This window comes from Filimonas effusa, assembly GCF_004118675.1.
Lineage (GTDB): Bacteria > Bacteroidota > Bacteroidia > Chitinophagales > Chitinophagaceae > Filimonas > Filimonas effusa.
On sequence record NZ_SDHZ01000001.1, the window covers coordinates 1,211,101 to 1,268,771 of the forward strand.

General features: G+C 44.6%; 41 protein-coding genes (2 of these 41 only partly in view). 16 read left to right on the forward strand and 25 right to left on the reverse strand.

Translation table 11 applies throughout. The features are described 5' to 3' along the window. Together ESB13_RS04435 and ESB13_RS04440 are read left to right on the forward strand one after the other, a co-directional pair. Positions 1 to 1,824: the 3' portion of a GAF domain-containing protein gene (locus ESB13_RS04435; protein WP_129001815.1), read on the forward strand. 516 nt of this gene lie to the left of the window's left edge; 1,824 of the gene's 2,340 nt are visible here — the last part of the coding sequence; its start codon lies beyond the left edge, outside the window; the stop codon is at positions 1,822 to 1,824. A 182-nt stretch (positions 1,825 to 2,006) separates the two neighbouring features. Then, entirely contained in the window at positions 2,007 to 3,077 is a 1,071-nt protein-coding gene (locus ESB13_RS04440) for a 2,3-butanediol dehydrogenase (protein ID WP_129001816.1), read from the forward strand. Between the two features lie 168 nt (positions 3,078 to 3,245). Here the strand turns inward: ESB13_RS04440 and ESB13_RS04445 are convergent, their stop codons facing one another. The 7 genes from ESB13_RS04445 to ESB13_RS04475 all read right to left on the reverse strand — a co-directional run bounded on the left by ESB13_RS04445 (position 3,246) and on the right by ESB13_RS04475 (position 14,178). Next, a complete protein-coding gene (locus ESB13_RS04445; protein ID WP_129001817.1) occupies positions 3,246 to 6,314 on the reverse strand; it encodes a beta-L-arabinofuranosidase domain-containing protein in 3,069 nt (1,022 codons plus the stop codon). 137 nt (positions 6,315 to 6,451) lie between these two features. Continuing rightward, positions 6,452 to 7,735, reverse strand: coding sequence for a TolC family protein (locus ESB13_RS04450; protein WP_164974090.1), 1,284 nt, complete (start codon positions 7,733 to 7,735; stop codon positions 6,452 to 6,454). A 10-nt stretch (positions 7,736 to 7,745) separates the two neighbouring features. Further along, the gene (locus ESB13_RS04455) at positions 7,746 to 10,844 is read right to left on the reverse strand and encodes an efflux RND transporter permease subunit (protein WP_129001819.1); all 3,099 of its coding nucleotides are present in this window, start codon (positions 10,842 to 10,844) and stop codon (positions 7,746 to 7,748) included. Positions 10,845 to 10,862: 18 nt separating this feature from the next. Next, positions 10,863 to 11,939, reverse strand: coding sequence for an efflux RND transporter periplasmic adaptor subunit (locus tag ESB13_RS04460; RefSeq protein WP_129001820.1), 1,077 nt, complete (start codon positions 11,937 to 11,939; stop codon positions 10,863 to 10,865). 59 nt (positions 11,940 to 11,998) lie between these two features. Then, positions 11,999 to 12,592, reverse strand: a complete 594-nt coding sequence (locus ESB13_RS04465; protein WP_164974091.1) for a TetR/AcrR family transcriptional regulator — start codon at positions 12,590 to 12,592, stop codon at positions 11,999 to 12,001. Positions 12,593 to 12,714: 122 nt separating this feature from the next. Further along, positions 12,715 to 13,299, reverse strand: a complete 585-nt coding sequence (locus ESB13_RS04470; protein ID WP_129001822.1) for an NAD(P)H-dependent oxidoreductase — start codon at positions 13,297 to 13,299, stop codon at positions 12,715 to 12,717. 69 nt (positions 13,300 to 13,368) lie between these two features. Continuing rightward, the gene (locus ESB13_RS04475) at positions 13,369 to 14,178 is read right to left on the reverse strand and encodes a helix-turn-helix domain-containing protein (RefSeq protein ID WP_129001823.1); all 810 of its coding nucleotides are present in this window, start codon (positions 14,176 to 14,178) and stop codon (positions 13,369 to 13,371) included. 193 nt (positions 14,179 to 14,371) lie between these two features. Between ESB13_RS04475 and dctA the strand changes: the two genes are divergently transcribed. The 5 genes from dctA to ESB13_RS23905 all read left to right on the forward strand — a co-directional run bounded on the left by dctA (position 14,372) and on the right by ESB13_RS23905 (position 22,406). Next, a complete protein-coding gene (dctA, locus tag ESB13_RS04480; protein ID WP_129001824.1) occupies positions 14,372 to 15,661 on the forward strand; it encodes a C4-dicarboxylate transporter DctA in 1,290 nt (429 codons plus the stop codon). Between the two features lie 71 nt (positions 15,662 to 15,732). Next, complete coding sequence (locus tag ESB13_RS04485) at positions 15,733 to 16,539, forward strand: helix-turn-helix domain-containing protein (RefSeq protein ID WP_129001825.1); 807 nt, start codon at positions 15,733 to 15,735, stop codon at positions 16,537 to 16,539. A 65-nt stretch (positions 16,540 to 16,604) separates the two neighbouring features. Next, a complete protein-coding gene (locus ESB13_RS04490; RefSeq protein ID WP_129001826.1) occupies positions 16,605 to 18,050 on the forward strand; it encodes an alpha/beta fold hydrolase in 1,446 nt (481 codons plus the stop codon). Positions 18,051 to 18,562: 512 nt separating this feature from the next. After that, positions 18,563 to 21,724, forward strand: coding sequence for a PAS domain-containing sensor histidine kinase (locus ESB13_RS04495; RefSeq protein WP_129001827.1), 3,162 nt, complete (start codon positions 18,563 to 18,565; stop codon positions 21,722 to 21,724). Positions 21,725 to 21,866: 142 nt separating this feature from the next. Beyond that, on the forward strand, positions 21,867 to 22,406 hold the full coding sequence (locus ESB13_RS23905; RefSeq protein ID WP_220399546.1) for a dodecin family protein: 540 nt from the start codon (positions 21,867 to 21,869) through the stop codon (positions 22,404 to 22,406). 144 nt (positions 22,407 to 22,550) lie between these two features. Here the strand turns inward: ESB13_RS23905 and ESB13_RS04505 are convergent, their stop codons facing one another. From ESB13_RS04505 to ESB13_RS04550, 10 genes are all read right to left on the reverse strand, one after another. Continuing rightward, positions 22,551 to 23,096, reverse strand: coding sequence for a hypothetical protein (locus ESB13_RS04505; protein WP_129001828.1), 546 nt, complete (start codon positions 23,094 to 23,096; stop codon positions 22,551 to 22,553). A gap of 115 nt (positions 23,097 to 23,211) precedes the next feature. After that, on the reverse strand, positions 23,212 to 25,812 hold the full coding sequence (xyl3A, locus tag ESB13_RS04510; RefSeq protein ID WP_129001829.1) for a xylan 1,4-beta-xylosidase: 2,601 nt from the start codon (positions 25,810 to 25,812) through the stop codon (positions 23,212 to 23,214). Between the two features lie 108 nt (positions 25,813 to 25,920). Next, on the reverse strand, positions 25,921 to 27,963 hold the full coding sequence (locus ESB13_RS04515; protein ID WP_129001830.1) for a RagB/SusD family nutrient uptake outer membrane protein: 2,043 nt from the start codon (positions 27,961 to 27,963) through the stop codon (positions 25,921 to 25,923). A 23-nt stretch (positions 27,964 to 27,986) separates the two neighbouring features. After that, a complete protein-coding gene (locus tag ESB13_RS04520) occupies positions 27,987 to 31,280 on the reverse strand; it encodes a SusC/RagA family TonB-linked outer membrane protein (protein WP_220399547.1) in 3,294 nt (1,097 codons plus the stop codon). Positions 31,281 to 31,899: 619 nt separating this feature from the next. Next, a complete protein-coding gene (locus tag ESB13_RS04525) occupies positions 31,900 to 36,264 on the reverse strand; it encodes a hybrid sensor histidine kinase/response regulator transcription factor (protein WP_129001832.1) in 4,365 nt (1,454 codons plus the stop codon). A 97-nt stretch (positions 36,265 to 36,361) separates the two neighbouring features. Beyond that, positions 36,362 to 36,886, reverse strand: coding sequence for a hypothetical protein (locus ESB13_RS04530; RefSeq protein WP_164974092.1), 525 nt, complete (start codon positions 36,884 to 36,886; stop codon positions 36,362 to 36,364). Between the two features lie 256 nt (positions 36,887 to 37,142). Next, positions 37,143 to 37,964, reverse strand: coding sequence for a glycoside hydrolase family 16 protein (locus tag ESB13_RS04535; RefSeq protein ID WP_129001834.1), 822 nt, complete (start codon positions 37,962 to 37,964; stop codon positions 37,143 to 37,145). 138 nt (positions 37,965 to 38,102) lie between these two features. Further along, the gene (locus tag ESB13_RS04540; protein WP_129001835.1) at positions 38,103 to 39,017 is read right to left on the reverse strand and encodes a helix-turn-helix domain-containing protein; all 915 of its coding nucleotides are present in this window, start codon (positions 39,015 to 39,017) and stop codon (positions 38,103 to 38,105) included. A 14-nt stretch (positions 39,018 to 39,031) separates the two neighbouring features. After that, positions 39,032 to 39,772 carry an SDR family oxidoreductase gene (locus tag ESB13_RS04545; protein ID WP_129001836.1) on the reverse strand — a complete coding sequence of 247 codons (741 nt, stop codon included), beginning with the start codon at positions 39,770 to 39,772 and terminating at the stop codon, positions 39,032 to 39,034. Positions 39,773 to 40,036: 264 nt separating this feature from the next. After that, positions 40,037 to 41,059: an LLM class flavin-dependent oxidoreductase gene (locus ESB13_RS04550; RefSeq protein ID WP_129001837.1), complete on the reverse strand. Its 1,023-nt coding sequence runs from the start codon at positions 41,057 to 41,059 to the stop codon at positions 40,037 to 40,039. A gap of 430 nt (positions 41,060 to 41,489) precedes the next feature. On the opposite strand from ESB13_RS04550, the gene ESB13_RS04555 reads away from it, so the two are divergent. After that, a complete protein-coding gene (locus ESB13_RS04555; protein ID WP_129001838.1) occupies positions 41,490 to 42,407 on the forward strand; it encodes a hypothetical protein in 918 nt (305 codons plus the stop codon). A 14-nt stretch (positions 42,408 to 42,421) separates the two neighbouring features. Here the strand turns inward: ESB13_RS04555 and ESB13_RS04560 are convergent, their stop codons facing one another. Both ESB13_RS04560 and ESB13_RS04565 read right to left on the reverse strand, forming a co-directional pair. Continuing rightward, positions 42,422 to 44,779 (reverse strand): hypothetical protein, encoded by a 2,358-nt coding sequence (locus tag ESB13_RS04560; protein ID WP_129001839.1) that lies wholly within the window; start codon positions 44,777 to 44,779, stop codon positions 42,422 to 42,424. A 249-nt stretch (positions 44,780 to 45,028) separates the two neighbouring features. After that, positions 45,029 to 47,125: a glycoside hydrolase family 97 protein gene (locus tag ESB13_RS04565; RefSeq protein WP_129001840.1), complete on the reverse strand. Its 2,097-nt coding sequence runs from the start codon at positions 47,123 to 47,125 to the stop codon at positions 45,029 to 45,031. Between the two features lie 156 nt (positions 47,126 to 47,281). Between ESB13_RS04565 and ESB13_RS04570 the strand changes: the two genes are divergently transcribed. Beyond that, the gene (locus ESB13_RS04570; protein ID WP_129001841.1) at positions 47,282 to 47,815 is read left to right on the forward strand and encodes a YfiT family bacillithiol transferase; all 534 of its coding nucleotides are present in this window, start codon (positions 47,282 to 47,284) and stop codon (positions 47,813 to 47,815) included. Between the two features lie 16 nt (positions 47,816 to 47,831). Here ESB13_RS04570 and ESB13_RS04575 read toward each other — a convergent pair whose 3' ends face one another. Then, complete coding sequence (locus ESB13_RS04575; RefSeq protein WP_129001842.1) at positions 47,832 to 48,266, reverse strand: VOC family protein; 435 nt, start codon at positions 48,264 to 48,266, stop codon at positions 47,832 to 47,834. Positions 48,267 to 48,515: 249 nt separating this feature from the next. Between ESB13_RS04575 and ESB13_RS04580 the strand changes: the two genes are divergently transcribed. Next, on the forward strand, positions 48,516 to 49,178 hold the full coding sequence (locus ESB13_RS04580; protein WP_129001843.1) for a class I SAM-dependent methyltransferase: 663 nt from the start codon (positions 48,516 to 48,518) through the stop codon (positions 49,176 to 49,178). 32 nt (positions 49,179 to 49,210) lie between these two features. Here ESB13_RS04580 and ESB13_RS04585 read toward each other — a convergent pair whose 3' ends face one another. Next, positions 49,211 to 50,008, reverse strand: coding sequence for an SDR family oxidoreductase (locus ESB13_RS04585; protein ID WP_129001844.1), 798 nt, complete (start codon positions 50,006 to 50,008; stop codon positions 49,211 to 49,213). A 160-nt stretch (positions 50,009 to 50,168) separates the two neighbouring features. On the opposite strand from ESB13_RS04585, the gene ESB13_RS04590 reads away from it, so the two are divergent. Both ESB13_RS04590 and ESB13_RS04595 read left to right on the forward strand, forming a co-directional pair. After that, positions 50,169 to 50,531 (forward strand): winged helix-turn-helix transcriptional regulator, encoded by a 363-nt coding sequence (locus tag ESB13_RS04590; protein ID WP_129001845.1) that lies wholly within the window; start codon positions 50,169 to 50,171, stop codon positions 50,529 to 50,531. A gap of 113 nt (positions 50,532 to 50,644) precedes the next feature. Then, positions 50,645 to 51,169 (forward strand): nuclear transport factor 2 family protein, encoded by a 525-nt coding sequence (locus ESB13_RS04595; RefSeq protein ID WP_164974093.1) that lies wholly within the window; start codon positions 50,645 to 50,647, stop codon positions 51,167 to 51,169. Positions 51,170 to 51,370: 201 nt separating this feature from the next. Here ESB13_RS04595 and ESB13_RS04600 read toward each other — a convergent pair whose 3' ends face one another. Genes ESB13_RS04600 through ESB13_RS04610 form a run of 3 tightly spaced genes read right to left on the reverse strand, consistent with a single transcriptional unit; the run spans position 51,371 to position 53,470 of the window. Continuing rightward, positions 51,371 to 52,270: a helix-turn-helix domain-containing protein gene (locus tag ESB13_RS04600; RefSeq protein WP_129003268.1), complete on the reverse strand. Its 900-nt coding sequence runs from the start codon at positions 52,268 to 52,270 to the stop codon at positions 51,371 to 51,373. A 2-nt stretch (positions 52,271 to 52,272) separates the two neighbouring features. Continuing rightward, positions 52,273 to 52,635 carry a hypothetical protein gene (locus ESB13_RS04605; protein ID WP_129001847.1) on the reverse strand — a complete coding sequence of 121 codons (363 nt, stop codon included), beginning with the start codon at positions 52,633 to 52,635 and terminating at the stop codon, positions 52,273 to 52,275. Positions 52,636 to 52,666: 31 nt separating this feature from the next. Beyond that, positions 52,667 to 53,470, reverse strand: coding sequence for an SDR family oxidoreductase (locus tag ESB13_RS04610; protein ID WP_129001848.1), 804 nt, complete (start codon positions 53,468 to 53,470; stop codon positions 52,667 to 52,669). Positions 53,471 to 53,700: 230 nt separating this feature from the next. On the opposite strand from ESB13_RS04610, the gene ESB13_RS04615 reads away from it, so the two are divergent. The 4 genes from ESB13_RS04615 (at position 53,701) to ESB13_RS04630 (ending at position 57,635) form a co-directional block, all read left to right on the forward strand. Continuing rightward, the gene (locus ESB13_RS04615; protein WP_129001849.1) at positions 53,701 to 54,708 is read left to right on the forward strand and encodes an OmpA family protein; all 1,008 of its coding nucleotides are present in this window, start codon (positions 53,701 to 53,703) and stop codon (positions 54,706 to 54,708) included. Positions 54,709 to 54,784: 76 nt separating this feature from the next. Further along, positions 54,785 to 55,789 (forward strand): aldo/keto reductase, encoded by a 1,005-nt coding sequence (locus ESB13_RS04620; protein ID WP_129001850.1) that lies wholly within the window; start codon positions 54,785 to 54,787, stop codon positions 55,787 to 55,789. 8 nt (positions 55,790 to 55,797) lie between these two features. Then, entirely contained in the window at positions 55,798 to 56,685 is an 888-nt protein-coding gene (locus ESB13_RS04625) for a helix-turn-helix domain-containing protein (protein WP_129001851.1), read from the forward strand. Positions 56,686 to 56,726: 41 nt separating this feature from the next. After that, complete coding sequence (locus ESB13_RS04630; protein WP_129001852.1) at positions 56,727 to 57,635, forward strand: phosphotransferase; 909 nt, start codon at positions 56,727 to 56,729, stop codon at positions 57,633 to 57,635. A gap of 8 nt (positions 57,636 to 57,643) precedes the next feature. Here the strand turns inward: ESB13_RS04630 and ESB13_RS04635 are convergent, their stop codons facing one another. After that, a protein-coding gene (locus ESB13_RS04635; RefSeq protein WP_129001853.1) for a winged helix-turn-helix transcriptional regulator crosses the window boundary here: on the reverse strand, positions 57,644 to 57,671 show its 3' portion. The gene runs 347 nt beyond the window's last position; only the last 28 of its 375 coding nucleotides appear in the window; the start codon falls outside the window, past its right edge; its stop codon occupies positions 57,644 to 57,646.

Consider the following 57,671-nt stretch of genomic DNA (forward strand, 5'->3'; position numbering starts at 1 on the left):
GAGATCGCACCTACTTCAAAAGCGGTTCCCATTTCTCCGGAAGAAATAGAGCAATTGTTGAACAACTACGATGACCTCGATCTTTGGAAACGGAAATTTCCAAAAGGCAGCTGGTGCCTGAAAGGTTTTGCCCTTATGACCCTTTTCGACGCTACCGTCGAAAACGCAGTCTCCATCTTAAAAGAAAGACTGCTGGGTATGAATGCAATTGGTTTTAAAGATACGGTTCAGTCTATCTTTAGATCTATTTACCGCATTCCCGATCTGCGTGTAGGGTTTACCACATTCAATCCCGATAATGAACAACTGATCCCTGACGCTTTCGGTCAGCAGCTTCCCAGTTATATGCTTACGCAACAGCAACCTGAAAAGGCCTGCAACCTGCTTTGCAACAACTCTTACAGCCACCTTATTACCAAACGTACCTATTTCGCAGTTTCCGATACACTGCAGTGGGAGGTCGATACCCCCGGTAATTTAATGGCCAGGCATTTCCTGGAGCAGGATATCCGCAGTTTTATCATCGCACCTATTGTAAAAAATGAAAAACTTTTCGGCTTCCTCGAAGTAGTGTCTCCAAGAGCAAGAGAGCTGAATAGCATCAACGCAAATAAACTCGACATTATCACCTCTTTTGTTACAGACACCATCGAACGGATGTCCGCTGAACTGGAAAACCAGGTGCAGGCAGTAATACAGGAAGAATACACCACCATCCATAACAGCGTGAACTGGAAATTCAGACAGGAAGCGCAGAAATACATTTTCGCCAGACAGGTAAATGAAACTTATGAATTACAGGAAGTCATCTTCCGCGATATCCATCCGCTCTATGGACAGGTTGATATTAAAGGCTCTTCCGATGCTCGTAATAACAGCGTACAGGCCGACTTACTTCTGCAGCTGGAAACCCTGTCTCTGCTGCTGAAAGAACTAAATAAACAGATAGCAGGCTCACCATTTCAAACCGACCTCGATCAGCTTAAAACATACCGGCTGGCGGCAACACTACCGTTAAAAGCTGGTACCGATCAATATATCAATCATTACCTCGATACGGAACTCCATCCCAGGCTGCAACAGATCAACCTACCCGAACTGTTGCCCGCTATTGACAGCTACTTTGTCAACACCAGCAAAGACACCGGATTGTTCCATCTAAACCGCCGGAAATATGAAACAACCATCAGCACAATCAACAGCAAACTCGCTGCCGTAATAGATCATCAGCAGCAACAGGCGCAGGCCCAATTTCCGCACTACTACGAACGCTTTAAAACCGATGGGGTAGAACATAACCTGTATATCGGATTTTCGATTGCACCCGGTCGCAACTTCACCAATAGCGACCTGCAGGCACTGCAGTTATGGCAACTGCGTACACTTTGCGATATGGAAACAGCACACTATTGTTTACAATCGTCATTACCATACCCGCTGGAGGTGACAACGCTGGTACTTGTTTACCATGGCACCATCGACATCCGCTTCAGGATGGATGAAAAACGGTTCGACGTAGACGGTACCTATAATGCGCGTTATGAAATTGTAAAGAAACGGATCGACAAAGCCTTCATTAAAGGCACACAGGAACGGATCACCCAGCCCGGCCTGCTCTCCATTGTATATTCAAGCGAAGCGGAAGAGCAGGAATACATGAACTATATCCGCCTGCTACAGATCGAAAAAAGACTGCAGAACAATATCGAAAAACAGGAAGTAGAAGACCTTCAGGGCATCTCAGGCCTGAAGGTGATCCGCGTTGCATTCATGCGCACAATTACTCCCGATGATCATTTGCTGGCCAACGGCTGCACACCATAAATGGCGTAACCACCCTATCCATTACCTGCACTCTCCTGACAACAACTTTACATAAAATATGCAATAACTTCATACTTATCCATTACCTGCATTGTTTTAACAACCCTATTCTATACAACTTGTTAAACCCGCCCCCAATTAATCGTTTTAGCTGTTACTTCGTTTAAACAAAACCCGTACGTATGGAAATGATGAAAGCTGCCAGATGGCATAAGGCTAAGGACATTCGTATTGAACAAGTTGAAACACCGGGCAAACCGGCGGCACATCAAATTAAGATCCAGGTAAAATTTGCAGGCATTTGCGGTTCCGATCTGCATGAGTATTCACATGGCCCCATGCTGATACCAGTAGAAAAGCCGTATGCACTCAATGGACACCAGGGAACAACAACGCTGGGGCATGAGTTTTCAGGAGTAGTAGAAGAAGTAGGAGATCAAGTTACACGTTTTAAAAAGGGAGATCGCGTGGTGGTAGAGCCGTTGTTCCGTAACCCGGATAGTGAATTCATCCCTAATGGCAAATACAATCTTTCGGAGCCGCTGGGCTTTGTTGGCTTAACGGCAAACGGAGGTTTCGCCAAATATGTATTGGTGGAAGATTATATGGTTTACAAGATCCCCGACAATGTAAGTTTTGAGCAGGGCGCTATTGTCGAACCTGCCGCCGTTGCTGTATATGCCGTTAAAAACACCGGGCTTGAAATTGGACAAAACTGCGTCATCTTTGGTGCAGGCCCCATAGGCTTGCTTTGTCTCCTGGCTGCAAAAGCAGCAGGTGCAGCCAAAGTAATTGTAGTAGACGTGGCCGAAAAAAGACTCGAAAAAGCAAAAGAGCTGGGAGCTGATGCCGTTATCAGCGGCAAAGAAGCAGACGTGGCCGGTAAAGTAAAAGCAGCCAATGGGGGAGAAGGCCTCGATGTATTCATAGATGCCGCCGGCGTGCAGGTAACGCTTGATGCCGGCATACAAAGCCTCAAAAATGGCGGCGTAGCGCTTATAGTGGCCCTCTTCGGCAAACCGGCAACCATCAACGCCTTTGATCTCGTAGCCCGGGAAATCACCCTTAAAGGAGTTATCGCTTACCGAAACATCTTCCCCGAAGTCATCAACCTTATCGCATCAGGCAAACTCCCCGTCGAAAAGCTAGTCACCAGCAAAATAATACTCGACAACATCGTAAACGATGGATTCGAAGCATTGCTCAACAATCCGTCACAAGTGAAAATACTGGTTGATATAGAAAAAGGATAACAACTCACTAAATTCGATGAGTTGTGCAGAAGCTCCCTACCGAAAGAACTTTTTTTTCCGGCACCCATAAAATGCTGAAAGCCGCCCGGATAACTAGCAGGCGGCTTTCAAAGAAACGGTCTCACACTTGTGTTGTAAAGACATTATTATGCGTATTGCACAACCGTTCTATTTTAATGTAACATCGAGATACACCGAATGACGGCCATATGTTTCGTAAAATGGTTTAAACATTACATCACCAATAGTGAAATGCAACTGCTGAGGATTTCCCTTAATTGATTTACTCAGATCTCCGGCATCCAGGGTTATTTTACGCCACTCCGTTCTTGCTTCCGGCTCCTGGGCCGCCAGTAATATCGGGCCATAAAATAAACTCGCAATGTTCTGCTGATCCATTACCGGGTCAAGGTGAAATTGAAATGGCATTTTCAACTCTATAGTATCACCGTCTTTCCAGTTGCGGCTTATTTTTAGATAAGTTCCCGGCTTTGCATGCAGCTTCTGTTCTGCACCGTTGATCTTTACAAAGAATCCTTTCGTTGCCCATCCCGGCACACGAACATAAAGATCAAATTTACCACTACCGTTTATCGTCAATCGTGTGTTATCTTCCTGCGGGAAATTGGTTTCCTGTGTCACAGCGATGTTGCGCTCCGTCCATTGAAGGGTCGAGGGAATGTATAAATTAACATACAACGCCTGGTCATCTTTACTCCTGAAATAGATTGAATTCTGAAGTTTGGTACTGCTCTCTATTGCAGTACCATTGCAACAGGTAAAGCCACTCATATCCGGGTTGCTGAACTGTTTAACCGACCCAGGCCTTAATGGCACATGATAGGTATTGGCCGGATTGTCCTTGGCTACAGAAGCAAGAATATGATTGTATAACGTACGCTCATAATAATCCATCAACGCTGCACGCTGATCAAATAAGAACAGGTCGCTGGTCAGCTTAAGCATATTATACGAAGCACAGGTTTCGTTTTGCCCCCCGGAAGAAAAGCCATTTTCATACAAGGTCGCCGGCTGACTGATAAAACATTCCGCATTCGCAGGATTACGTGCGCCGGCAACGCCGCCGATGCTGTACATATAATCATTAACAGCTTTGTACCAGAAGTTGTCGGCTACTTTGTAATATTCAGGATTATTTGAAACACGATACATTTCAATACTTCCTACGATCTGTGGTATATGCTGGTTGGCATGTAACCCGCGGAAAATATCTACATTTTTTGCCAGCCCGTGCGAATGTGCCGTATCACCAAAGAACACCCTGACGTTATCGAACAACTGTGCAGTTTTCAGGTATTTCTGTTCCCCTGTGATCCTGTATAAGCGGGCCATGACTTCATTCATACCTCCAAACTCACCGGCGATATAAGTATTCCACATCTTTATAAGGGTATCCTTTGGCAGGCGGCTTAAGCGGGCATATACCCAGTCACTCATCCCAACAGCTGTCGCAAGTGCTTTTTTATTGCCGCTTACTTCATATACATCCATTAAGCCCGCAAGAATTTTATGTAATGTATAGTAAGGTGCCCAAACCTGGTTCTTCTGTCCGCCATATTTAGCACCATGCTCCAGCATGATAAACTGATCCGGAGGATAGGCACTGATAAACCCTTTGCCCCAGTTCCAATAATCCGTCCTTATGCCCTCATCACTAAGATCTGAATCATAATTCGGTTTGCCAGGCCCATACGGAACAAGTGCAGGATCAGACACATGGAGCGAGCTGCCATCTTTCGGATTCCCGGCTAGTTGCGCCAGCTCATAAAGGGTATTTACCATATACTCCATTTTCCCGGCAAAATTTGCCTGGAGCAACTTGTCATATCCCGTGCCGGCATAAGCTTGCGCAATTGCTGTCAGATAATGTCCGGTTGCATGTCCTCTCAATTTGGTATCCTGGCTATCCCATACGCCCAAAGGTTTTGCACCCTGTGGCTGCTTTTGCCCAAAGGCATGGCGGAACATATAAAGAAATGAATTGGGATCAGTTTTAGCTAGTGTATCAATAAACTTGTTGCGGTTTTCTATGAACTGGGTGGCATGGTTATGCGCATCATTTTTAAGCGAAACCTGGTCCAGATTAAACGTAGCCAGCTTTAAAACCGGCGTGGTGATATTGCCGGCGTTTTTTACCGTAATAAACGCCCTTGGCTGGAAATGGGTTCCCGGCACACGACCCGTAACAATATAATTTCCCGGCTTTAGCACAGCGCTGTTATCAATGGGAGAGGGCCATATAACGCGCACATCAGGACCTTTTCGTCCCTGCCGGTAAGTTCCCTTTACATAACTCGGTATCCTTGGAAGACTTCCCACTTCTGTTTCCACTTTCACGTCACCTACCTGAATAAGATAGGCATTGTATAATTGAGCTTCTGTTGGTGAAAAATATGGCAGGTCGTCTTCATGTTTACCCGTTGTATTTACCACTCCGCCATTGACACCCCCACGGGAATTATTATAAATACCGGCAACCTGCCTTCTGCTAAGTGGAACTCGGTAAATGCGGAAATCATGTAGGAGAGCATTCAGGTTCGGATCTCCCGCCAGCAACGACTTTCCGATGTAAAGAAGTCTTTTTTCGCTCGATTGTTTACCAAATACTTCTGTCAGCTCCTGTGGAATATCTTTTGTTGCAGCCACAGGTTTGCTGTCTGCATAAATGATCATAGACTTCGAAGGAACATCTATCACAACAGCAATATGAACCCATTTATGCAGTTCCAGTGCCGGCGCAACAGCCGCGCTGTTATTTTGTTTCCCGGCTGTTATTGATGCCTGGTAACCCTTTTGATCATTTGTTCCGGCAGGAGATGCAACAAAATGCCTGGTGGCATCTTCTCCAAAATCAAATAAACGCTGGCCGGAGGCATTGGAACGAAGATAGATCCATCCGGATATACTGAGCGACTCCAGGTCCGTTAAAGCCGCACCAGGCAATGTAATGAAAGCATCGGCGCTGCCCGGTAAAGACAACACCTTTCCAAAACGATTGTCATTAACAAACTTAACGTCGGCGCTTTGAGCCCTGGCATGCAGGTTATTACGCGACCAGTCTTTTAGATCTCCGTTAAACACATAACGCGCAATCATTCCCGTTTCACCGATCCCATCCAGTATCTGGTCGCCGTTCTGTGCCCGGGCGATAACGATACCCTGGATCATAACAGCTACAGACAAAATGACCCGCAGTAATAGTTTGTAGATTTTCATATTTGCATAATTTTCACCAATTGCCTTCTGTCTGTAGATCCCGCTTTGGCAATTCAAAATGAAACTATGAAGAATCTCTGTGTCGTTATAAGTATATTTTAGCTCATAATCAGATAATATTAACAGGCACTCTTTGCCTATTGTGCTTTGCCAATCATAAACTGGTAAGCAGCTGCCTTATTCCGGTAACCGGCTAACGCGGTTACCAGTTCGCTGCTTGCCTCCTGGTATAAAGCCTGGGCATCCATCAATTCCGTAATACTAGATAAGCCACTTGCGTAATTATCCTGGCTTACTTTTAAGTTCTCCGTTGCCTGCGCCAGGTTCTCTATCGCAAAGGCTATCTGCTTCGTGGCATCCGATACATCGTACCACGATTTTGTAATACCCACCTTCAGTTGATTCTCTACATCTTCGAAACGATTTACCACAGCCTGCTCGCTTAGTGCTCTTTGTTTGAGCTTTTGCTTGCCTTTGCCCCACCAGTCAGAAATAGGAACGCTTACTGTACCCAGTGCCAGCGGCATAAACTTGCTGCCAATGCCGTTACCTACGCTCCCTGCTACTGCTGCATTCACGCCCACGGAAACGGTAGGCATATAATCCCCCTTGGTTAATTTGGTTTGTAGCTTTTCACCGCTTACCTGCATCTTCATAAGCGAATAATTGGTATTGGCCGAAAGGGTAAGATCCGGCCCCGCAGGATCGGGCAACATAAGCTGACTGGCATTTAACGTATCTTCCATGATCAACAGCGAATCGTAAGGCATCCCGGTATAAAAACAAAAATCGAGTAAAGCCAGTTTTCTCCCGTTTTCAAGTTTGCTTTTATTCAGCAACAACTTGCTCCGCTGCACCTTTACCTTTAACTGATCGTTACGGGCGATAAGACCGGAAGCAAGAAGATCATTTTGCTGCTTTAATACTGTATCCAGCAAATGCTCGTTTGCAATGATCACCTTATACTGCTCCTGCAAATTTATCAGGTTCCAGTATTTTTGCTCTGTAAGCAATAGAACAGAATCGGTTGATTGCTGCGCTCTCACCCTGCTGGCTTCTAATTGCAGCGCAGCCAGTTCATTCGACGTGCGCACTTTGCCACCTGCATACACAGGCTCCATAGCCTGTGCGCCGGTAAAATAAAAATTATCGATGCCCTGGGTAAGCAGGGGAGGAATAGGCGAAATAAAATCCTTGAAACCCTGCGCCCCAACGCCAACTACCTGTACCGATGGGTAGTAAGCAGATTTGGCCGCCAATACATCGGCCTGCGCCGATTCTATACCCAAGGCGCCGTTCTTTATGGCTTTGCTGTAAGCAAGAGCCGCCTTTTTGCTCTCCGACAATGATATCGTCTTTTGCTGGCTATAGGTAGGCGCCGCAGCAAGAGCAGTAAACAATACTATGACTAATCTTTTCATGATCTCTTTTTTAATGTACGGCCTCCGCTGCATTACGCTTTTGCTCTTCCTTATGAAAAAATAGCCAGTAAAGAGCAGGCAGCACAAACAGGGTTAACACCATAGACACCAGCAATCCAAAACATATAACCGTTCCCAGCGGCCCCCATAACGAAGAACGGCTGATGATCATAGGTATCACCCCAACAGCAGCAGCAGTTGATGTTAGGAAAATAGGACGCATCCTGCGCTCTGCAGCAATCCTCGCAGCATCTTTCACACTGTAACCTTCATTCTGCCTGAGCTCTTCTGCAAAATCGATAAGAATGATACCATTCCTGACCACTATACCACACAAGGCCAATAAACCTATAAACGAAGTAAATCCAAAAGGATAACGCATTAACATCAAACCTAAGCCTGCCCCAAGCACACTCAAAGGCATGGTTGTAATACTAAGCAGCGCATATTTCACGTGTTTGAAATGCCATACCAGGATGAGGAAGATAACGATGATGCTGATAAGAAGGGAGCCTGCCATAGGCCCTTCATTTTCTTTCTGCATCTCCAGCTCCCCGCCGTAACCTATATGGGTGCCCGCCGGTAACTGGATAGCCTCAACCTGGCCCTTAAACTTGTTCAGCAGGCTTGTAGCAACCTCTCCCTGTTTTACATCCATCCTAACAGTAAGTGTCCGCACTCCATTACGGCGTACTATCTGCCCATCCTGCCATTCAGCTTTCAGGTCTGCTACCTGGCGTAACGGAACAATAGTGCGGCTGGTTTGCACAGGTACGCTCAAATCCAGAAGTTCTTCAGTACTGGTCCTTACCTTTTTATCGGTTTTTACTTTTACATCCACAGCATAACCATTCTCCCATACCTGTGTTGCCTTCAGGCCCTGCATGTTCATGGCCACAACATTGGAGATATCTTCTTTCGTAACCCCCAAACGCGAAGCCTCCTCGTTATTGATATCAAGATGAATCGCATGTTGAGGCTGTTCGTAATCAGTACGCACCCAAACAATACCCGGTTGCTTTTCAGCAATCCTTTTAACAGTATCTGCAGTACGCTTCAACACAGTAAGATCATTTCCCGATATACGCACTTCAATAGGAGCGGGAGCGCTGATCATATTCAGTTGCTTTAACCGCACATAAGCCATCGGAAAGGCATTGCCATATTTCTCCGCATATTCAGAAAGGATTTCCTCTGTTGTCTTTTCCGTCGTTGTATTGATCAATATTTGGGCGTAATTCTTTGCAGGCAACTGCGGAGCATAAACGGTATGGAAACGTGGAGAGGAGGTGCCAATAAAACTTGTATAGTTGGTGATACGTTTGTCGTTGGCCATAATACGCTCCATATGTTTCACAATACTATCGGTTTGCTCCAGCCGCTGGCCGTTAGGCAGGTAGATCTCCATTGCAAACTGGTTGCGTTCTACCTTGGGAAACAACTGCTGCGGCAGCTTCGACATAAAGAAACCTCCTGCTATAATCGACAACACTCCCAATCCTATGGTAATAACATAATGGTCAATGGCATTACGTACCTGCTTATTAAACACCTTCTGTATCCTGTCAAGCAATGATTTTTTATCCGTCTTTTTATTACCATGTTGTAATCCCTTCTTTATGAAAAGTGTATTGAAATAGGGGACAAGCAACATCGAGATCACCAGTGAAAGTGTTAAGGCTATAATAATGGTGAACGGGAACACTTTGATAAAATCGGCGGCAATACCCGACATAAAGAAAATAAGCGGTGTAAAAGTGGCCGCAATAGCCAATGTAGCTGTAAATACCGAAGGGAACAGCTCTCTTGCACTTTCTTTGGCAGCATCCCACACGCTCATCCCATGATCAAGCTTTTCTATATGGTTGTCTATTACCACTATCGGATCATCAACTACAATACCCAGCACAATGATCAATGCAGCAAGGGTTACCGTATTTAGCTCCAGCCCAAAGGTGTACATAAGCGCCAGCGTCGCCGCAATGGTAATAGGAATAGTTGCCGCTGCCACCGCAGCCACACGAAACGGCAGCAGAAATACGGCAACTATTATAACTCCTATCAACGCAAAGCCAAACTCCTTCATAAAGTGGCCTATGGACTCGTTAACCACCTCAGGTTGATTGGCTAGTTTTGACAACTTAATATCCGCCGGTAACCGCGGACCTAATTCAGCCAGCTTTTTATCTACCTTCTCTCCAAAATGAACAATGTTCTTTCCAGCAGTCATCTCCATACTGATCACAATACACTTCGTCCCGTTTGCGGTTACATACGAATCAGGACTATCGTATTCGCGGGTAATGGTAGAAATATCCCGCAGCCTTACTACATTGCCATCCTTATCAGTCTTGATGATCTGGTTGGCCAGGTCGGTTTCTGTTTTAAAAAAGGAGGTAAGATGTATCGGCCGGTCTGCAGCATCACCTTCCAGTGTACCGGTAGGACTAATAGCGCCTTCTTTCTGCAAAGCCTGCATCAGGTAACCGGAAGTAATACCGTAGTTAATAAGCTTGTTGTTATCTACATAAATGCTGATCTGCTCATTTAAGCTGCCAACTCTTGTGATACGTGCCAGGTCCTCTATTTCACGTAACCCATCTTCTATATCCTCCACATTTTTTTGTAGTCCTTTGTAAGAGCGGGATGGCGATTCCACTGCCAGCAGTATTGCAGAAGTATTCCCATAATCACTGTTAACCATGATGCCTTTTACTTCCTGTGGCAACTGTGCCTTCAGCAACAATACGCCATTCTTGAGCTTGTTCCAGAAGGCTTTGGTATCGCCGCTGTTTACATTATTGGCTACTTCCACAAAAACATACATCATTCCATCACGGGAATAAGAATAGGTCTTTGCCTTGTTCACCTCATTAAAACTAAACAGGTATTCTTCTACCTTCTTCGTGAGTTGCTCCTCTACCTGCTGTGAGGATGCGCCGGGATAATACCCGATCACCAATCCCTGCCGTACCGTAAATTCAGGAAACTCGTTCCTGGGCATATTAAACAGCGCATATATTCCCACCAGGAACAAAACAGCCGCCAGCGATAGCGGAAAGGCCTTGAACCGCATGGCCCATTCCACTGCATTGCTTTTTAATTTCATAAAACTCCCTTATGCTGTTTATTGAGAAATAATTTGAATGGGAGAGCCATCTGTCACCTTGTGAAAACCGGATATAATAACCCGTTCATCACCGGCTAGTCCGGAGGTGACTTCTATACCATTCTTGTATAAGCGGCCAGTAGTTACTTTTTTACGCACTGCCTGCTTGCCGCCTGCATCCGCTACAAAAACATACTGGCTGCCCGCTTCATCCACCTGTACAGCTTCCGCAGGTATAATCGTTTCGTGTTGTATGCTCGTAGTAGCTGCTGTTATGGCTTTTTCAAACTGAACCGTAGTAACCATGCCCGGCTTTAACGACTGGTCACTGTTGTTCACACGAACTTTTACAGTGTAGTTGGGACTGCCGCTGGTCGCCAGTACTGCCACTTCATCAACAGTACCGTTATAAGCCCTGTTATTTAAAGCAGATACGGTCACCTGTGCTTTGGTGCCTTTTTTGTAAGTGGCAACTTCTGCCTCAGGTACCGGTACAACAACCTGAACCGATGATATGTCCAATAACTGAACCACAGGCATGCCCGGCCCGGCGGTGCTGCCCGCTTCCATACGTTTGCTGCCTATGTAACCGCTTTGCGGCGCTACTATTCTGGTATGTACTATATTCTGGTAGGTTGCCTTCGCCGCCGCAGTAGCCTGCTCATATTTTGAACGGGCTTCTATCATCCTTATTTCTGCTATGCTTCCTTTTTTATAAACTTCGGCTATCCGGTTATAGTTTTCCTCGGCCAGCTTTACCTGGGCCTGCTGTGCATCATACTGGCTGCGATACGCCGTTTCATCTACCGTACCTATCAACTGCCCTTTGTTCACTAACTGCCCTTCTTTAACTGGTAACGACGTTACCGTACCTCCCACCTGGAAACTAAGATCTATTGTTTTCCCGGCCGTAACGGTACCCGTATATTCCAGGCTGCCCTTAGATGATGCTGCAGAAGAACTGTTAAGCGCCAACACAGCTACATTCACCGGGATCTTCGACACCGGTTGACCGGAATCATTTCCACACGAAACAATACCTGTTAATGCCATTCCAATAGCAAAAGGCCGGATCACTGACTTTACTCGTTGCATAGTTTCATTATTCAATTAGACACTATTTGTATTTTTGTCGAACCTGGTTGCAAAAAAAATTACTTCAGCCCCTTATACAGAATATTAATGAGCCAGGACAAACGGTTTTCCAGGTCCTCGACTTTATCCTGTAACGCCATTTCCATCTCAAAGCTCCGGAAGGCCGTAACAAGCGCATTGGAGAGAAAAACAAGCTCTCCTTCATCCATTGGCGCGATCTCATTATCAGCAATCCCCCATTTCAACAACTGCTGTAACGCAAAAGTTTCCTCCTCCATTAATATTTTTGATAACCGCCCGAAAATTTCAGGCTGAAGACGCAAGTCCTCCAGCAAATTCTGATACTGGTTCTTTAAGGCAATAATGCCGCCCAGCTTTGTACTGTAATAAATATGCAGGTTATAACTTGTACCTGCTTTCTTCTGTAACTTCAACGACGCCTCGTGCATAATAACGCTTAATTCGCTCAATACACAAGCCTCAAAAACCTCTTTCTTGTTCTTAAAGTAGTGGTACAGCGTACTGCGTCCCTTGCCGGCTGCCTTGGACAGATCGTCCATCGACACCTTCGACAAGCCATATCGCCGGAAGACCTCCTTCGAGACCTTGACAATATGCTCTTTTACGACGTCGTGTTCTGTTTCCTCTTTCATTCGACAAAAATACACAAAATGTCGAAAAATGAAAAACAACGGCAATATTTCTCTACACATTGTTCTGGCATCTGCACCCTCTTTCAGAGGCGCTTAGTCCTCGGTAGAAAAAAAGCCGCTTATTAAAGAACTGGCCTAGAATAGAACTGCTCCAGTTGCAACTGCCAGTTTGCTATAACCTCAGAACCTGCCTTATCGGCGCCATCAAAGAAAAAATGCCTTTCTACTGTTAATCCGCAATAACGGTATACGCCTTCATCAGATGTCAGCAGTAGAGCTTTGTCCATCCCCTTTGCATTGTATTCTGCTGCCGACTTGCCATGCGTGTTGATGACAGCAGCTTTCTTCCCCTGTAATAGCCCCTTCTGAACACCATTATCATACCGGTAGGCAAAACCATAACTAAATACACGATCAATATACCCCTTCATGATAGCCGGCATGCCTGTCCACCAGATAGGATAGATAAAACTGATGAAATCGGCTTCTCTGATGTATTGCTGCTCTTTTGCTACATCTTCCGCAACCTGGCCCATTCGTTGCCCCTGGATATCTGGTAACGACAGTACAGGGCTAAAATTCAATTCATACAGATCTCTTAGGATAATGTCGTGCTCCTTTGCTTCCAATGCATTGACAATAACCTGCTTAAGATAATGATTCAGACTTGTGCTGTTTGGATGCGCATAAATGATAAGATGCTTCATGACTTTGTTTTTGTAAAACAAAACTAGAAAGCAGGCGACAGGAGAAATTGTAAGAAAACGAAATCAACGTCACGGGAGAGGACGGCATATGTTTTCCTGGAAACGGAGGAAAGCACCCGGTGTAAGATTTAGAAAATGTTTAAAATCATGCACCAGCTGGCTTTGATCATAGTAATCACACGCTACAATAATATCAAACCAATCAATTTTAAGGGCTCCTGTAGCAAGCTTATCCTGCACAAGATTCACAGCTTTCAAAAAACGCCTGTAGCGGATAATTTCCTGAAGACTGTAGCCAAACTGCTTTTTCTGCTGCAATTGTACATTACGTTCTGTCTGGTTGGTATCCCTGGCAATTGTTTTTACCAGGTTCAGGTACGTGTCCTGCTGCAACAGTAACGAAGCTGTGATATGCTGTTGCCCAAGATAGGGAGCTGCATACTTCAGGATAGCATCCACACGGGCTTCCGGCATCTTTATCTCTCTTAAAACCTGCCACAGCCCGGTAAAACAATTATCCCCGCTCAGCGCATCGGTTGCTATCGGAATATTGGACATCACCTGCTCACCAAAAAACCGGTAAAAGGCATCGTTTTTAAAATTCGCAACAAGAAGATCGGAGCCAGGCGGCAATAGATAGTCAAAAGCCCTCTTGATAGGACCTAATACCATACACTTGTCCATCGCTATTTCGGCATTTCCGGATAAAAGTGTAACAGGCGTACCAAAGCTGAAAACGAGAATCGTTTGAAATCCGGGTAGCAATGTTTTGCTTATTGTCTGCGGGCCGGAATTCACCGCGTAATAGAAATGAGAGAACACCTGCTCAAATGCAGCAGGTACAGTAATTCTACCATTATGTAACCCTGTTATATCCACCTGGCAAATCTAATAAAAAGATCCCTTCCTGTTTTAATATTGGGAACCTTCCCGGCTGACTACTCCTATAATTTCTGAATTTCTAAAATATATTATCCTTATTTTCATTACAAATTAAAAAATAAGTCAGGTATAACAGCATCCCGTGCCAATGTGCGGTAGCAAACCCTTGCCACTAACGAAAGAAGGCCCTATGAAGTATTTAAAGATCTTGTATGTGCAGGTGCTTATTGGCATCGCCCTGGGCGTTATTGCAGGCGCACTGATACCCGCTGTTGCAAACCCTGCAAAGCTGATCAGCGAAACCTTTATTAGTATGATCAGGATGGTGATTGCTCCTGTCATATTTCTCACCATCGTATCAGGAATTGCCGGCGCAGGCGATATGAAAAAGGTGGGCCGCGTCGGACTCAAATCCCTGCTCTATTTCGAAATCGTTACAACATTGGCCCTCATCATTGGACTGGTCACCGCCAACCTGTTAAAACCCGGCGCCGGTGTCCCCAAAGCCTCTTCAAAACCCTCCGCCCAGGTGGCTGAATATGCTCAGAAAGCGCATGATATTAACTGGGCCGAATTCTTCACTCATATCGTCCCGTCTAACGTTATTGACGCCTTTGCAAAAGGAGATATACTGCAGGTCCTGTTCTTCAGTATCCTTTTTGGGATAGGACTTAAAATGCTCGGAAATGCAGGTAATAGTTTCCTTGGCTCCCTGAATACCATCAATAAGGTTTTATTTAATGTACTGAAGATCATTATGCGCCTCAGCCCCATTGGCGCATTCGGAGGTATGGCTTATACGATAGGAAAGTTTGGCTTTTCAACACTTATCATTTTGGGCAAACTAATGATCACTTTTTATCTGACAGGGTTCTGCTTCATCTTTATTGTACTCCATCTGGTATGCCGTTACTATAACATCAATCTGTGGAAACTGCTTGGCTATATAAAAGAAGAGCTCCTTATTATACTTGGCTCCAGCAGCAGCGAAGCAGTATTACCTTCTGTCATGCAAAAACTCACCGATGCAGGATGCGAAAAGGAGGTAGTAGGACTGGTCATCCCCACCGGCTATAGCTTTAATCTCGATGGTACCACCATCTACCTTAGCATGAGCGTTATCTTCCTTGCCCAGGCATACAATGTCAACCTCACCCTAAGCCAGCAACTCACAGTCATTGGCATCCTGCTCCTGACAAGCAAAGGCGCTGCTGCAGTCACGGGAAGTGGATTTATTGTCCTCGCATCAACGCTTTCCGCACTCAAAATTATCCCTATCGAAAGCCTGGCGCTTCTTATTGGTGTCGACCGCTTTATGAGCGAGGGTCGCGCGATCATCAATTTCATAGGAAATACCATCGCCACCGTTGTCATCGCTAAAAGTGAAAATGCATTGGATACAGCTACCTATCAGCGGGTGGTTAACAAAAAAGCGATCGTAATTCCGTCAGAACCACCACCCATGTCTCAGGCAGTATAAAACCATAACCCTGTAAATATTTTTACTATATTGCTTAAACGATCTTATCCGTCAATAACGGTCATTGCGCTATGGTTGAAATATTTCAGAATATCCGTGAAATATACGACTTCACACCACCCTGCGAAGAACTCGCCCCATTCATAGAGTTCTTCTCCGAATCATCAGTGCACAAATCTGAAATGTATTTCAATAATGGCCACGCCAGCGTTAAAATGTTCCCAAGCTGGACTCCTACGCTTTATATCAACCTGGGAGGCTCTTATCAGATCGACCTCGAAAATATCCGCCATACGGTCAACCCAGGACAGGACATTCTCATTTTAAGAAACGGAGAAACCACCCGCTATAATCTGCGCGCAGACCGCATCTACACCATTAAATTCTATCCGGGTGGACTGGAAGCCGTATTGGGCATCAATCAAACCAGCTTTACCAACCAGGTGATAGACCTCAACTACATCCTTCCGCCAAAGCTGCTCATCCAAATGAAACAACCACTATGTTTTCAGGAACGGACCAACCTTGTCCAGTCCTTCCTCCTGAGATCTTCAGGAGCAGCCCGCAAAAAAGATTATTACCTGAAAATGGTCAACGATGCCATAGGAGAGTACTCCGCAACAGGTATGCAGCTGAATACCTCCCAGATCGCCGAAAAACTCTTCCTTACCTCTAAAACCATCAACCGCTACTTCCACCAGGCAGTAGGCATATCCCCCAAAAGCTATTTCTCTATCTTAAGGGCAAGAACAGCCCTCACAGCATTTATGAACAACAAAACCAGCTTTCTGCCCTGGGAATATGGCTACTACGATATGAGCCACTTTAATAAGGAAATGGTCCGCTTTACCCGCCAGAAACTTACCACACAACTGTAATTGTCCGTTTTTTACTTTCTGGCGCCTGGACTTCTTATTTTCTTTGGGTCTGAAATATCTCTTAAATGAAAGCAACCTGTTTCATCTCCCTTCTAATGTGGCTGCTGGCTGGCCAACACGCCTTTAGCCAAAAATATAATGTCACTATCGAACCCTTTCCCGGTATAGTAAAAGCCGATCCCCGCCTTATCCTGAAAACCGGCTACCTCGTAGTCCCCGAAAGCAGGCAAAACCCAGACGGTCCCAAAATAAAGGTCCCCTTTCTGTTTGTTCGCCGCCCCGGTCAGGATGCACAAAAGAATATAATCCTGTACAGCACAGGCGGCCCGGGATACAGTACTACAGCCTTTATCGATAGCATCGCCTATAACTCAGCCTTCCTCAGGTACGGCGGATTTATAGCTTTTGATCAGCGCGGCACCAAAAGAGCACAACCCTGCCTCGATTGCCCCGAAGTGAATGAAGCGCTTAAACGAAGCTATAGAGAACAAAAAAACAAAGACTCACTCGAACTCATTGCCATCACCCAATGCCGCCAACGCCTTCTGCAACAGAATATCAACTTGTCAGCCTACAATACCATCGAATGCGCTGAAGATATAAACGACCTTCGCCTCGCTTTAAACATCGACTCCCTGGTCCTGGCAGGCATCTCCTATAGCGGTGGCCTTATGATGACAGTCGCACGCATTCACCCCGAAGCAGTACGCATGCTCTTTCTTAACTCACCCCTTCCAACCTTCGTTAACTACGAAGAACATAGCTTTCTAAACTTCAACGAAGCGCTTGACAATATCTTCGAAAATGTCAGGCGCGACTCAACTGCTACTCCCGTTTACGGAAACCTCGAAACGCGTTTTCACGAATACTTTACCCATATCACCGGAAAAGAGTTTTGCTTAATTTACTTCGATAAGGAAAAAAAAGATAGCATCCGTATCACCTACACCAAACAGGAACTCCTGGCTACCATTGCAAACCGTATGAACGCCGGACAGGTAAGAACTGTACCTTTCGTTATCAGCGAACTCATAAGCGGCCACCACAAAAACTATGTAACAGAAATACTCGACGAACAATTCTCAGGCGATAAACAGCTCTCGCTCGGCATGCGTTATTCTTTTTATTGCAGCGAACAAATTCAGTACACCAATCCCCGCCTCGAACAACAACAGTTTAACCTGCTGCCTTGGTTCTCCGGATCTAAATTTAACAATGTAGATCAGCCGGCCTGTAATTGCTGGCAGGTAACCCCGGAACCTAACACCACCAAAGAGCCCCTGTATTCCAATATACCTGCAATCATTTCAGCAGGCGACATCGACCCATGGTGCCGCCCTTTCTATAACCGGCTTATTAAAAGATATATGCCTAATAGCCAGCTCCTCACTATTCATGATAGGGGACATGCCCCCGGCTATACCGTAGATAAGGTGGATTATCTGGACTTATTTATGAAAGATCCATATAAAAAACTGACTCCCCAATCCAAAAACATCATCATAGAATAACGACGCATACATCTGTTTACCCCGAAAAACCACAACTGCCCCCTCAACCCGTACTACCCTGAACAGCAAGCCTCATCCCCGGTAATAAATACGCGTTACAAAAACAAAAAACTACTTTTATAAATAAGGGAAATCGGCACAGCAAGCCGGTTTCCCTTATTTAAATCTTAAAAAGAACGCTTCACTCATGGAAGCTGCTTCAGCCTTCAAACACCAATCAGCACATTCAGAAAAGTACGCTTTATATACGGGCGCTAAAGCCGCATTAAACCAGCCTTTAACCCTGGTTTCCAGCCCTCCCTTAACACCACGCAAGCCTGCATTATGCCGATATCTCAGCCAGCCAGGCAATGCCTGCTTTTTCTAACTTGATTATTTCATTTGCGGTCTCCGGGCATCCTCAACTTATTTTAAAACTACTGTAATGGCAACCCCCAAATCTCAGGATTCCCAATTAGTTTTATATCAATACATTTGCACGTTATCACCATACCGTACCATTACCAATAACCATGTCCGATAGTACCCCACATGCCTCCGATAAAAGCCGGGAACGAATAAAACGTGCAATCACTGCCGCCGGCATTGGCGTGTGGGAAATCAATATCCCCGACAACAAAATAAGCTGCGACGGCCGCTGTGCCGCACTTTTCGAATTATCCGGCCAGCACGAGCTCCCCTTCAGCCAGGCGTTTCAGAACTTACACCCGTATGACAAGCCAGCCGTATTGGCCGCTATAAAAAACGCCTTGAGCGGTCACGATAATGGCGCCATCGATATCACCTGCCGTATAATTACAGCAAACGATACCGAACGAAGCATAAACATCGCGGGCACCGCATCTTTTAACGCAGCAGGTATACCAACTGCCTGCTGTGGCATCACCCGCGACATAACAAATAGCCTGAAACAAATAGAAGCAGGTGAAACCCGCTTTCAGCAACTCGTACAGGACGCATCTGTAGGTATGATCCTGCTCGTCGGAGAAGATATGAGGGTCGAAATGGTGAACGAAAGCTATAGCAAACTAATAGGGCATAAAGTGGCAGAGATAATTCACCGCCCCCTTTTTAGCGTCATCCCCGAAGTGGAAAAAGAGTTTCGCCCTATTATCGAATATGTTCGCCAAACCGGCGAAACCTACAACCTTCACAACAAATCTTATACACTACAGGGTGCGGACAATCAAACCATCAAAGGCCATATCTCCGCAGTCTACCAGCCTTATAAAGACCCTAATACAAAAGAATCCGGCGTTATGGTGGTCGTTTATGATGTTACGGAACAGGTGATGGCACGACAAAAGGTCAGGGAAAGCGAAAGCCTCCTGAAGCTGCTTAGCGACTCTGTTCCCGCCATGATCTTTTATCTCGATAACGAACAACGATACACCTCCTATAACGAAACCTTCATGCAATGGTACAAGGTAGATGCCACCCAGGCCATCGGTATCACCGCACGCGAATTCATAGGAGAAACCACCTATAACCGCATCTCGCCCTACCTGCAAAAAGCTTATGCCGGCGAACAACAACGCTTCGAGATCCCAGCCCCCGGCCGGCTTAACCCACACAAATGGCTCAGTATCGTCTATACGCCCAATAAACGCGAAGACGGAAAAGTAATAGGTCTTATCGTACACGCTACAGATATTACCGAAAGCAAACGCAATGAACTGGCCCTGAGAGAAAGCGAAGCCCGCTTCCGCACCATCTTCGAACAGGCGCCCATGGCAATAGCCCTCATGGAAGGAAGCGATATGGTCGTGACGCTCGGTAACGACAAAATGTTCGAGATCTGGGGAAAACCCGCTACGCTTACCGGCCTGCCGGTCATGAAAGTGCTTCCCGAATTGGAAGGACAACCATTCAAAGCTCTGATGGATAAGGTTTACGACACAGGTACCCCGCATTTCGGCACCGGCACGCTGGCAAAGCTTGTTCGCAATGGCATCCTCGAAGACGCCTATTTCGACTTCGTTTACACTCCCGTCCGCAATGCCGAAGGAAACGTTACAGGTATTATGACCCTGGCCACAGAGGTCACAGACCGCCAGTTGGCAAGCCAGGCAATAGCCAGAAGCGAAGCCCGCTTTCGCTCTCTTATCGAAGAGGCGCCTGTCGCTACTTGCTTATTCACCGGCAGAGAACAAACTATTGCCCTCGCAAACGACATGATGCTCCGCGTCTGGGGTAAAGGCAGCGCAGCCATAGGACAACGCCTCGAAGACGCCGTTCCGGAATTGAAAGGACAACCCTTCCTCGATATTCTTGACGAAGTATTTACCACAGGCATACCATATGCCGCAACAGCCGCACGTGCCGAACTGGAGGTGGATGGCGTACTGGGATCATACTACTTTAATTTCACCTATAAACCGCTCTTTAACGAAGCAGGTGAAGTTTACGGTATCATGGATATGGCCGTCGACGTAACAGAAGAGGTCCTTGCTCACAAGACATTGGAAGAAAAGGAAATGTTCCTTAATAACGCTGTAGAGCTGGCAGAACTCGGAACCTGGAGCATCGACATTCCAACCGGTATCATCACTTATTCAGAACGCATGCAACAATGGCTGGGAGAGGCGCAAAGCACGCTCCGATCTCAATCATCCCTGCGCATCGCACCTCATGATAGAGAACGTGTGCGCAACGCCCTCGATAAGGCAATGGAGAAAGAAGGATCAGGCCACTTCGATGAGGTGTATACGATCGTTCACGCCATCACCGGCGTTTCCCGTATCATTCACTCCAGTGGCCGTACCCGGTTCGATGAAAAAGGCAACCCGCTTAATCTCTCCGGTACTGCACAGGACATTACCATGCAACGCGATTTGCAAACGACCCTGGAACAGGAAGTACAAATGCGCACCGAAGAACTGGCTTCAGCCGTCGAAGAACTGCAGGCAACGAACGAAGAACTGGCTAACGCCAACGAACAACTCCTGCGCTCGAACGAAGAACTGGCACAGTATGCCTACGTAGCCAGCCACGACTTGCAGGAACCACTGCGCAAGATTCTTGTTTACACAAGCATGCTTGCCAACGACCGCGAAATGGCGCCAAGAAGTGCCGATCTTATCGCCAAAATTGCAGCCTCTTCCGAACGCATGCGGCTGTTGATCCTTGGTCTTCTCGACTTCTCCCGTCTCCTCGAATCGGATTCCGTATTTCAATATATCGACCTTAATAATGTCGCGAAGGACGTGTTTCATGATTTTGAACTCGTAGCAAGAGAAAAAGGCGCTACGCTTAAAATGGGCAAACTGCCCCGTATCGAAGCGGTAGGACTGCAAATGAACCAGCTTTTCTATAACCTCGTCAGCAATAGCCTGAAATTTACCAAAGCCGGGACGCCGCCTGTAATAACTGTTTCCGCCGAAATGCTTACCCAGGAACAAACGCGTGAATACATCAGAACACCGCTTTCCTTCGCCACCTATTACAAGATCTCTGTAACCGACAATGGTATCGGTTTCGAAAAACAATACAACGACCAGATCTTTGAGATCTTCAAACGCCTGCATGGCCGTGAAATCTATCCCGGGTCAGGTATAGGCCTGGCGCTTTGCCGGCGTATTATCACCAACCATAACGGAGCATTATATACCCGGTCAACACCGGGCGAAGGCGCTACTTTCTGTCTCATCTTACCCCACAAACAGGCAGAGTAACCCGCCTGGGGTAAAATATCACCAAACAAAGAACCCATAAGCTATATATGCCGCCGCCTGTGGCAATACGTCCCGGTCATTTCATTTACCAGGCGCTTACCGGAAGGGTATGGTAATTGCCCTGTTTTATTAAAAAGCGCCTATGAGCATCGTAAAAGTAATTGAGGTAATTGCCTCATCCGAAAAGAGTATCGAAGATGCGTTACAACAGGCTGTAACAGAAGCATCAAAAACCATCCGCAACATAGATTCGGTTTATGTAAAAGACATAAAAGCGCATGTTGCCGATGGCAAGATCAGCAGCTACGGCCTGATATGTAAGATCTCCTTCCGCCTCGAAGAAGGCAATACTGGTGATACCAGTAACACATCGGAAGAAAAAGCCGGTAACACTGCCGAAGAAAAGAAAAAGGAAGCCCCTAAACAACCGGCGTCAGAACAGGCGCCCACTTCCAGTGAACAACCGGTCATACAAGGACAACCAGGTAAAGAAACCGAACGTGGCCAAAGTAAAAGCGCCGCTGGCGTAAAACCCAAAGAAGGCGCCAGGAAAGCCGGGGAAAAACAAAGTGAAGAAAACCAGCAGTCAGATACCTCCGGCAAAGAACCTGACGATAGGGTTACAAACGAAGAGGAGGTAAGCCAGCCTGAAAATCAAAAAGACTTTATTCCCGGTCATTAAAAACAAAACAGACTGCGAGCGTACAGCCAAACGTTCGCAGTCTGTAAAATTTCTTGATAGTCCCAGATATAATTTACATCCTGCCCCAGAATAAGTAAGCTATTATATTGTCAATCACTTAAGGCGTTCGAATACCTATTGCCCTCAAACACTCCTCTTCACGGGCAACTTCAGCTTTGCCGCAGTCCACTCCGTCTTATCTTCAAGAAAAGCAACAAACTTTCCCATACCCACCGACTGACAATGTATCTTAAGTTTTTGCCCTTCATCATCAGTCAATAGTAATAAGCCGGAATTAACACTATAGCGCGCTGAAACAATCTGCTGCCAGGTTGTAACCTTTACCTTACCCCGTATATCTCTGACTTCTATACGCGAATCATCGAAAAGCACATACAGATTGCGATAATATAAAACAGATAAAAGCCCTAATCCACCAAAAAAAAGGAACATAAAAAGCATCAGCCCATACATCAGCATGTCAGGCGCTTCAAGAAAGAATACACCTGCAACAACAATTAAAGAAATCACAAGCGAAACCCATCCAACTATGTTATACAACACATGCATGCGGAGCATAAATTGTCCCTGCTCGTTAGCATTGATCTTTTTCGCCGTGGCGCCTTTTAGGTAAATTAAAAAAGCAGCAACTACACCGCCAACAATTGCACTGGTAAGGAAATTTTCCATTATTGTCCGTTTAGGGTTCTGTGTTTCAAATATAAGAGAAAAAAGCTATTCATGGCCGGGGCCTCCGGAACATGAATAGCCTTTTACAATCATCGTATGAAAGCCTCTCACTTCATTACTTGACTTTAAAGGATATAGCTTGCAGATCTTCCTTACGTGAACTGCCGCCAACCAGCAATTCGTATTCCCCGGGCACAACCTTCATTATACCGGCACTGTCATCCCACCATTCCATTTGTTTGGGCGTGATATCAAATACTATATCCATCTTCTGACCGGTATTGAAATGCACCCGCTTAAAAGCTCTTAGTGTCTTGATAGGGCCGTTTTCATCATCTTTCTTTTTCAGGTAAACCTGCACTACTTCATCACCAGCCAGCTTTCCTGTATTAAACACAGGAACGGTAAGCTTCACAGGCGTTCCTGCTTTTACAGCAGCATTACTTAAAACAGGTTTGCCATATTTAAAAGTAGTATAGCTTAAACCATAACCAAATTCAAACAAAGGCTTGCCCGAAAAATAACGATAAGTCCTGCCTTTCATATTGTAATCTTCAAAGTCCGGCAATTGTGTAGTATCCCGGTAGAACGTCACCGGTAAACGGCCTGCAGGATTGTATTTACCAAACAACACATCCGCCACTGCCTGCCCGCCGGCTTGCCCGGAATACCATGCCTGTACTATTGCAGCGCAATTTTCAGCCTCGTTTACCAACCCTATTGGTGAGCCGGAGCAATCAACCAGCACTACTTTTTTACCTGCCCGCTTCAATGCGGCAATAAGATTGCGCTGCACCAACGGCAGTTGAATATCGGTACGGTCACCTTTCTTAAACCCGGGCAAATTTACGCCCATTTCTTCTCCTTCTAATGAGGGAGAAATCCCCCCTGCAAACACAACTACATCTGCATCTTTTACTTTTGCTATCGATCTCTCGATATCCATTTCCTCTTTATAACCAATATCGAAACTTAACAGCGCATCACCATTGTTATGTTCAAATTCAAACCTTATATCATAACGCTTACCGGCTTCCACTTTCATATTATGGGTAGCCTTTCTCCCGCCATGGTTGGTTTTCATTTCCTTCACCAGGCTGCCATCAACCCAAACACGCAGCATCCCGTTTACATAAAAATCCAGGGTAGCCTGCCCTGATTGATGAGGCCTGAATACACCGGTATAAGTGCCGGAGAAATCAGTCAATGCTACTTTTGGCGCAAATACAGTAGCCCCGGAAGTACATAAATTGAAAGGACTCGTCATGTTTACTGTAGTAACAGGCGCTCCCTTTCTTTCTTTATTATTCCAATATGCAACGGTAATGCCCTTACTATCTTCGCCAATACATTCATTAAACGCACTTTTCATAATGGCGCCATCCACCAATCCGCATCCCTGATCATATACCAGTTGATCACCGGGTGACAAAGCAGCCTTTATACCATCAAGGATGGTGATCGTCCTCGCCGGAGTGCCATTATAATTACCCCACTGCATAATTGAATCCTTGGCATTTGGCCCCATCACGGCAATCTTAAGCCCGCCACTTTTTAAAGGCAGAATGTTCGATCTGTTCTGAAGCAATACAATACTCTTACGCGCCATCTCCAAAGCTATTTTGTTATGCGCTTCAGATGCAACAACATCATAACCTATTTTGGCCCAGGGTACCAGTGAAGGATCATCCATCTCACCAAGCCTGAACCGCGCCATCAACAACCTCCTTACCGATACATTAATAGCCTCCTCCTTTATCAACCCTTGCTTTACTGCATCCGTGAGCGCCCGGTAGCTTGAACCACAATCGAGATCAGTACCGCTGTAAACAGCGCCTGCTGAGGCCGTTGCTGCATCTTTATAAACAGCATGCGCATTTTCCTTAAAGAAGTCTGCAATAGCGCCGCAATCAGCAACAACGATGCCCTTGAATCCCCATTTGCTTCTTAGTATATGCTGCAATAGCTGATCGCTGCCACAACAGGGCTTGCCTTCAAATCGGTTATATGCACACATCACCTCTTGTACGTTGGCCTCCTTCACCAGGGCTTCAAATGCCGGCAGATAGGTCTCATATAAGTCCCTGGGTTTAATGTTAGCTGCATTGAAGGAATGCCTGTTCCATTCAGGGCCGGAGTGCACCGCAAAATGTTTGGCGCAGGCATGCAGCTTATCATACTTCAGGCCGGTATCACCCTGCAACCCGTTTACTACCTGAATACCTAACTCGGCTGTCAGATACGGATCTTCACCATAGGTTTCAATACCTCTTCCCCAACGTGGATCGCGGTATATATTGATAGTGGGTGTCCACATGGTCAAACCTTCATACCTGCCATAGTTACCCTTCGATATATTATAATTGTATTTCGCCCTTCCTTCGTCAGATACCGCATTGAACACCTTCAATACCTGGTCTTTGTCAAAAGAAGCAGCCATACCTATGGGCTGCGGAAACACCGTTGCCAAACCCGCCCTTGCTACACCATGAAGCGCCTCATTCCACCAGTTATACCCTTTCACCCCCAAACGCGCTATAGGCTTCGACACATCCTGCATCAACGCTACTTTTTCCTCCAGCGTAAGACGATGAAGCAGGTCTTCTACTCTCTGTTCAAAAGATAAATGATTGTCCTGAAACGGATATGTTGTGCTTTGCGCCCTTGATAAGGTACAAACACACATCAGCCCAATAAATAAAGAAATATACCGCATAAGTAAAGCATTATAACCTATCAAAAACGAAGAGGCTGTCGGTTTCATCTCAACAGCCTCTCCACCATTTCTATTACTGATCCTCTTACAAAAAACGCTTAGGACCTTTTATTGCTGAGGCAGCCCATAACCATTTTTGATCTTGCCGTTCGATTTGCTGACCGTTTCAAATGGAATAGGGTAGAAGTACCTTGGAGGATCGTCGCTTGATTTTATTCCGGAAAGAATATTTCTGTCATAGCTGGTTTCATTGTTCATGATATCTACAGCCCAGTTGGTAACAGTATAGCCATCTGCTTTCAGGGCAGTAGCTTCAGTGCTCGTTGGGTTGATATAAGTGAACAAACCTTTAATGGCCACATTATGGTTAGTGCCCTTTACCTTACTGGCCACCGCCGATGTACTCCAGTTATACTGCCCTCTCCAACCCGGAAAAAGCGCAGGATTGGTAACATCTGTACAATCATAAGTAAGTGGATTATCCAGCTTAACACTTTTCACAAGGATATAGTTTGAAATGATATTGCCATTTGCAAACCTGTAATATCCCTGTGAACGCAGCCCCGCGATCATAGCCTTCATTTCATTACGAACAGCAACCGCCTTTTCAGAGAACTTGCCCGCACGTATCAGATCCCAGCGGCGTGAACCTTCGCCAAACAGCTCCAGCTTTCGCTCCTGCAAGATCGCTTCCTTCAACGCATCACCAGATAAACCGGCAATATTATGGGCCGAATTTCCGAATGCTCTTTCACGGATCTGGTTAACCAGGGTAATAGCATCGCTCTTTCCTAACTCTGCCTTAGCCTCAGCAAGCAACAGTATCACATCCGCCATCCTCAATACAGGATAGTTGATCCCCGACTGCCTTTGAGAAGCAGAATAGGGAGGATTCATACGGTTGTCATCCCATTTGTTTAAAGAAATCCCGCCATCGAGTTTTGAGCCCGGTTTAAAATTAAGCATAGATTCATTACCATCACCGGTGCTGCCGGTTACAGTGATACTAACATCCCTGCGTTTGTCGTCCGCCTCATATTCACCATAATAAAAGGTGGGAATAGCGCGAACAGCCGCAAATACTTTACAAGGAGCCGCATTGGAACTGCCCCCGTTAGAAGGACGGCCAAAATTATAAGGATGATCACTGGTCGTTGTCTGCCCGCTTTGCCCACCCTGGATATTACCGATCTCAAACAAGGATTCAGGGCTTACCTGCAGGTTATGCATGTATTGAAAATGACGCTGGAACGGGTTCTTGGTAACGGTTCTGTCGTCAGAAGTGATCAGGTAAACGCTTCCTTTAGTATCGATGGCAGCCTGCAGATATTGCTCTGCTATCTTATAATAATCCAGGTAATCAACGCGTCTTGCATATTTACAGCCACGGTCTTCTTTACCTTTCGCAGTGAACTGAACCTTACCATATAGATCAGGCATATCAGTACGTATGGTCTGGTAACCACCGGAATAAAGCGCGATCTGTCCAATCAAAGCATTTGCAAAAGTCCGGGAAAGACGTTCCGCCGTAATACCACCTTCACCAATCTTATACATCAGCGGCTCAACTGCTTTAAGGGAAGCAATCAACTCATCATAAATATCGAAACGGGAGGTCAGCGTATAGTTGTCTACATAAGTATTCTCATACCCATAAGGCACATCACCGTAATATTTCACAAGGTTGAAGTAGCAAAAAGCTCGCAGCGTAATAGCCTCACCATACAGCTGTGTCCAGTCCGAAGCACTGCCAGATGCCACCGCGGCTTTATATTGGGCCTTTTCAGCAATAACTTTAGCCACCTTCGTAGCACGTGCAAGTGTACTGTAAAGGTTGTTGAACGGGTCCCTCATCGCATCCACAGTCATAGCCTCCGATTGCATAATGGCATTCAGGTTATTGGTAGAAGTGGCCTCAGGATACATCTCCGCATCAGAGCCGATAGGATCATTCCAGCTATATAACGATACCGCACAGTTCTGACGATAGTTCGCATAACACCACGATAGGGTTTTAAAGGTCTCCGCCGTAGTAGAGGTTACAAATTCATCATCAGTATTCGAAGGCGATGAAGTATCCAGGTATTGCTTGCATTGTGTGAACAAAGAACATAGCAGCAATACAAACGTATAATTTATTATTTTTTTCATGATCATTATACTATTGGTGATCGTTAGAAATTCAGATTCAGTCCCACAACAAAGGAACGCGGACGGGGATAAGCATTCCAGTCCAGGCCAAGTGTCGGATAAACAGCATGATTCTGCGACGTATTGGTGTTCACTTCCGGATCTAATCCTGAATATTTGGTAATGGTAAATAAGTTGTAAACACTACCGTAAATACGAAGATTATAGAGCCCCGCTTTCTTAAGAATAGCCTTGGGCACCGAATATCCCATGGTAAGCGTGTTCAGACGCAGATAAGATCCGTCTTCAATTCCCAGCGACGAGGTAACCCCGTTTTCATTATATGCCAAAGGCAGTGAAGCATTTGCATTGGCAGCCGCCAGTTGCTTGGGATCGTTTAAACGTACCAGGTTGCCATCAACTACATCGTAGATCTTATAAGTGTTGTTGATGATGGAAAGCTTGTTTTCATACACGCCGGTCTCCTTATATCCATAAAGTGAACTTAACTTGGTAATGTTATAGATGTCATTCCCATAACTCCAGTTAAAATAAGCACCAAGATCAAAGTTCTTGAAAGAAGCGCTCAGGTTAAAACCACCTGTATGCTTGGGAGTCATATCGCCGATTACAGCAAGATCTTTATCATCGATCTTTCCGCTTCCATCCAGATCCTTATACTTTACAACACCCGGATAAGCAGTTTGACCACTAGGCCTTTCGCTGGTACCAACACCATGAACAACCCCAATAAAACTGCCCACATCTGCCACACCTGGTTTTAAGGTATAAACGCCGTTGGCATAGTTGAAGTCGTCGGTAGTGTAAAAACCGTCATACACCAAACCTCTTACCAGGCCAACAGGACTGCCTGTTTTCAGGATATAGTCATTGGTAGGATAGGTACTGCTGCTCGCCCAGCTTGTACCATAAAGGCCCGTTACGTTTTCTGCAAGTTTGTCAACATTCGCTTTATTGAAGTTGATATTGGCGCCTGCTGTAATATTCCAGTCCTTGTTTTTAAGGATCACACCAGACAAAGAAAGCTCAAGCCCTTTATTGCTGGTCTGTCCAATATTCGCATAAGTAGAAGTAAAACCTGTAATACCAGGAATAGTAGTAAGCATCAGCAGATCTTTCGTGGTATTCTTATATACCTCGATGCTACCTGTTACCCTGTTATTGAACAAGCCAAAGTCTAAACCAATGTTCTGGGTTACTAACGTTTCCCATCTCAGGTTCTCATTTGCCATTTGTGCAGAAGCCAGGTCATAAGCGCTTTTATACTGGTTGTTAAGCACATATTGCCACCTTCTGTCTGTTTCCGAAGTCCACATCTGGGACCACAGGTTAGAGCTGATACCATCATTACCAACTTCACCGTACGATAAACGAAGCTTCAGACTGCTCAGCCAGTTAATGTTTTTCATGAACGACTCTTCCGATACTTTCCACGCAAAGGCGCCGGCAGGGAAATAACCCCAGCGCCTGCTGGGAGCAAACCTGGAAGAACCATCACCACGGAAAGTGAACGTAAATAAATAACGGTCATTCAAAGTATAGTTCGCCCTGCCGAAATAGGAGAGGATCCGCCCCGGAGTGCTTATGCCCGAAGAAAAAGCACTGGTACCCGCAGTCTGATCATATTGGTTGATCATGGCAAAAGCATTATCCATACTAAAGTTCGCAGGATAGTGGTTCGCTGAGATCCTCATATCAGTCCCGCCGGAATTGGTAACTTCCTGGCCGGCCAGCAAATTGATCCTGTGTATTTTCGCAAAGCTCAACTCATAGTTCAATACATTCGACCAGCGTAAACCCCAGCTGTCCGATTTCCTGTAGTCAACAGCGCCCGCAAACAGCTTTTCTCCTGTCGCATCATCTAAATAATTATTGTATACAGCGCCTGTCCAGTTCTTGGTTTGATCCCATGACCGGTTCAAGGTAAAATCAGTATGATAATTCAACCCTTTTATGATCTTCCAGTTCAAAGACAGGATCGCACGGATATTTTGCCTCGATTCCAGCGGACTCTGATCGGCGATACGGCTATAAGGACTATAAGCATCCCAATACGACATTTTGCCATATTGCTCGATATTGCCTTCACGTAACGCAGCTTTATCACCTAAGATATTATCCAGGCCAATCGGACGAAAACGATAAGCCATAGAAAGAATAGCCCCATCATTACCAAAATCCTTTACATCAGTATAACGTGTATCGATATTAACATCAACTTTATCTGATAATTTCTGGTTGGCCTTGAACGATACGTTCGCACGTTTCAGGTAAGAATTCAGTTTCATACCCTGCTCATCGATATAGTTGGCGGCAAACAACACTTTTGTTTTATTGGTACCACCCGATACCGACACGTCATGATTGTGAGAAGTAGAGTTCTTGTAAACATCTCTCTGGTTATCATACATCGGTGTGTTCCGGTAGCGCTCGATACCACCGGCATTGGTACCCGCATTAGCCCCCAGGCCGAACAATTTTTCAAAAGGGGTCTGGTAAGCCGCTCCGTTGGCAGCTGCATTCGCCCATACATATTTCAGGTAATCATACGGGTTTAAAGCCTGCAGATACCCGGTAGGAGTGTTCACCTTTACAAAACCGTTGTAAGTGGTCGCAATCCGCCCTTCTTTTGCCATCTTGGTAGTTACCAGTATTACACCGTTAGCACCACGGGCGCCGTAAATAGCTGTGGACGACGCATCTTTTAATACGTCGATACTCTCAATCTGGTCCGCAGGAATATCGTTCAAAGACCCCGCAACCCCATCAATCAATACCAAAGGATCATTGCTTTGAGAAATAGAACTACCGCCACGTATACGAATAGAAACCGCGCCGCCCGGACGTCCGTCCTGTGTCACTACGTTTACACCGGGTAGCTTACCCTGCAACGCCTGGGCAGCATTCGCCACAGGCATCGTTGAAATAGATTTGCCGGAAACAGAAGCCACCGAACCCGTAAGATCTTTCCGCCTTACGGTCTGGTAACCTACCACCACCACATCGTCAAGCTTCTTGGCCTCCTCTTTCAGAAAAACAGTGAGCAAACGCCCCGCAACAACTTCCACCTGCTGCGACTGCATTCCTAAAAAGCTTATAGTAAGAGATTTTGTACCATTCGGAACTTTCAGAGAAAAGTTACCGTTCTCATCCGAAACAGTGCCAATGGCCGCATTACCCTCCACCTGGATATTGGCACCGATGACAGGCTTGTTTTCTGCATCCTTAACACTCCCCTTAACCGTAAGATCCTGGGCATTTACCCCAAAAGCAGTCATCAATAGAAATGTAAAAAATAGAAGCAGTCGGTTCTTCATTTTTTGTTTTTTTTGTTTCATAATGGAGCATTTAAATAATACATTGCATTTCAATGTTTTATGGGTTACTACAGTCTAACTGTGTGCATGAGGGGATCTTTCTCTAAGGCAAAACCTTAAATAACCTGTAAACGCTTCTGTAGGATTCTCCTTGGCAACAACCATTTTCGGCAACATCACAATCGTATTCAGGCTTTTAGATGGGAAATTTCAGCCAGGAACGATATAGTTGAATTTTGAAGATCGGCTACCAACTGACTTCAGTCGCAATAGCTTTCTCGCTAGTATATGGTTCAATATGGCTGACTCACAGCACAATATTAAGCGCGCTTCGCGCGAAGGCATGTTGGCGTTTTGGCTTTTTTATGTCGACAAATTGGCGTTTTCAACGGAAAACAATTTATCTGCATACAATTAGCTCCGGGTTAACCTGGAAAGGATCCGTTTTGGCATCATAATAATGCCAAAACACCACACTAATATTTTTTTATCCCGGATATAAAAACCCAGGTACATAAAAAAACCAGGCTATCCTGCTCCGATCACAGGCAACCTGGCTTTGAATCTTATCGTATACCTATCAATGAAATTACTGCATATATCAAATTAAAGCAACCCGCTAGCATTCTTTTGCATTCTCTCTATACTGCATCGGCGTCATCCCAAACGTTTTCTTGAAACACTGGGCAAAATACCTGACATCCGAAAAACCAACCATATAAACCACCTCTTTAATCCGGTACTGCTGCGTTCTTATCAACTCCGCAGCATAATTCAATCTTACCTCCCGAACAAACTCTACAGGTGCCAGGCCGGAAAGACTCTTAACCTTACTGAAAAATAACCTCCGGCTTAAATTCGCTTTCCGGGCAAGATCGTCTATCGCAAACTCGCTCCTGTCTATATTATCCAGTATGTCCTGCCTTAATTGCTTTAAAAACAGCTCATCCTGCTCCGTTATATTTCCATGTGCAGGCAATTCCTTTACAACTACATCCTCCGGTTCATGGCTGGCCCCTTTTAATAAATGTGCTGCCAGGTTCTTCCTTTGCCTGAGAATATTGCTGATTTTAGCTGTAAGCAGCTTCAGACTGAATGGCTTCGTGATATAGTCGTCGGCACCCTTATTGATACCTTCCAGCTCATCATCCGCACTTGTTTTGGCAGTAAGTAATATAAATGGGATATGACTGGTATTATCATCACTCCTCATTTTCTGAAGAAATGCAATCCCATCCATTTCCGGCATCATAAGATCACTCAAAATAATGTCGGGCATAAAAAGCTTTGCCTTCTCATAACCCTCCCTGCCATTTTTCGCTTCATAAACCTGGTATTCATCGGTAAGAACAGATTTTATGAAGTCTCTTAGATCAGGATCATCCTCTACAACCAATATCGACAACTGCTTAAGGATACAATCTTCAGCCGGTTTCTCTGTAATCATAGCTGCCCCTTCAACTACAGTCATATCATCTTCCGCAGGCTTAACACTGGCCGATATGATGTCAATATTGGCATCACGCGAAAAATGCTCCCTGCCGGGTTGAAATAGCACCGTAATGGTAGAGCCTTTGTTCTCATCGCTCTCCACAACGATCTTTGCATGATGTTTATCTACGATCTCTTTAACGATCGATAACCCGATACCCGTACTCGGCTTGCTTTTGTCTTTGTTATAAGAAACAAAACGGGCAAACAGTTTATTGAGGATCTCTTTCGACATGCCCTCACCCTGATCCTTCACCTGTAAGGCAACCGACTTATCCTTCCTGAAAACATTTACCTCTATCTTCTTTCCTTTGGGTGTGTGTTTTATGGAGTTGGATACCAGGTTATAAAGCAGCTTTTCTATTGCCTCCGGATCCACCCATATCGTATCCGTGCCCAACTGGTTGTTCACGGCTAAATGTATCCCCTGGTCTTCCGTAAGTTTGAACGCCGTATTACAAACCTCTTCCACGTAACCCCCAACAGGTATCTCCTTTATCTGCAACCGTTGCTTCTGTATCTTCCTGAAATCAAGTATCTGGTTCACCATCTTCAACATCCTGTTGGCATTGGTCATCACCAGCTGAAGCTGTGGCCTGATAGCAGCATGTGTCTTTTCGTTTTGCAGGATATTTTCAAGAGGAGCTACAACCATTGTAAGAGGCGTACGTATTTCATGCGAGATCTCGGTAAAAAAGCGGCTCCGCATTTCTGTCTGCGCTTCTTCCAGCAGTATCCTTTCCTTTAAACGATAATAAATAAAGATCGATCTCAATACCACGTACAACAACAGGGCGCCCAGTAAAAAATAGGAGAGATAAGCCCACTTCGTTTGCCATATCGAGGGTTTGATCGTAATAAGCAGGCTGCGTTCATTATCGATCCAGGTACCACTGCTGTTGGTCGATTTCACCTTGAAGATATAATCCCCCGGTGGAATATTGGTATAGTTGGCAATCCTTTGCTGGCTAATAACCCAGTCTTCATCAAAGCCCTCCAGCTTATACGCATAAGAGATCCCGTGCGCCCCGCTGTAATCCAGCGCTGCATATTCTATGCTGAAAATATTTTCCTTATGCTTTAAAACCAGCTCCTTTATATCGTCAACCTTTGTGTTCAACGTATAATCGTTGTTCGACACCTTTAACTTCACCAAAGCCAGGTAAGGCGTATAATTGTTCTTTACTATTTTACCCGGCCAGAACGACAAAGTACCGGCCGAATAACCATAGATCAGTTCTCCATCAGAGGTCAGCAGCGGCAGTGTCTCCATAAAATACTGGCTGCTTCCCTTACTTACATCATTGAACCGCTCACACTTTTCACTGGCAGGATTAAATCGCGAAAGACGCCCTTCACTGTTTATCCATAAATGACCGCAGTTATCCTCAGCAATCGAAAGCACGATATCCGAACACAAACCATCCTTTTTGCCATAGATCTTCGACTTCTCGGGAAAACCATCCTTATCCCACGATACTATCTTACTCATACCACCCCCAAACGTGCCAATATAGAGATCTTTATTACCGGTGATACAAATGTTCTGTACATCATTTGCATTCATGATGTCTCCGGTGGCTTTGGTAAAAACTTTATAACCCAATATCCCCGGCTCCTTGTCACTTACAGAAAGTACAACCAGCCCCGCAGTGGTGCCGGCATATAACTTATTGTTGAAACTCCTCACCGTACGTACTCTCGCACCCGCTTCAACCGGGTAATGCTTGAAAAGATTATTCTGGTTGAAGAACCGCTTGTTAACAGCATCGAACAGGTTAATCCCCCCGCCAAAACTGCCCAGCCAGATCCTGCCTTTATCATCTTCATGAATGGAATAGATCAGGTCGTTGCTGAGACTATACTTATCGCCGGGAATATTTTTATAATGCACTATCTCGAACGATTCAAACGAATTGTTCCTGGGCTTCAGTAAATACACACCATTGCCTTTAGTACCAGCCCATATGTTCCCCTTCCTGTCCTGCATCAGCGAATAGGTCATAGCCTTCAAACGTTTCCCCGATTTAGACACCGTGCCGTCTTCACATACAAAGCCCTTTAAATTCCTGTTGGAATCATATACCGATATGATCCCTCCCAGGTTACCAAGCCATATATTATGATTGGCGTCTTCAAGAATAGACCTTACCTCATACCCCGTAACCGATATATTGCTCGAATAAAAATCATTTTGCTTGAACAGGCTGTTTTCAATCACTATCTTTTCAAGTCCCCCGGAACGGGTGCTCAGCCAGATATTCCCCTGCTTATCCATGCAGGCATAGTGCAGGATATCCGAAAACTTCCATTCGGGAGAACGGGGATTATTGAAGAAAGGAACCATCTTATCCAACTTGGCATCATAGAACGAAAACCCGCCATGAGGATGCGCCCATATATTACCAAGTTTATCCTCCATGATAAAGAAACTGGGAAAGAAGGCCGCATTGTTCCCATAGTCGTTGGGCGTATAAAAGCTGAGTTTATCCTCGAACAAATTGTACTTCGCGATCCCCTTCGAATTGGTCTCTAACCAGATATTATTGTTACGGTCAGGGTAACACGACAGCATTTCATTAGTCGGCAATGCTTTGTATGCCACCTTATCCACCTTTTTGATAGTGCGCATATTCGCATCACAAATAAAAAAGCCATCATTTCCGGTCAGTATCACAAACAGATTATTGTAAGCCTTCTTAATGGAAATAATATCCGAGCGAACTCCTGTATTGAAAGAACTGAAAGTTTCAATACTCTTGTCATAAATAAATATTCTGCCGTTATTCGCCCCAAACAGGATAGCTTTATCAGTCTCTGTCGCCGATAAAAAATGGGCTCCCTGGCTCAACTTATCCTTGCCACTGAAGAAAACCCTGTATGTATTGTCTTTGCTAACAGAAGGGGAGAATCGTACCAGCCCATTGTCAGTTAACACCCACGACAACCCACTGACGTCTTCAAATACCGTATTTACTTTATTATCCGGCAAACTTTTTTGCGCTACCGAAAGCTGGCGGCGCGTGTTAAGAGAGTCCAGCACACATATGGCCCCCATTGAGCCCGATAACAACCATACTTTCCCTGATGGCTTAGGCTGAATTTCGGAAGTTTTGAAAGCACGGTTGTTAACCCTGAACGAGGCTACATATTTCTCCGTAGCCGGGTCAAACCTGAATGCCTCCTTATTATAATTTGTCAGCCAGATATAGCCGTAACTGTCCTCCGCTATTTTGTCTACCCGGCTGGTATTCATTACAATAGTGTCATTCGGAGCGGTTTTGAAGGAAGTGAAGTTATAACCGTCAAATTTGCAGATCCCGTCCCACGTCGCAAGCCACATAAAACCCTTGCTGTCCTGCATGATATCCATTATCGTGCGTTGCGGCAACCCTTCTTCCAGTCCAAAATGCTCGATATGCGTTTTGGGCTGCCCCAACAGCCCCAGGGGACTAAGCAGTAGTAACAGGACTATAGATCTAAATACATTCATGGCTTCGATCGCTACTTGGCAAGTATTCTTGCCATAAATACGAACGGGAGCAGTTTATACCTCCGCCATTTAAAAATATTTTTTCCACAAGCCCGCCTTAAAGGCTAAACTCCTCATAATAAGCCGTTTGAGTCTTTTTATCATACCATAAGAACTCCTGGTATTCATCTGCTTTTCCAACCTTATAAGGCCTGAGCTTCGTCAACTTCAATTCATCCCACCAGGGCAGGTTAACAGAAAATACCAGCCCATGAGGCCCTTTACCCTCCGCCGGTTTCATCTGCTTCGTCTTTACGATCTTGTCAATGGTCGAAATAGCACACCGGAAACAAAGCAGCACCTTATAATCAGCGCCTAAAAAGTCGCCGTAAGCATAAATATTTTTCACATCACCGGTCAAATCAACCTGCAGGTGTTTGGCAAACCGTTTTTTATTGTTGTCAGTATCAGGCAGCCACGCATCATAAGCGGGAAAGGTTTTATCGATGATTTCGTCTTTTTTGCTACCAATACGCTCCCTCGCGGTATCAAAGCGCTGAGATACTTTATGAGCAATGCTTCCCGCCTTCCTCTTCAGTTTATTACAGGAAGAAAAAGCCATAACACCCCCAACTAAAACCATTATGTAAGGCAAAGTTGCTGAGCAGATGCTACAGAAGTTACTTTCATCCGGACCAATATTATATGCGTCCTTTACTTCCATCTTAATCTCTTTGATATATTACTAACATGCCTCTAAATTATTAAAGCGTAACGAATTTATCACCGCAGCCTCAATTAGCTGCTTAAAAAAGCTTCCGCTTAAACTAAAAAAGCCAGTAAGAATTTCTTACTGGCTAAGGGTGTATCGGGGAAAGCAGTTGATTATTAGTTAAATTTTATAAAGTAGCGCTTTTCTGAACAACAACATTCCTAACCTTCATAACAGTAGACCCTGTTGGTCCAGGCGAACCGGAAGAGCCTTCCATTTGATAGTTAAGAATAATATTAAAACGTTTTCCAACAAAGTTAGCCCCGGTATGGGTGGCTTTTAAAGTGCCATCTATCCAATATTCTATCTGTACATCCGTAGCGCTTATCTTGGTAACATACGCAGTATAAGTATGCCAGTTGGCAGGATTCGAAATAACATGCCCCTGGCTCGACCAGCCTCCGCTGGGATTCTTATAAGTATTTGTCCACGTAGTAGTGCTGCCTTTAAATTCCATGATATCACTTTCCGGCGGCCAGGAGTCTGCCCCGGTTATCCACCACGCAGGCCAGGTGCCTTTTGCCGAAGGACTTTGCACCTCTGCCGAAAACCTCCATTTTGGATAAGCATCGTTCACTACAGGTATAGCTTTCGCATGAATAGCGCCTGAATAATAATGTATGGGCAAATAAGGGTCTTTATTACTATTCCCCACACCCGATGTTACCGTACTTGTAAATGTGAGCACATCTCCTGAAAGGGAGATGTTTTCTGTTCTCATCCTGGCTGTACCATTGTGGTCAGAACCCCAGGGGTATAAATTGTTCCAATAGGTACTGAAAGAACTAAAGGAATTTGCGGGAATAACAGTTTCCCAGGCCAGAAGCGCTACAACATCAGATGTTGCAGGCGCCTGATAAAGTGCACCCTGCTGATTCATATCCTTTTTACAGGAACAGATCAGTACACAGCACAATAATGGCAAGATCGCTAGGTTTACTCTTTTCATAGTTTATACTTGTTTTTGCTTCCCTCCAATACACACAGTATTAGAGACCATACAAAACAACACAGTAAAAACCAATAAGGCAGGAGGTTGAATGAGATATTTAAGGGGACAAAATCTTACGATAGCAACAAAAAGAGATCACTTAAGCCCGGCCCTGAACGCCGATGGCGATTGAGTGGTTTTATTTTTAAAAAGTTTACTAAACGATTGAGAATGACCAAACCCCAATTCATAAGCAATCTCACTAATGCTAAGATTCGTGGTTGCAAGCTTTTCTTTCGCCTTCTCAATAACAGCATTTTGAATGTATTGCTGCGTATTAAAGCCTGTTAATGAACGCAGCATATCACTTAGGTAATGCTGCGATAATTTAAGGCTTGCGCTGATAAACTGTACCGACGGTAAACCTTTCTGCAGCCCGTCATCCTTATCAAAATATTCTTTTAGCAAGCGGTCAAATGCAATAATGATCTGGTGATTCACCGCTTTCCGCGTAAGAAACTGGCGATTATAAAACCGGTCGCTATAACTAAGCAGGAGTTCAATCTGGGAAACCAGCACATTCTGACTGAACGCATCTATATTGTTCTGGAGCTCTATACCAATGGTACGAAACAATCCCTCGATGATTTCTTTCTCTTTTGCCGATAGAAACAACGCCTCTGACACTTCATAAGAAAAAAAACCATATTGATGGATCGAACGGCCTAACGGATAGTCCCGGATGAAATCCGGGTGAAAGAACAAAGCAAACCCCTCATAACTGTTCATATCTTCCGTTGCAATTACCACCTGCCTGGGGCCTAAAAAAGCCAGTCCCCCTTCTTCAAAATCATAATAGCCTTGTCCATACTTTACCTGACCTTTAAATTTATTCTTAAATGAGATCTTATAAAATTCCAGGCTGATCATCTGTCCTTTTTCCAGCATCTCCGCATCAGCCTTACTATAGTCAACCAACGCAATTAAAGGATGCAGCGGCGCCGGCTGCCCCATGGAACGCATTAATTGCGATATACTTTCAATATGAATGACTGCTAAACGACGCTGCATTGCCTGTAAGATACTTAATTCTGAACCGCCGGCCGAATCACGATATCGCCTATCTCCACGTCTTTGGGCCGGCTGATGGCATAAACCACCGCATCAGCAATCGCCTCTGGACTTATCCCGATTTCCGCAACAGCTTTGGCTGCTGCCGCCTTCATGTCATCGGCCTCCACACTTTTACTTGCAAAATCAGTTTTTACATATCCCGGCGAAATTCCCGTGATCCTGATACTGCCGTCACACTCCTGCCGGAAAGCTTCAGCAATCGTCCGGACAGCATTTTTCGTCCCCGCATATACGCCCTGTGTAGGAACAATCTTTATACCCGACGTTGAAATAATATTGACGATATGCCCGGATTGCTGTTTCCTGAAAACAGGGATCGCAGCAGCCATACCATATAAAACGCCTTTTATATTAACATCTATCATTTCGTCCCAGCCATCAACATTCAACTCATCGATCCTGTTAAGCCTGGCTACACCCGCATTGTTTACGATAACATCCAGCCTGCCGTAACGCTCCATCGCCATATTTACCAGCTTAACCAGGTCGGCTTTATTGCTTACATCGGCTGCTGCAAATATAGCATCACCTCCCTCGCCGCCAATTGCTGCCGCCAACTCCTCCAACTGCCTGGTTCTGCGGGCCCCTAAAACCAGCTTTACCCCATTCTTTGCAAGTGTTATCGCGATGGCCCTACCAATGCCGCTGCTTGCCCCCGTAACAACTGCTACTTTTCCTTTAATGTTTTCCATATACTGCTCACTTTGATTCTTTCACAAACCTCCGATCAATTTTATCGGGAAAAGTTGCCCGGTTGGTATCTTTTGTAGCCATGTCAGATCCCGGCAGCTTAAACACGCAACAAAAGGCGGTTCAGCTCTATGCCCTCACTAAAAGAGCACTAAACAATGCAAAAAAAAAGGAAGCGTTATTGCTGACGCTTCCTTTTTCACCAGAGCAAACTGCAAATAAAAGCAGAAGGCGCTATACCAGTTTTAACGCTTTTACATCCTCAATTAACGCCAGCCCAATTCAGGTGCAACATGCTCCAGGATAGAAGACAATACATGTATATTGTAATCAACGCCCAATGTATTGGGTATCGTCAAAAGAAGCGTATCCGCCTCCTGGATGGCCTCATCCTCAGCCAGATCCTTTATAAGCTGGTCTGGTTCTGCCGCATAACTTCTTCCGAAAATAGCGCGCCTGTCACTTTCAATATAGCCCACTTTATCACTCCTGTTCGATTCCTGGCCAAAGAAATACCTGTCCTGATCCGTCACCAGCGCAAAAATAGACCGGCTTACAGACACCCTTGGCGCACGCTGATGTCCCGCTTTCTTCCAGGCTTCCTTATACTTCCTGATCTGTTCAGCCTGCTGTATATGGAAAGGTTTGCCGCTTTCATCATATTTAAGAGTAGAGCTTTGCAGGTACATCCCGTTTTCAGCCGCCCAAACAGCCGTAGCATCGGAGGCGGCTCCCCACCAAATGCGTTCCCGCAACCCTTCAGAATACGGCTCCAGCCGCAACAAACCAGGCGGATTGGGAAACATAGGGTAGGGGTTTGGCTCAGCAAATCCAACTCCTTTAAGCTTATCCAAAAACTCCAACGCCTTACGACGCCCCATGTCGGCATCGGTTTCTCCTTCAGCAGGCGCATAACCAAAGTAACGCCAGCCATCGATTACCTGCTCCGGTGATCCTCTGCTGATGCCCAGTTGCAATCGCCCCCCGGAGATCAGATCAGCAGCTCCGGCATCTTCCACCATATACAGCGGATTCTCGTAGCGCATATCAATTACCCCGGTGCCAATTTCAATCTTACTTGTTTTGGCCCCTATAGCCGATAACAACGGAAAAGGCGAAGCCAGCTGGGCCGCAAAATGATGCACCCTGAAATAAGCGCCGTCTAACCCCATTTCCTCAGCCGCAACCGCCAGGTCAATAGACTGTAGCAAGGTATCACCTGCTGTACGGGTCTTATAAGCAGGATGACTAGCCCAATGTCCGAACGACAAAAATCCAATTTTCTTCATAAAATCCTCCTCGGGTCCTGTTCCCTTTTCAGTGAATATAATCGTAAAACTATCTGATCATAAAGATAAGCATACTTGCGATGAAGTTGTCTTGGGCAGTTTCCTTTGATTAACCATATTGCCTCCAGACTTTCATGTATCTTATTCAGAAAAGCAGATAATGCCTGAAAACTAATCACTACTTGCTTCTCGCCACTGTCCTTTCTGACTGTCCGCCAGATCAAGTCTCTAGGAAATACATTATTAGGTATAAAAAAATCATTTAGCACACAAACCTTTATCCCCAAAAACAGGTAGTATAATTAGTGCCGTCGTTGTAGCCAACATCCCATCTCATTATAGAAGCACAATAATTCCTCCTTAGAATTGTAAAAATTTGATTTAAAATTTTATCTTAGTAAATAAACCAAACCCTGCTAACACAAAAAAGATGGAAACAAAGATAAAATGGCTATCCGATTTTTACGGATGGGAAAAAATCGATCCGGAGAGCAACCATTTCAACAACAGCGATTACGTATCCATCAATGGAGATGTTCAGCAACTTCGGGTAAATCCAACTATAGCAAAGCATCATATGTTTCGCGCATCCAACTTGAAATTGTTCACCGGACCGGACGGCAATGGATTTCATCTCTACCAATGCGACTCGCCCTCCGAAGTAAGAAAGAATATCCCTCTCAGGTTTTTCTACAGCAAAGAATATGGAAAAGCATTTGAGCTGAATGGATCAAACACGCCGATATATGAACTATGGAATTTTATCCGGAATAATCCTGCAGTAAAAAAAAGTATCTTAGGTGCCGAAGGGGAGTGGATAAGTAATGAGAAAAATATCCCTGATTGCATCAGGCTATTTTTTGATAACGTTAGAGGTAAACATGGCAGATTTGAGATCATTCATTGGTATCAAAGCGACAAGTTGGTCTCTAGTTATTCCCTGTTCAGCAACAGAATAAAAAAATACTACGAGATCAATAACGACAAAGAATGGGATTCGCAAACTTCAGCTGAAAACGAAACAAATCAGGTTTTCCATGAATACTTGTCGCACTACTTTAACCAATTGGATAGCCAGGCATACGCAATTAAATTAACCTCGGAAGATTCGGACAAACAACAGGGATCGTTCGCAATTTGGAAAGAATGTCATATGGTATTTCAAAACAGTATCTTTACTGCTGACGTAAGTCTGAATATAGAGGAAAATAACTTTGGCTCAATTTCACTGTCTAATGAAAGACAACTGAGTTGCTACGACGTATATCAGGGAGACAGAGAGACACTTTCAGCGTCAGAAACAGATATGCTTAAAGGGCAAACAGAAATCTACCCCTTAAAGAATTAGCTTCGTCGACAAAATCAATTATCACCTTTTCTCATTCTTGCGATATTCACAAGTAGCATAGATAACAATATCAGCCCAATTACTGAATGAAGTACATAATATACAATAAAATAACCGCTACAATTATGGCTAATTGAATATGCGTCTTTATCAATGATGTCTACCAGCGGGAATATACGATGTAATGAAAACACTAGCGGATCAACTTTGTTGTCTGGTGCGCCCTGTTCGATAATAAAGTGTCTGTTTAACATCTCACCGAATACAAACTTACCGACTAGAATAAAGAATATCAGGAAGCAGACGCACAAATAAATGCGACTTCCCATAAAATATATCAGCCGGACAAAAAACATTAATATATACTCCAGGATATTTGCCGACGGACGATGATAAATCAGCACGTCCCGTGCACGATTATCTTCTCCTGACTTGAATAGTGCCGATGAAAACTGCTCGAAAGGCTGACGAAAATTGCTGCTTTTTCTAAACCCAAACCAACTTCTCCTCCGGTAGTAAATCCACTTAGCAGCATAAAAATCTCTTGAACTCCCGCAATCACTCTCTACATAATTATATTTCGTCCCAATAAGATTTAGCCTGACAGATCGATTCCTTTTACCCTTTTTAGGAACACTAATAAATAGGTTGTTTATAGTAGCATTCTGAAGATCAATATCTCCCTCTGCTATGAACGGATCTTTTTTCTCTCCAATCCCTCTGTTGATAAACAAGGAGTCAGATATCTCTGAAAACCTTAAGTTTAATGCATTCGGAAGATTGGCATCCCCTACGTCGCCACCGGGATTTTTAAAGGCTCCTCCCGAGCAGTCCATCGCACCTCCTATTATAGCATGTTCAAAATTCGCCTCTCCAAATATCTTTGCATGCTTTTCATCAACTTCAGGAAAGAAATTTTCGATATTAGAGAAAGCCGGGAAAAATATATCATGCTCCAGGCGTCCAAACTGATCCAGTTCCGTATGTAAACCTGCCGCGTCCGTATAAGTGTCTATTTCAAGAGAACGATTGAATATCGATTTAATGCTACTTAAGTAATTGGTTTGCTGACCATATGTTCCAATATCCCTGGCCGGACTGAATGATATTCTATTTTTGACGCGAATATAAGCTGCGTCAATTGCTTTTCGTTTGTTGTTCTTCTCAAGCCCAAGTATGTGGGCATTGTCAAAGAATATTGAATCTTCAATAGTTGTATGAGCAAGATCAACTCTGCCTAATGCAATCATTCGTTCATCCAAATACAAACGACCAATACGTGATCCACTAACATTAATACTTCCACCCTTTAATTCATCGTCATTTTTTCCGTAATAAGATCCACCTAAAAAAAGATCCCCATGAACAACAGATTTTCCGAAGACCACTCCTTTTGGGAAAAAACAACCACCATTTAAATATAATGTTGAGCACTCGAGACCGTTCCCTACAATATGGTCTGCTGTACATGCCCCGCCCCAAAGAAAGTTAAAACGTGCTAAACTAAGCATGATAGTCCCTGCAATAGTTGCTCCTGATAGATTGATACTATTCCCAGAAAAACTATACAAGTCCAGATTACCATTCACTACGATAAACTGATCCCGCTGAGCTAAGTCATTTATGCCACCTATCAGAAACTGACCGTCAATTCTTGCATGAGAAAAATCAACCGTCGAATTAATAATCAACCATTTTTTCCCTCTTTCCATCTTGGCTTGGATCCCCTTTGATATATTAGGATGATTATCAATTTTAAAATCTCCTTTAAGTACTGTATTAACAGCGTAAATACTATAATTGCCATCAGAACTATCTGATTCATTTGCGCAACCAAACCGGCATGAAGTAAATAAAAGATTTTCGCAGTAACTATTGCTGATATTTATACCTGAAAGAAAATTGCAGTACTTAAAATGAAGATCCAAAGTAATCTCCCGGCTGCTAAGGTTTAATGAAAACCTGTCATTACTTTCAAACAGGCCATCAACCTTCGAAGTACGATAATTAACATTAGCAATGTCGCCATTGGTAATAAAATCAGCTCCTATGATATTTAGTGTTCCCGACCGGAACAATATTTTACTAATACTAATCCCAAGCGCCCATTCCATAATCTCCGAACGGATATAATTAGGCTTAATGGAGAAATCTACCAGGTTTTCGTACTCCACATACGGGGGGATAGTACAATCTGCTTTACCAAGCATACTCCCTTCACTTAATAAGATCCGTTCGGCAAATGTGAGCTCGAACCCGCCTAATGCATCGTCATTAACAAAATCAACTAAACTGCTTCCCTCATCTGCCAAGATGGTTGTAGGCGTAGTCTTCTTCCCTAATTCCAGAAGTGCTTCTCTTAATGTGGTCATGCAGGGTACCTTTGCAGCAATCTAACAATAAATAATTAATATTTAAAAATATTATTTCGTCAAATACCTTATTAATACTGGCTTATAAATTATCAAATAAAACAGACAGGATAAAATATATAAAATCAAAAAAAATGAAACACAAATAAAAATAATACAATTATCACACATAACGAACACGATAGAAATGATGCGAATACAACCCTGTACCTACATATTAGTAACTACCTGCCTAAATTACATCCCGATTTATTTTATACTTATAGCAAATCCACCACCCGGCGCCACATCCTGTTCCAACACCGTATTGGCATTTACCTTTATCTTACGTATCGTATACGCCTGTGGATTTTTATCAAAACTGGCATTCTTCGCATCCGCATAAATAATAGCAGTAAAGTCTTTCCCTGCAGGCAGAAAGTCAAATTTAATGTTGGCAACCCGGGCATTTTCATCAGTAATACTTCCTGCAAACCATTCATTTTTACCTTTAGCCTTCCGCGCTATGGAAATATAATCTCCCGGTTCTGCCTCAAGTATATAAGTCGCATCCCAATCCACAGCCACATCTTTAATGAATTGAAAAGCATCACTGAACTTCCGGTATGTCTCAGGAAAATCTGCCGCCATTTGCAAAGGGCTGTACATGGTAACGTATAAAGCCAGTTGCTTCGTTAATGTCGTATGAACAAACATCTTGTTGCTTGGATTATAAACGCTGATATCCGATTGAAATATCCCCGGCGTATAATCCATCGGCCCGCCAATTAACCTGGTAAAAGGAAGAATAGTGGTATGATCAGGATTGTTGCCTTCAAATGCTTCGTATTCAGTCCCCCTGGCCGATTCATTACCTATCAGGTTAGGATAGGTTCTCGCAAGTCCGGTAGGACGAACAGCCTCATGCGCATTTACCATGATTTTATACTCCGCCGCCTTTTTCAGGGCATACAGGTAATGATTCACCATCCATTGCCCATAATGATATTCACCCCTTGGCAGAATATCTCCCACATAGCCGCTTTTCACCGCATCATACCCATATTGTACCATGAACTTGTAAGCACTATCCATATGTCTTTCATAATTCCGTACTGCCGAAGAAGTTTCATGATGCATAATGAGCTTTACCTTTTTCGATGCCGCATACCTGGTTAATTCCTTTACATCAAAGTCAGGGTAGGGGGTTACAAAGTCAAATACATAGTCTTTGTGTTTGTCGAACCAGTCCTCCCATCCCACGTTCCAGCCTTCCACCAGCACCGCATCCATACCATTTTCAGCTGCAAAATCAATATACTCCTTTACATGCCTGGTATTGGCGCCATGCCTGCCGTTAGGACGCAGGCTTTCAAAGTTCGTAACGCCCAAATGCACATTATTGGTATCACTATACGACCAGGTGCTCTTACCTGTGATCATTTCCCACCATACGCCTACATATTTGATAGGCCTGATCCAGGACACATCTTTGTATTTGGTTGGCTCGTTAAGATTATACACCAGCCTCGATTGCAGGATCTCGCCCGCCTGATCACTAACTATGATAGTCCGCCAGGGCGTTTGCGCGGGAGCCTGCATATACGCCTTAACCCCAACGGCATCCGGTGTGAGTATAGATCGCAGTACAAAGGTGGTATCATTAAGTTCGAGCGACATACAAGAGTAGTCTACCAGCGCCGCTTCATGAATATTAATGTAAAGCCCGTCTTTACTTTTTAATAACAAAGGCGTCTGTACGGCAGTAGGAGAAATAGGCCTCCTCGACGCATTGGGTGTAATAGCACCATTCATTTTACTTCTCACCTGTGAAAGCGCCGATGTCACTGTAGGATATTCCTGGGTATCATAATCACCCGGCAGCCAAAATGCCTTATGATCACCGGTAAGCGCAAACTCCGTCAACTCTTCCTTCACCACAAAATGCGATAATGACCGCTGTTCCGGAAACTCATACCTGAATCCCAGCCCGTCGTTAAAAACCCTGAACCTTATCCGCATAAGTCTGCCGTTTGGCATATCCTGCGATAAAGTAACCAACAGTTCATTGTAGTGATTCCTGATGCTTTTCTCTTCCCCCCATACCGGAGTCCAGTTTTCGTCGAAGGTAGTCCGTTCAACCTGCCGCACGGTAAATCCATCCATGAGAGAAGGAGTATCACCCAACTCCAATCCCAGCCGGCTGGTTTTGAGAACTGGTTTGTCTTTATAAGTAAGAGAGTAGTAAGGTACGCCATTGCCGGAGAGGCTGAACGCCAATACAATCTTTTTGTCAGGAGAACTGATCGTTTCAGCATTGGCAAGGCAAGCGATCAAAAGTACGGCTATGGTAATGATACTACGCATAAGATCTGTTTATGTTAGCATTTCTTCCTACTAAAATATGCCATTTAGCGTACTTTCCATTATCCTCCACACTACCCCCGCTCTTCAGCCACGCAGCTTTTTTCCGTAAAAAATGCTATTTTGCCTTGTTCTTGTACACCACCACAAACGTTTTTTATGAGCCAATTCCACGAGCGTTATCCTATCGGACAGTTTGAAAAACCATCCGTTATCAGTGCTGAACAATTAAACGCCTGGATTCAAACCATAGCCGCCTTTCCCGCGAAACTGAAAGCAGAGGTCATTACTTTAAACGATGAACAGTTAAACACGCCTTACCGGCAGGATGGATGGACCATTCGGCAGGTAGTTCATCATACTGCCGATAGCCATATCAATGCATTCACCCGCTTTAAGCTTACCCTGACAGAAGATTTACCGGTCATCAAGCCCTACGACGAACCTTTATGGGCCGAACTGGCCGATAGCAAAAATTATCCCATCCAGTCATCTCTGCTCATCCTGGCAGGATTGCACGACCGGTGGACAGCATTGTTGCACACACTTGGCCCCAACGAACTAAAGCGTTGTTACGTGCATCCGGCGCATGGCAAACATGTTAGCCTGGAAGAAGCCATAGGTATGTATGCCTGGCACTCACAGCATCACCTGGCGCATATAACTACGCTAAAAGCCAGGATGAACTGGTAAATATGGCGCTTAGATGTTATCCTCCATAACCCGGATCAAATTCCACGATCCATTCAATGCCATATTTGTCTCTGAACATTCCCGCATAGGTGCCCCATGGAGTATCGCCAATAGGCCCTTCAACATTCCCGCCCGCCGACAACCCGTTAAATATGCTCTCCGCTTCTTCACGACTGTCTGCACTGACGGAAATCTTGGACCTGTTTTCGTTTTCGTTGGTTGGCCCCATAAATTCAGGCACGTCATTGCCTATTAACACATTGTTTTTACCAATAGGCAAAGCAATATGCATTATTTTATTCGCCTCCTTTTCTGCCACCTGAAATTCAGCACTTGATAAGTCTTTAAAACGAATGATCCTGGTGAACGCTCCACCAAAAACTGATCTGTAAAAAGTAAATGCTTCTTCCGCATTTCCGTTGAAGTTGATCCAGGGATTAATTGCTCTCATAGTTTTTATTCTTTGATGGTCCGATTTTCGCTACTGCAATCAGTCAAACCTTTTAGAAAAATACGACATAATCCAACAAGAAAAGAAAGAACTGGCAACTTCACTCAATTCTCTGTCAATATGCCCCCGAAGGAAGGGTATTAAGTCCCGGACATTACTTCCCTGATGATTTTACTTATTGCTTATAAGCATATTTGAGCTTTTATTACAATATCTTCGACGAAAGATGAAATCAACGAAACTATAATTATGGATAAAGAAAACGCCTGGAACAAAATTCCATTGGAAGATTACGAGCAGCATATGCAGCATGCAACAGTGGCCCAATCACAGTTATTGAATGCTCTGACAAAAAAATACTTGCAAAAGCATACCCCCGAAAGGGCTTTATTCTTAGGCGTAAGTGGTGGAAATGGATTGGAGCATATTGATGTAAACAAAACAAAAAGCGTTTATGGAATCGACATAAACAAATCCTATATCGAAGAAACCCAAAAAAGATTTGGAGCAAAGATCAAACAATTGGTCCTTGTAAATACAGATATCTCCATTTCAAATGAATCTTTCTTAAAAGCAGACTTTGTTTGGGCTGCTTTAATTTTCGAATATATGGCTATTCAAAAAGGTTTTGAATTTATAGCTAATAACATCGCAACATCCGCTAAGTTGATAATAACAATACAAGCCAACAACGGAAGCTCTTCCGTCAGCCAAACAAAAGTAGAATCAGTTAAATCTCTGAAAGAGATCTTTAAAATAGTAGACAAGAACGATTTACAGATCCATGCCTTAAAGTTTGGATTTGAATTGCACGGCGAAGAAGAAAACATACTTCCCAATGGAAAGTCCTTGCTCACCTATGCGTATATAAAAACCAAAGCAGCTGGCAGCGTACACAAAAGTGAAACTTAAATTCCCATACCATGCACCCTGCCAGCACCGCCTTATTTAACGACCGGGAAATTTCCGCCATCGATAACCAGGTTTGCACCCGTGATATACGATGCCGCAGGTGACACAAGGAAGTAGATCAGCTCCGCCGTTTCTTCCGGCTCTGCCATTCTTCCAAGAGGCACGCCGCCTACTCTTTCCAACAGCCTGCCGGTCATTTCCTCCACTGTAATGTTGTGCTGTTTGGCATAGTCCTCCAAAAAGACAGTCATGGCCTCCGTCTTGTTTAAACCCGGAGAAACTGTTACCACTCTCACGCCTTTGCCTGCAACCTCTGTTGCCAATGCTTTGCTATAGGTATTCAATGCCGATTTTGCCACACTGTACGCCATAGTGGACTCCCAAATAGGAAACTGGCCACTGGTGGAGGAAATGTGAACGATTACCCCATACTGTTGCGCCAGCATCCCAGGCAACAAAGCCCTGTCCAGGCGAACGGAGGCAAGCAGGTTTACCTGCAGGGCCTGATCCCAATCCTGATCCGTTAACGTGCTAAATCCTCCTCCCGGGTAGGTATTTGCCCCCATGTTATTGATAAGTATGTCTACCCGCCCGAATTGACCAATGATCTTATCTGCAACTTCGATGATCTCTTCAGGCCGCGACAGGTCGGCGGCAATAAAGGTATAGGCGACATCGGGTTCTGCCGGGGTATTTCTGGCCGTAACAATAACAGTCGCACCCGCTTGCGCAAGCCTTCTTACCACCGCTTTGCCAATTCCTTTGGTACCGCCTGTTACCAGAACTATTTTACCCTTTAACACTTCATCAGTTGTTCCTTGACTTTTCATGACTTTAATTTTAATGCGCTTATGATGTAGTTGACGAAAACATGATTTAAATTAGTTTCGTAAAGTAACTAAAGCAGATGCTTTCGTTCATTTTCAAGCCACAAATAGGTGGTCACTTCCGGGTAACTAAAACAAAAAACAGGTAACATTTAAGTAACTAATGAAGAAATACAGAGACCATACCTCCACCTGTCCAATTGTACATACGATGGCTTATATTGGCGGTAAGTGGAAACCAATCATACTGGGCCGGCTGGTGAACGGAGCGGTCCGGTTTGGCAAGCTGGCCGCAGTAATACCAGACATATCACGTAAGATATTGGCCGGGCAACTGAAGGAATTGGAGGACGACGGGTTGATCTTGCGCCACAGTTATAACGAAAAACCACCCAGGGTAGAATACGAACTAAGCGAGATTGGCAAAACCGTTATCCCTGTTCTGATGGCCATGACAGAATGGGGCGGCCAAATGCATGATACCATAGTCAACCATAAACGTGCACTTGCAGGGTCCTCTGAATAGTACTGTATGCCAATGCCTGGCCTTAGTCGGGACTTTTCAGCCTCTTATCCCGGCATACAACCTTGCAGCGGAAAGAAAGGGCTTTTATGCCGTTTTTTTCTGAACTTGTAACTATGAAAAAACATGCACCATTATTACACTGCTTACTATTTAGCCTTTTCCTCGCACCAGTCCTGGATGCATTTGCCCAGGAAACAGATGCCGAAGTAACCGCTGCTATCAAACAGCAGGATAGTCTTTTCTGGCGGGCTTACAATAGCTGCGACACCATAGCTATGGCTGCCCTCTTTTCCGAAGACGTGGAGTTTTATCATGATAAAGGAGGACTTACCTTGGGACTGCCGGCTCTGATGGCTTCAATGAGCACTGGAATGTGCAATCCCAATGGAACCTTCAGGTTAAGAAGGGAAGAGGTAACAGGCACCGTTAAAATATTTCCTTTGAAAAAGGATAAGGAAGTATATGGTGCCATCATCACCGGGGAACATGTATTCTATGTTACTCAAAATGGAGAGAAAGAATTCCTGGATGGGCATGCGCTTTTTGCTAACGTATGGCGCAAACAAAATGGCAGATGGCAAATGGCTAGGGTATTCAGTTACGATCACGGCCCTGCAACAAAACCTTCATCCAGGTAGAAAAACAATTTATTTAACGCGGCCCTGCAGGAGTAACCGCACAACAGGTCTATGCGAGACGCCTGGCAATAGGCTCTGAAGCTTCAAGACAGGAAACCACCAGGTGGTTCTTGGGGCTACAGGAAGTAAAACATTAAGCCTTGCCCTTAAAGAACTCATGGCAGGAACAGCGCAGGTTCATCGCGGTGTTCCCGCCAAATTCTATTTAAACGAAGTCCTGAACTCCAGCGGCGAAAGGCTGGTTTTTGCCTTAAATAGTTTGTTGAACGACTGCGGATGTTCGAAGCCCAGTTCATAGGCTATTTCCGAAACCGATAGATCAGTGGTGGAAAGCCGTTCCTTGGCTTTTTCTATCAGCTTTTCGTGGATGTATTGCCGGGTGCTTAATCCTGTTAATGTCTTTAGCAAACTACGGAGATAACTTTGTGACGTATTAAGGCGTTCAGAAATATACTGCACTGTTGGCAAACCCTTCTTGAGTAGATCTTCATCATCAAAATACTTTCTCATCACATCTTCCAACCGGTCCAGTACCTGGTGACTACTCTTCCTCCGGGTAAGAAACTGCCTTTGATAGAAGCGCTCTGCATAGTTCAGCAGTGTTTCTAAATGGGAAATAATAATGTCCTGGCTAAATCTATCAATATTCGCCTGGTATTCTGACTTTATATTTTGAATGATCCCATTGATGATATTTTCTTCCTTTTCAGAAAGAAATAGCGCTTCATTGGTCGAATAGCCAAAGTAATCATACTTCCTGATGTTTTTTGCCAATGAAGTATTCCAAAAAAAATCAGGATGGATAAATAGCATCCATCCATCAAGCTCTTCAGGCATACCATTTTCTTCTCCACGTAAAATTTGTCCCGGCGACATAAAAGCCATTAAACCTTCGTCAAAATCATATTGCTGTTGTCCATAGATCAGCTTATTACAGCCCCGCTTCATCGTAATCACATAAAAGTCAAATAGAACGGCGTTAATACCGGACTCATTTTGCTGCCCTTTCAAGTCGATAACGCTGATGAGCGGATGCTCAGGCTTGGGGAGCCCTGCAAGCCGGTGGGCTTCAGTGATGGATTTTATCCTGTAAGCAGCCATCATTAAATAGCATTTTTTATAAACGGATACTTTAACCAGATCATGACGAACGGCAATACCAGGAACGGAATTTCTATCAATACCATTTTATAATTTCCGGACCTGACTGCCAGGGCCATGATGATCACAATAGAAATGGCGTTGAGCAGATTACCCAGGAAGAATGTTTTGGGGATCAATAGTAAAACACCAACCAAAAACGTTAATCCACCCAAAAAGGGGATCATGGACGCTGAAATGCCCAGTTCATTCATCATCTTCAATGACCCGGGATGTTGTTTGTAATTCAAGGTATCCCAACCATGTTTGAACGAAAGACCTGCTGCCAGTAACAACAAGACCAGGGACATTATATTCTTTAGCATTGCCTTGAGATTAATATACTAATTTATTGAATTATTTCAAACTCCATTGGTGTGATCCTGTACCCTTCATTTTTTTGATTTCCTTAAACTCCCTGTGACCAAACTTCAAAAGAACACCCGGAATAATTCTGCTTGCCGTTTTTATTACGCTGATGAGAAATGGCTTCAATTCCTTTTTGTCTTTCTTCAATCCATCGATGGCTACTGCCACCATCTTATCCACGCTCATCATCATACCCGGGTTAGGTTGCTTTATCCAGTCACGCTGAAGATTGGTCTTTACTCCCGGAGGTATCATCTCAAACACTTTCACATTGGTATCTTCCAGTTGCAAGCGCAGGGCCTGTGTATACGCACGAACGCCTGCCTTGGTTGCGCTGTAAACAGGCGCTGCGGAATAAGCCATAAAAGCAATGCCCGACGAAACATTCACAATGGCTGCCGTTCTTTTTGTTATTAAATGCGGCAGGAACCGGTGTACCATTTGAATCGTTCCGGTAAGATTGGTGGCAACTTCCTGGTTGATATTATCCAGGTCCATACGCTGATCCTGCAAATCTATCAGCCGCATTAACCCGGCATTGTTAATGATGATATTCAAATCGGGAAACTGTTGTATGACGCTTTTATACAACGCTTCAATGTCCTTTGAATTACTCACATCGCTTTGAAAAGTGTGTATAAGTGGAAACTGCTGCTTTGTTTCGGTTAGCGCATCAGTGTTTCGCCCTGTAACGATGATGGTTGCCCCTTGTTGGGTCAGTTGTTTCACCAACTCCAGGCCTATGCCGCTGGTACCTCCTGTGATAAGCACAGTACTATTCTTTAAATCCATTTTTGCTCTTTTAAATTGATGATACAAAGTTCGCTTACCATCCAAAACAGATGTATTCAAAACGACTTTTGATGTATCCGAAAGTGTCGTCGGACACTTTTCCCGGCATCCGGCTAATGATGAATCCCTCATAACCGTGGGTGAATTCCCGGAAAAAAATAGTTTGTTATAATTTAACTTGTATACTCAGACCCTTTTGCAGAAATTGAAACTTAATTATATTGCAAACAATGAAAACAACTACCACTACATTACTTGCATCGGCAGTATTACTGCTTGCTTGTAATAACACACGAAAGCAGGAACAAGACAAAACACAACAAGACACATCGGTGATACAGGGTGCCGACACATCACAACCCATTTCGAAAAATCCAACCTTTGATATAGAAAGCATCGCTATTACAAACTCTGATATCGGTACTTTCCCCTATTTCACACTTCCGAAGGGCTTAAAGGCGGTGAATAAGCCGCTTCAGAAGGACTTTGATGTTTGTTTTTTTCCAGTCAACGGCGTAATGACCCCGGTCGAAGGAAAGCTCTATAAGATAAACGTAGATGCGGAACAGGGACAACAATTTTCACAACGCTATTATGAAAAAAGTATAGAGGACTATCTCCAATCGGTAGGAGCAGTCAAAGTATTTGACGGAACGATCGGTCAGCAAGAATATGAGCGTTACAACAAGCAGGATCCCAATAAAGGGGATGAGGGAGACATGGGTTACGCAGACGAGCAAATCAAGTTTTATATCATCCGCACCAAAGACCAGGGAAATGTCTACATCCAGTTTAGCGCAAATAATTTTGCAGGCAAATTAAACATCCTGCAAGAGGCAGCATTGAAGCAAACCATTACAAAAGTTACAGCAGAATCGATCGCCAGAGAACTAAACGAAAAAGGCAAATCCATCCTGTATATCAACTTCGATACGGATAAATCCAGCCTTACTACAGAAGGAAAAGAGGTCGTACAACAGATCTCAGCCGCATTGAAAAAAGAAGGCTCAATGATGATTAAAATTGAGGGACATACCGATAATACCGGCGATGCCGCTCATAACAAGAAACTATCCGGAGAGCGCGCTAATGCAGTAATGAATGCCCTGATTACTGATGGTGTAAGCAAATCAAGACTTAAAGCCGAAGGCTTTGGCGCAGAACGTCCATTGGTGGCAAACGATAGCGAAACCAATAAGGCTAAAAACAGGCGCGTCGAATTGATAAAGATCAAATAGGTCATCCCCTTGATTTACTTACAAGCTTCAGGGGTTTACATACATGCGCGCGATGAGGCTTACCGACCTTTGGCCCATGGAAATAAAACAAATTGCATTAGGCAGCCAGGGGTTGGTAGTACCAAAGATCGGCCTCGGCTGTATGGGCATGACGGGCTTTGAAGAAGGGCATATGTACGGCCCTGCCGATGAGCAGGAAGCCATCGCAACAATTCACCGTTCGCTCGAATTGGGCGGCAACTTTTTGGACACCGCCGATCTTTACGGGCCGCTGAAAAATGAGCAGCTCATCGCCAGGGCAATCAGCGGTAAACGTGATCGGTATATTCTCGCCACCAAGTTTGGCTGGGAAATCGATGACAACAATAAAGTAACCTGGGCCATCAATGGCAAAAAGGATTATGTAAAGAAATCTTTAGAGCGTTCGCTAAAGCACCTCAATACCGATTACATCGATCTGTATTACCTGCACCGCCTGGATAAAAATACGCCTATCGAGGAAACGGTTGAAGCCATGGCCGGGCTGGTTAAAGAAGGGAAAGTAGGGTATATCGGTCTGTCAGAAGTATCGTCTGAAACGGTTAAGCGGGCGCATGCCGTACACCCGGTCACCGCAGTACAAAGCGAGTATTCTTTATTTGAAAGAACGGTAGAAGAACGCGGAGTGTTAACGACATTAAAGGAATTAGGTATCGGGTTTGTAGCCTACTCTCCATTGGGCCGTGGTTTTTTATCCGGACATATCAAAAGCATCGATGACCTGCCGGAGAACGATTTCCGCAGAGCCATCCCGCGTTTCCAGGGCGATATGTTTAATAAGAATATGGAATTGGTCAAGGCAATTGAAGCCATGGCCAAAGCAAAAAACGTCACTTCTTCACAGCTGGCTTTGGCCTGGATCATGCACAAGGGAATTTTGCCGATCCCCGGAACGAAACGTAGGAAATACCTGGAGCAAAACCTTGCGGCCACTACCATTGAGCTGACGGAGGCCGATCTTTCACAACTGGAAAACATCGTACCGTTGGGCACAGACACCGGCGCACCTTATGACGAGTTCAGTATGGGCTTAATTGATTAATTTTATTTATGAATGCCATTAACTCGCTATCAGAATTCCACCGGTTGCTGTCATTACCCGAACCCCGCCATCCGCTGGTAAGCGTGATCAATCTGGCGGAAAGCGTTTTCCTGGACGACCCGGTCTGGAAAGGCTTCGTTAACCGCTTTTATTGCGTGGCACTCAAACGCGAAGCCAAAGGCAAGATCAGGTACGGACAACAGCATTACGACTACGATAAAGGGGTATTGAGTTTTACCGCACCTAACCAGGTGCAACAACTCGACCTGCAACATATGGAATGCGGGTCCGGTTATCTCCTGGTCTTTCACCCCGACTTCCTGTTGCAGCATCCGCTCGCGAACAGCATTCATCACTATGGTTTTTTCGATTACGCAGTTAACGAAGCGCTGCACCTGTCGGCCGGCGAAGAAGACGACCTGATCGCCATCCTGCTAAAAATTGACAAAGAATGCAGGCATATCGATAAGTATACCCAGGAGATCATTCTGACGCAGATCGAGAGTCTACTTAAATATTCCAACCGCTTTTATGAGCGGCAGTTCCTAACCCGCAGAAATAATAATTCAGCGCTGCTAACCAGGTTCGAACAGTTGATCGATGACTACTTTAACAGTGACGTACACGGCTTGCTCACCGTGCAATATCTTGCCGCCCGGATGAACCTGTCGCCAAACTACCTGAGCGACCTTCTCCGGGTTCATACCGGGCAAAACACCCAGCAGCATATTCACGAAAAGCTGATTGCAAAAGCCAAAGAAAAACTTTCTACCACCAGTCTTTCGGTTAGCGAGATCGCCTACGCCCTGGGCTTTGAGCACGCGCAATCCTTTAGCACACTTTTCAAAAAAAAGACAAATTTATCCCCGCTGGAATTTCGCAAAGCCTTTAACTGATCCACAATACGGCAGGATCTCTGATCCTCACACCCTGATGAATGGATAATCAAATGAATGACATTAAACCATCTGCTTATCTCAAAGAAGCAATAGAAAATGTACTGAATAAAAAAATAATTCAGTGCGTACAACCTAACTTCGGGTTGTCTGCTGCTCTCAGATATTCTATCGAGCTTGAAGATAAAAGTAAAGTGTTTGTCAAGGCTGCGACAGACGATCAGACAGCCGGATGGCTTAGAACTGAACATTCGGTATTAGCTTCTTATCAGGATAATTTTATGCCTGAAATAATTAATTGGATAGACGAATTCGTAAACTTCCCCATTCTTATCACGCAGGATTTTTCGAACGCTTTTTGGGCAGCCAGCGATAAAGGAGTCCATTGGCGAAAAGGAGATATTGAGTTATTGCTTGACACTGTTAAAAAACTGTCAACTATCAAAGGGCGTCATCTCCTTCCAAAGTTGGAAAATCACAATACCGGGGTTTGGGCTAAGATTGCAGAAGATCCGGAAGGTTTTTTGAAGTTAAAAATGTGCTCAGGGAATTGGTTGATGCATTCTATAGATTATCTGATTGAGGCTGAAAGCAAGGTGGATAAAACAGGAGAAACACTTGTGCATGGCGACATTCGTAGTGATAATATTTGTATAGACGGGTCCAGGGTAGTTTTTGTTGACTGGAGCAATGCTTGCATTGGCAGTGCTGATCATGATCTTGTGAACTTATTGCCTACACTTCATCTGGAGGGAGGGCCGGATCCATTTCAAATTATGCCTGATGCTGCTTCTCAGGCCGCCGCTCTCTGCGCTACACATATCCGGCGGTTGTCAAATGATAAGTCGATGCCTTTTTGGCTCAAAGATGTATTTAAGAAGCTTATTGCAATAGAACTTGAATGGGCGGCGCAATGTTTACATCTGGATAGGCCCGATGGGATAAAATAATACCACCATCATTTTTCTTCAGACAGTTTGATTTTA

Coding starts and splice junctions, on each gene's coding strand:
- ESB13_RS04440 (WP_129001816.1), top strand. CDS start 2,007: ATGGAAATGATGAAAGCTGCCAGATGGCATAAGGCTAAGGACATTCGT.
- ESB13_RS04445 (WP_129001817.1), bottom strand. CDS start 6,314: ATGAAAATCTACAAACTATTACTGCGGGTCATTTTGTCTGTAGCTGTT.
- ESB13_RS04450 (WP_164974090.1), bottom strand. CDS start 7,735: ATGAAAAGATTAGTCATAGTATTGTTTACTGCTCTTGCTGCGGCGCCT.
- ESB13_RS04455 (WP_129001819.1), bottom strand. CDS start 10,844: ATGAAATTAAAAAGCAATGCAGTGGAATGGGCCATGCGGTTCAAGGCC.
- ESB13_RS04460 (WP_129001820.1), bottom strand. CDS start 11,939: ATGCAACGAGTAAAGTCAGTGATCCGGCCTTTTGCTATTGGAATGGCA.
- ESB13_RS04465 (WP_164974091.1), bottom strand. CDS start 12,592: ATGAAAGAGGAAACAGAACACGACGTCGTAAAAGAGCATATTGTCAAG.
- ESB13_RS04470 (WP_129001822.1), bottom strand. CDS start 13,299: ATGAAGCATCTTATCATTTATGCGCATCCAAACAGCACAAGTCTGAAT.
- dctA (WP_129001824.1), top strand. CDS start 14,372: ATGAAGTATTTAAAGATCTTGTATGTGCAGGTGCTTATTGGCATCGCC.
- ESB13_RS04485 (WP_129001825.1), top strand. CDS start 15,733: ATGGTTGAAATATTTCAGAATATCCGTGAAATATACGACTTCACACCA.
- ESB13_RS04490 (WP_129001826.1), top strand. CDS start 16,605: ATGAAAGCAACCTGTTTCATCTCCCTTCTAATGTGGCTGCTGGCTGGC.
- ESB13_RS04495 (WP_129001827.1), top strand. CDS start 18,563: ATGTCCGATAGTACCCCACATGCCTCCGATAAAAGCCGGGAACGAATA.
- ESB13_RS23905 (WP_220399546.1), top strand. CDS start 21,867: ATGAGCATCGTAAAAGTAATTGAGGTAATTGCCTCATCCGAAAAGAGT.
- ESB13_RS04505 (WP_129001828.1), bottom strand. CDS start 23,096: ATGGAAAATTTCCTTACCAGTGCAATTGTTGGCGGTGTAGTTGCTGCT.
- xyl3A (WP_129001829.1), bottom strand. CDS start 25,812: ATGCGGTATATTTCTTTATTTATTGGGCTGATGTGTGTTTGTACCTTA.
- ESB13_RS04515 (WP_129001830.1), bottom strand. CDS start 27,963: ATGAAAAAAATAATAAATTATACGTTTGTATTGCTGCTATGTTCTTTG.
- ESB13_RS04520 (WP_220399547.1), bottom strand. CDS start 31,280: ATGAAGAACCGACTGCTTCTATTTTTTACATTTCTATTGATGACTGCT.
- ESB13_RS04525 (WP_129001832.1), bottom strand. CDS start 36,264: ATGAATGTATTTAGATCTATAGTCCTGTTACTACTGCTTAGTCCCCTG.
- ESB13_RS04530 (WP_164974092.1), bottom strand. CDS start 36,886: ATGGTTTTAGTTGGGGGTGTTATGGCTTTTTCTTCCTGTAATAAACTG.
- ESB13_RS04535 (WP_129001834.1), bottom strand. CDS start 37,964: ATGAAAAGAGTAAACCTAGCGATCTTGCCATTATTGTGCTGTGTACTG.
- ESB13_RS04540 (WP_129001835.1), bottom strand. CDS start 39,017: ATGCAGCGTCGTTTAGCAGTCATTCATATTGAAAGTATATCGCAATTA.
- ESB13_RS04545 (WP_129001836.1), bottom strand. CDS start 39,772: ATGGAAAACATTAAAGGAAAAGTAGCAGTTGTTACGGGGGCAAGCAGC.
- ESB13_RS04550 (WP_129001837.1), bottom strand. CDS start 41,059: ATGAAGAAAATTGGATTTTTGTCGTTCGGACATTGGGCTAGTCATCCT.
- ESB13_RS04555 (WP_129001838.1), top strand. CDS start 41,490: ATGGAAACAAAGATAAAATGGCTATCCGATTTTTACGGATGGGAAAAA.
- ESB13_RS04560 (WP_129001839.1), bottom strand. CDS start 44,779: ATGACCACATTAAGAGAAGCACTTCTGGAATTAGGGAAGAAGACTACG.
- ESB13_RS04565 (WP_129001840.1), bottom strand. CDS start 47,125: ATGCGTAGTATCATTACCATAGCCGTACTTTTGATCGCTTGCCTTGCC.
- ESB13_RS04570 (WP_129001841.1), top strand. CDS start 47,282: ATGAGCCAATTCCACGAGCGTTATCCTATCGGACAGTTTGAAAAACCA.
- ESB13_RS04575 (WP_129001842.1), bottom strand. CDS start 48,266: ATGAGAGCAATTAATCCCTGGATCAACTTCAACGGAAATGCGGAAGAA.
- ESB13_RS04580 (WP_129001843.1), top strand. CDS start 48,516: ATGGATAAAGAAAACGCCTGGAACAAAATTCCATTGGAAGATTACGAG.
- ESB13_RS04585 (WP_129001844.1), bottom strand. CDS start 50,008: ATGAAAAGTCAAGGAACAACTGATGAAGTGTTAAAGGGTAAAATAGTT.
- ESB13_RS04590 (WP_129001845.1), top strand. CDS start 50,169: ATGAAGAAATACAGAGACCATACCTCCACCTGTCCAATTGTACATACG.
- ESB13_RS04595 (WP_164974093.1), top strand. CDS start 50,645: ATGAAAAAACATGCACCATTATTACACTGCTTACTATTTAGCCTTTTC.
- ESB13_RS04600 (WP_129003268.1), bottom strand. CDS start 52,270: ATGGCTGCTTACAGGATAAAATCCATCACTGAAGCCCACCGGCTTGCA.
- ESB13_RS04605 (WP_129001847.1), bottom strand. CDS start 52,635: ATGCTAAAGAATATAATGTCCCTGGTCTTGTTGTTACTGGCAGCAGGT.
- ESB13_RS04610 (WP_129001848.1), bottom strand. CDS start 53,470: ATGGATTTAAAGAATAGTACTGTGCTTATCACAGGAGGTACCAGCGGC.
- ESB13_RS04615 (WP_129001849.1), top strand. CDS start 53,701: ATGAAAACAACTACCACTACATTACTTGCATCGGCAGTATTACTGCTT.
- ESB13_RS04620 (WP_129001850.1), top strand. CDS start 54,785: ATGGAAATAAAACAAATTGCATTAGGCAGCCAGGGGTTGGTAGTACCA.
- ESB13_RS04625 (WP_129001851.1), top strand. CDS start 55,798: ATGAATGCCATTAACTCGCTATCAGAATTCCACCGGTTGCTGTCATTA.
- ESB13_RS04630 (WP_129001852.1), top strand. CDS start 56,727: ATGGATAATCAAATGAATGACATTAAACCATCTGCTTATCTCAAAGAA.